Source organism: Citrobacter sp. RHBSTW-01013 (assembly GCF_013781985.1).
Taxonomy (GTDB): domain Bacteria; phylum Pseudomonadota; class Gammaproteobacteria; order Enterobacterales; family Enterobacteriaceae; genus Citrobacter; species Citrobacter braakii.
This window is the reverse complement of the sequence record NZ_CP056185.1, coordinates 4,316,404-4,374,074: the sequence shown is the minus strand read 5'-3', so window position 1 is coordinate 4,374,074 and position 57,671 is coordinate 4,316,404. Positions and strand designations below refer to the sequence as shown.

The 57,671-nt window shown below is 50.7% G+C and carries 50 protein-coding genes and 1 other annotated feature (1 of these 51 running past the window's edge); of the genes, 36 read left to right on the top strand and 14 right to left on the bottom strand.

Features of this window, described 5'->3' with window-relative positions; genetic code table 11:
• Together HV350_RS20960 and HV350_RS20955 are read left to right on the top strand one after the other, a co-directional pair.
• Positions 1 to 48, top strand: partial view of a patatin family protein gene (locus tag HV350_RS20960; RefSeq protein ID WP_016151604.1) — the end only. The gene continues 1,026 nt to the left of window position 1, outside the view; 48 of the gene's 1,074 nt are visible here — the last part of the coding sequence; the start codon falls outside the window, past its left edge; it ends in the stop codon at positions 46 to 48.
• Positions 45 to 821 carry a metal-dependent hydrolase gene (locus HV350_RS20955; RefSeq protein ID WP_053389011.1) on the top strand — a complete coding sequence of 259 codons (777 nt, stop codon included), beginning with the start codon at positions 45 to 47 and terminating at the stop codon, positions 819 to 821. Before HV350_RS20960 ends, HV350_RS20955 begins: the two co-directional genes overlap by 4 nt.
• A 32-nt stretch (positions 822 to 853) precedes the next feature.
• Here the strand turns inward: HV350_RS20955 and HV350_RS20950 are convergent, their stop codons facing one another.
• Positions 854 to 1,717 (bottom strand): YjjW family glycine radical enzyme activase, encoded by an 864-nt coding sequence (locus tag HV350_RS20950; RefSeq protein WP_181629256.1) that lies wholly within the window; start codon positions 1,715 to 1,717, stop codon positions 854 to 856.
• Positions 1,689 to 3,239, bottom strand: coding sequence for a YjjI family glycine radical enzyme (locus HV350_RS20945; protein WP_095715613.1), 1,551 nt, complete (start codon positions 3,237 to 3,239; stop codon positions 1,689 to 1,691). The genes HV350_RS20950 and HV350_RS20945 overlap by 29 nt, the downstream gene beginning before the upstream one ends.
• A 261-nt stretch (positions 3,240 to 3,500) precedes the next feature.
• Between HV350_RS20945 and deoC the strand changes: the two genes are divergently transcribed.
• The 4 genes from deoC to deoD all read left to right on the top strand — a co-directional run bounded on the left by deoC (position 3,501) and on the right by deoD (position 7,978).
• Positions 3,501 to 4,280 carry a deoxyribose-phosphate aldolase gene (gene deoC, locus HV350_RS20940; RefSeq protein ID WP_016155634.1) on the top strand — a complete coding sequence of 260 codons (780 nt, stop codon included), beginning with the start codon at positions 3,501 to 3,503 and terminating at the stop codon, positions 4,278 to 4,280.
• 179 nt (positions 4,281 to 4,459) lie between these two features.
• Complete coding sequence (gene deoA / locus HV350_RS20935) at positions 4,460 to 5,782, top strand: thymidine phosphorylase (RefSeq protein ID WP_016151609.1); 1,323 nt, start codon at positions 4,460 to 4,462, stop codon at positions 5,780 to 5,782.
• A 50-nt stretch (positions 5,783 to 5,832) separates the two neighbouring features.
• Positions 5,833 to 7,056, top strand: coding sequence for a phosphopentomutase (deoB, locus tag HV350_RS20930; protein WP_016151610.1), 1,224 nt, complete (start codon positions 5,833 to 5,835; stop codon positions 7,054 to 7,056).
• A 202-nt stretch (positions 7,057 to 7,258) separates the two neighbouring features.
• A complete protein-coding gene (gene deoD / locus HV350_RS20925) occupies positions 7,259 to 7,978 on the top strand; it encodes a purine-nucleoside phosphorylase (protein WP_000224864.1) in 720 nt (239 codons plus the stop codon).
• Positions 7,979 to 8,062: 84 nt separating this feature from the next.
• Here deoD and lplA read toward each other — a convergent pair whose 3' ends face one another.
• Positions 8,063 to 9,079 (bottom strand): lipoate--protein ligase LplA, encoded by a 1,017-nt coding sequence (gene lplA, locus HV350_RS20920; RefSeq protein WP_016151611.1) that lies wholly within the window; start codon positions 9,077 to 9,079, stop codon positions 8,063 to 8,065.
• Positions 9,080 to 9,099: 20 nt separating this feature from the next.
• Complete coding sequence (locus tag HV350_RS20915; protein WP_016151612.1) at positions 9,100 to 9,741, bottom strand: YtjB family periplasmic protein; 642 nt, start codon at positions 9,739 to 9,741, stop codon at positions 9,100 to 9,102.
• Between the two features lie 115 nt (positions 9,742 to 9,856).
• Between HV350_RS20915 and serB the strand changes: the two genes are divergently transcribed.
• From serB to nadR, 3 genes are all read left to right on the top strand, one after another.
• Positions 9,857 to 10,825, top strand: coding sequence for a phosphoserine phosphatase (gene serB, locus HV350_RS20910; RefSeq protein WP_181629255.1), 969 nt, complete (start codon positions 9,857 to 9,859; stop codon positions 10,823 to 10,825).
• 83 nt (positions 10,826 to 10,908) lie between these two features.
• Entirely contained in the window at positions 10,909 to 12,291 is a 1,383-nt protein-coding gene (gene radA, locus HV350_RS20905) for a DNA repair protein RadA (RefSeq protein WP_016151613.1), read from the top strand.
• A 65-nt stretch (positions 12,292 to 12,356) separates the two neighbouring features.
• Positions 12,357 to 13,586 carry a multifunctional transcriptional regulator/nicotinamide-nucleotide adenylyltransferase/ribosylnicotinamide kinase NadR gene (gene nadR / locus HV350_RS20900; RefSeq protein ID WP_016151614.1) on the top strand — a complete coding sequence of 410 codons (1,230 nt, stop codon included), beginning with the start codon at positions 12,357 to 12,359 and terminating at the stop codon, positions 13,584 to 13,586.
• A 99-nt stretch (positions 13,587 to 13,685) separates the two neighbouring features.
• On the opposite strand, the gene ettA is transcribed toward nadR, so the two are convergent.
• Entirely contained in the window at positions 13,686 to 15,353 is a 1,668-nt protein-coding gene (ettA, locus tag HV350_RS20895) for an energy-dependent translational throttle protein EttA (protein WP_003019019.1), read from the bottom strand.
• A gap of 408 nt (positions 15,354 to 15,761) precedes the next feature.
• On the opposite strand from ettA, the gene sltY reads away from it, so the two are divergent.
• The gene (gene sltY / locus HV350_RS20890) at positions 15,762 to 17,699 is read left to right on the top strand and encodes a murein transglycosylase (RefSeq protein WP_047358370.1); all 1,938 of its coding nucleotides are present in this window, start codon (positions 15,762 to 15,764) and stop codon (positions 17,697 to 17,699) included.
• An 89-nt stretch (positions 17,700 to 17,788) separates the two neighbouring features.
• The gene (gene trpR / locus HV350_RS20885) at positions 17,789 to 18,115 is read left to right on the top strand and encodes a trp operon repressor (protein ID WP_153689741.1); all 327 of its coding nucleotides are present in this window, start codon (positions 17,789 to 17,791) and stop codon (positions 18,113 to 18,115) included.
• Between the two features lie 76 nt (positions 18,116 to 18,191).
• Here trpR and yjjX read toward each other — a convergent pair whose 3' ends face one another.
• A complete protein-coding gene (gene yjjX, locus HV350_RS20880; protein WP_016151618.1) occupies positions 18,192 to 18,707 on the bottom strand; it encodes an inosine/xanthosine triphosphatase in 516 nt (171 codons plus the stop codon).
• A 52-nt stretch (positions 18,708 to 18,759) separates the two neighbouring features.
• On the opposite strand from yjjX, the gene gpmB reads away from it, so the two are divergent.
• Positions 18,760 to 19,407 (top strand): 2,3-diphosphoglycerate-dependent phosphoglycerate mutase GpmB, encoded by a 648-nt coding sequence (gpmB, locus tag HV350_RS20875; RefSeq protein ID WP_016151619.1) that lies wholly within the window; start codon positions 18,760 to 18,762, stop codon positions 19,405 to 19,407.
• Here gpmB and robA read toward each other — a convergent pair.
• Entirely contained in the window at positions 19,404 to 20,273 is an 870-nt protein-coding gene (gene robA / locus HV350_RS20870) for an MDR efflux pump AcrAB transcriptional activator RobA (protein ID WP_181629253.1), read from the bottom strand. The genes gpmB and robA overlap by 4 nt on opposite strands.
• 211 nt (positions 20,274 to 20,484) lie before the next feature.
• On the opposite strand from robA, the gene creA reads away from it, so the two are divergent.
• From creA to creD, 4 genes are read left to right on the top strand one after another with little or no spacing between them, the layout of a single operon-like run.
• The gene (gene creA / locus HV350_RS20865; protein ID WP_016151621.1) at positions 20,485 to 20,958 is read left to right on the top strand and encodes a protein CreA; all 474 of its coding nucleotides are present in this window, start codon (positions 20,485 to 20,487) and stop codon (positions 20,956 to 20,958) included.
• A 12-nt stretch (positions 20,959 to 20,970) separates the two neighbouring features.
• The gene (gene creB, locus HV350_RS20860; RefSeq protein ID WP_047500122.1) at positions 20,971 to 21,660 is read left to right on the top strand and encodes a two-component system response regulator CreB; all 690 of its coding nucleotides are present in this window, start codon (positions 20,971 to 20,973) and stop codon (positions 21,658 to 21,660) included.
• On the top strand, positions 21,660 to 23,084 hold the full coding sequence (creC, locus tag HV350_RS20855; protein WP_181629251.1) for a two-component system sensor histidine kinase CreC: 1,425 nt from the start codon (positions 21,660 to 21,662) through the stop codon (positions 23,082 to 23,084). Before creB ends, creC begins: the two co-directional genes overlap by 1 nt.
• Positions 23,085 to 23,141: 57 nt before the next feature.
• Positions 23,142 to 24,509: a cell envelope integrity protein CreD gene (gene creD, locus HV350_RS20850; protein WP_181629249.1), complete on the top strand. Its 1,368-nt coding sequence runs from the start codon at positions 23,142 to 23,144 to the stop codon at positions 24,507 to 24,509.
• Between the two features lie 61 nt (positions 24,510 to 24,570).
• On the opposite strand, the gene arcA is transcribed toward creD, so the two are convergent.
• Positions 24,571 to 25,287: a two-component system response regulator ArcA gene (gene arcA, locus HV350_RS20845; RefSeq protein ID WP_001194359.1), complete on the bottom strand. Its 717-nt coding sequence runs from the start codon at positions 25,285 to 25,287 to the stop codon at positions 24,571 to 24,573.
• A gap of 95 nt (positions 25,288 to 25,382) precedes the next feature.
• On the opposite strand from arcA, the gene yjjY reads away from it, so the two are divergent.
• From yjjY to thrC, 6 genes are all read left to right on the top strand, one after another.
• A complete protein-coding gene (yjjY, locus tag HV350_RS20840) occupies positions 25,383 to 25,523 on the top strand; it encodes a protein YjjY (RefSeq protein WP_042998021.1) in 141 nt (46 codons plus the stop codon).
• A gap of 399 nt (positions 25,524 to 25,922) precedes the next feature.
• Positions 25,923 to 26,609, top strand: coding sequence for a tRNA/rRNA methyltransferase (locus tag HV350_RS20835; RefSeq protein WP_047358366.1), 687 nt, complete (start codon positions 25,923 to 25,925; stop codon positions 26,607 to 26,609).
• A gap of 206 nt (positions 26,610 to 26,815) precedes the next feature.
• Positions 26,816 to 26,942: a sequence feature (Thr leader region), on the top strand.
• The gene (gene thrL, locus HV350_RS20830) at positions 26,821 to 26,886 is read left to right on the top strand and encodes a thr operon leader peptide (RefSeq protein ID WP_032337689.1); all 66 of its coding nucleotides are present in this window, start codon (positions 26,821 to 26,823) and stop codon (positions 26,884 to 26,886) included. Its footprint overlaps the feature before it by 66 nt.
• 23 nt (positions 26,943 to 26,965) lie before the next feature.
• A complete protein-coding gene (thrA, locus tag HV350_RS20825; protein ID WP_101700356.1) occupies positions 26,966 to 29,428 on the top strand; it encodes a bifunctional aspartate kinase/homoserine dehydrogenase I in 2,463 nt (820 codons plus the stop codon).
• A 1-nt stretch (position 29,429) separates the two neighbouring features.
• Positions 29,430 to 30,359, top strand: coding sequence for a homoserine kinase (thrB, locus tag HV350_RS20820; RefSeq protein WP_016155645.1), 930 nt, complete (start codon positions 29,430 to 29,432; stop codon positions 30,357 to 30,359).
• Positions 30,360 to 30,362: 3 nt separating this feature from the next.
• Positions 30,363 to 31,649 (top strand): threonine synthase, encoded by a 1,287-nt coding sequence (gene thrC, locus HV350_RS20815; protein ID WP_181629247.1) that lies wholly within the window; start codon positions 30,363 to 30,365, stop codon positions 31,647 to 31,649.
• A gap of 84 nt (positions 31,650 to 31,733) precedes the next feature.
• Here thrC and yaaA read toward each other — a convergent pair whose 3' ends face one another.
• Both yaaA and HV350_RS20805 read right to left on the bottom strand, forming a co-directional pair.
• On the bottom strand, positions 31,734 to 32,507 hold the full coding sequence (yaaA, locus tag HV350_RS20810) for a peroxide stress protein YaaA (protein WP_016155647.1): 774 nt from the start codon (positions 32,505 to 32,507) through the stop codon (positions 31,734 to 31,736).
• Between the two features lie 77 nt (positions 32,508 to 32,584).
• Positions 32,585 to 34,015, bottom strand: a complete 1,431-nt coding sequence (locus HV350_RS20805; protein ID WP_131347599.1) for a sodium:alanine symporter family protein — start codon at positions 34,013 to 34,015, stop codon at positions 32,585 to 32,587.
• Between the two features lie 274 nt (positions 34,016 to 34,289).
• Between HV350_RS20805 and tal the strand changes: the two genes are divergently transcribed.
• From tal to HV350_RS20790, 3 genes are all read left to right on the top strand, one after another.
• Positions 34,290 to 35,243, top strand: coding sequence for a transaldolase (tal, locus tag HV350_RS20800; RefSeq protein WP_016151631.1), 954 nt, complete (start codon positions 34,290 to 34,292; stop codon positions 35,241 to 35,243).
• 110 nt (positions 35,244 to 35,353) lie between these two features.
• On the top strand, positions 35,354 to 35,941 hold the full coding sequence (gene mog / locus HV350_RS20795) for a molybdopterin adenylyltransferase (RefSeq protein WP_047414486.1): 588 nt from the start codon (positions 35,354 to 35,356) through the stop codon (positions 35,939 to 35,941).
• Between the two features lie 124 nt (positions 35,942 to 36,065).
• Entirely contained in the window at positions 36,066 to 37,373 is a 1,308-nt protein-coding gene (locus HV350_RS20790) for an MFS transporter (protein WP_094760794.1), read from the top strand.
• Between the two features lie 34 nt (positions 37,374 to 37,407).
• Here HV350_RS20790 and satP read toward each other — a convergent pair whose 3' ends face one another.
• A complete protein-coding gene (gene satP, locus HV350_RS20785; RefSeq protein WP_047358362.1) occupies positions 37,408 to 37,974 on the bottom strand; it encodes an acetate uptake transporter in 567 nt (188 codons plus the stop codon).
• 611 nt (positions 37,975 to 38,585) lie between these two features.
• Between satP and dnaK the strand changes: the two genes are divergently transcribed.
• The 5 genes from dnaK (at position 38,586) to HV350_RS20760 (ending at position 45,800) form a co-directional block, all read left to right on the top strand.
• Positions 38,586 to 40,508: a molecular chaperone DnaK gene (dnaK, locus tag HV350_RS20780; RefSeq protein WP_016151634.1), complete on the top strand. Its 1,923-nt coding sequence runs from the start codon at positions 38,586 to 38,588 to the stop codon at positions 40,506 to 40,508.
• An 85-nt stretch (positions 40,509 to 40,593) separates the two neighbouring features.
• Positions 40,594 to 41,727, top strand: coding sequence for a molecular chaperone DnaJ (dnaJ, locus tag HV350_RS20775; protein WP_008786151.1), 1,134 nt, complete (start codon positions 40,594 to 40,596; stop codon positions 41,725 to 41,727).
• A gap of 190 nt (positions 41,728 to 41,917) precedes the next feature.
• Complete coding sequence (locus tag HV350_RS20770) at positions 41,918 to 42,871, top strand: LysR family transcriptional regulator (RefSeq protein WP_181598605.1); 954 nt, start codon at positions 41,918 to 41,920, stop codon at positions 42,869 to 42,871.
• Positions 42,862 to 43,185, top strand: coding sequence for a phage holin family protein (locus HV350_RS20765; protein WP_046275510.1), 324 nt, complete (start codon positions 42,862 to 42,864; stop codon positions 43,183 to 43,185). The genes HV350_RS20770 and HV350_RS20765 overlap by 10 nt, the downstream gene beginning before the upstream one ends.
• 902 nt (positions 43,186 to 44,087) lie before the next feature.
• Positions 44,088 to 45,800 (top strand): aryl-sulfate sulfotransferase, encoded by a 1,713-nt coding sequence (locus tag HV350_RS20760; RefSeq protein WP_181629246.1) that lies wholly within the window; start codon positions 44,088 to 44,090, stop codon positions 45,798 to 45,800.
• Positions 45,801 to 45,864: 64 nt separating this feature from the next.
• On the opposite strand, the gene HV350_RS20755 is transcribed toward HV350_RS20760, so the two are convergent.
• On the bottom strand, positions 45,865 to 47,436 hold the full coding sequence (locus tag HV350_RS20755; RefSeq protein ID WP_065554597.1) for a bifunctional UDP-sugar hydrolase/5'-nucleotidase: 1,572 nt from the start codon (positions 47,434 to 47,436) through the stop codon (positions 45,865 to 45,867).
• 110 nt (positions 47,437 to 47,546) lie between these two features.
• The gene (locus tag HV350_RS20750; protein WP_181629244.1) at positions 47,547 to 48,305 is read right to left on the bottom strand and encodes an outer membrane protein OmpK; all 759 of its coding nucleotides are present in this window, start codon (positions 48,303 to 48,305) and stop codon (positions 47,547 to 47,549) included.
• Positions 48,306 to 48,878: 573 nt separating this feature from the next.
• On the opposite strand from HV350_RS20750, the gene HV350_RS20745 reads away from it, so the two are divergent.
• The 6 genes from HV350_RS20745 (at position 48,879) to nhaR (ending at position 57,040) form a co-directional block, all read left to right on the top strand.
• Positions 48,879 to 50,372, top strand: a complete 1,494-nt coding sequence (locus HV350_RS20745; RefSeq protein WP_047414473.1) for a sulfatase-like hydrolase/transferase — start codon at positions 48,879 to 48,881, stop codon at positions 50,370 to 50,372.
• Positions 50,373 to 50,470: 98 nt separating this feature from the next.
• The gene (locus HV350_RS20740) at positions 50,471 to 51,670 is read left to right on the top strand and encodes an anaerobic sulfatase maturase (RefSeq protein WP_100250040.1); all 1,200 of its coding nucleotides are present in this window, start codon (positions 50,471 to 50,473) and stop codon (positions 51,668 to 51,670) included.
• Positions 51,671 to 51,694: 24 nt separating this feature from the next.
• Positions 51,695 to 52,945 carry a cytoplasmic protein gene (locus tag HV350_RS20735; protein WP_047414469.1) on the top strand — a complete coding sequence of 417 codons (1,251 nt, stop codon included), beginning with the start codon at positions 51,695 to 51,697 and terminating at the stop codon, positions 52,943 to 52,945.
• A gap of 118 nt (positions 52,946 to 53,063) precedes the next feature.
• Positions 53,064 to 54,779, top strand: a complete 1,716-nt coding sequence (locus tag HV350_RS20730; RefSeq protein WP_181629243.1) for an aryl-sulfate sulfotransferase — start codon at positions 53,064 to 53,066, stop codon at positions 54,777 to 54,779.
• Positions 54,780 to 54,935: 156 nt separating this feature from the next.
• Complete coding sequence (gene nhaA / locus HV350_RS20725) at positions 54,936 to 56,102, top strand: Na+/H+ antiporter NhaA (RefSeq protein ID WP_016151635.1); 1,167 nt, start codon at positions 54,936 to 54,938, stop codon at positions 56,100 to 56,102.
• A gap of 38 nt (positions 56,103 to 56,140) precedes the next feature.
• Positions 56,141 to 57,040 (top strand): transcriptional activator NhaR, encoded by a 900-nt coding sequence (nhaR, locus tag HV350_RS20720; protein WP_016151636.1) that lies wholly within the window; start codon positions 56,141 to 56,143, stop codon positions 57,038 to 57,040.
• Positions 57,041 to 57,332: 292 nt separating this feature from the next.
• On the opposite strand, the gene rpsT is transcribed toward nhaR, so the two are convergent.
• A complete protein-coding gene (gene rpsT, locus HV350_RS20715; protein WP_003018940.1) occupies positions 57,333 to 57,596 on the bottom strand; it encodes a 30S ribosomal protein S20 in 264 nt (87 codons plus the stop codon).
• Positions 57,597 to 57,671 lie beyond the last annotated feature (75 nt).

Here is a 57,671-nt window from a genome sequence, read left to right as displayed (position 1 = left end):
GCGCCTCAGGCTAACGACACGACGTTTAATAATGAGGATTTGGCGTGAGTTATCGTTTTATTGATACGCATTGTCACTTTGATTTTCCGCCATTTACGGGCGATGAATCTGCCAGTATTCAGGGCGCGACTGACGTCGGCGTGCAAAGCATTATCGTTCCGGCCACCCAGGCGGCAAATTTTTCCCGTGTACTGGCGTTAGCGGAAAATTACCCTCCATTGTTTGCCGCCCTGGGGCTGCACCCCATTGTTATTGAACAACATAGCGATGACTGCCTGGAGCAGTTGCAGCAGGCGCTGGATAAGCGTCCGCAAAAGCTGGTGGCGGTAGGTGAGATTGGGCTGGATCTTTATCGGGACGATCCGCAATTCGATAAGCAAGAGCGGCTGCTGGAAGCGCAGCTTAAGCTGGCGAAGCGTTACGAACTGCCGGTGATCCTGCATTCGCGGCGCACTCATGACAAGCTGGCGATGCACCTGAAACGCCATGCTTTACCGCGAACCGGCGTGGTGCATGGATTTTCCGGGAGCGTGCAGCAGGCCGAACGTTTTGTGCAACTGGGCTACAAAATTGGCGTGGGCGGCACCATTACCTATCCGCGCGCCAGTAAAACCCGCGAGGTAATGGCGCAACTGCCGCTGGACTCACTGCTGCTGGAAACTGACGCGCCGGATATGCCGCTCAACGGATTTCAGGGACAGCCGAATCGCCCGGAGCAGGTGGTCAGAGTCTTTGATGTCCTCTGCGAGCTGCGCCCGGAACCTGCGGATGTTATCGCTGATGCGCTATATCGCAATACGACGGCGTTATTTGATTTTTAATTGCCGGACGACGGATGCGTCGCATCCGGCAATCACAGGTACAGCGCCGGGAAGATCAAATTATCCACCCCGCGCTCGCGCAATCTTTGCGCCAGTTGCTCCACATCCTCAGGCGTGGCGCTCGGCCAGTCCTTCGCTTCGCCGTACACCCCGTGCGCATGAAAGGCATTTAGCCGCACCGGTACATCACCTGAACGTTTGATAAACGCCGCCAGTGCATCGATATGCTGTAGATAATCCACGTGGCCAGGAATAACCAGCAGGCGCAGTTCCGCAAGTTTTCCCTGCCCGGACAAAAAGGTAATGCTTTGTTTAATCAGCGCGTTATCGCGGCCAGTCAACTGTCGATGACACGCGCTATCCCAGGCTTTTAAATCGAGCATTACGCCGTCGCATACCGGCAGCAGTTTTTGCCAGCCGGTTTCGCTCAGCATGCCGTTGCTGTCTACCATACAGGTCAGGTGTTGCAGCTGCGGATCGGTTTTGATTGCGTTAAACAGCGCCACGATAAACGGCAACTGGGTGGTCGCTTCGCCGCCGCTGACCGTAATTCCTTCAATAAACAGCACCGCCTTGCGAATATGCTGCAGCACTTCATCAACGCTCAGGGTTTGCGCCATCGGCGTGGCCTGCTGTGGGCACATGTGCAGGCAGGTATCGCACTGCTGACATACGTCGGATTGCCATCTCACTTTCCCCGCACTCAGGCTCAGCGCCTCATGCGGGCAATGCAGGACACATTCCCCGCAGTCGTTGCAGCGTCCCATCGTCCACGGATTGTGGCAATTTTTACAGCGCAGGTTACATCCTTGCAGAAACAGAGCCAGGCGACTGCCCGGCCCGTCGACGCAGGAGAAAGGAATGATCTTACTTACTGAAGCGCATCTGCTGTTCATGGCTAATCACGCGAGGTTGTCGTTCCAGAATGCGGGTATTGCGCGCGGCTTCTTCGCCCAGCCAAGTGGTGTTGGTGCGTGAACCTTCGGCGCGATATTTTTCCAGATCCGACAGGCGTACCATATAGCCGGTGACGCGGACCAGATCGTTACCACTCACGTTGGCGGTAAACTCACGCATCCCAGCTTTAAACGCCCCGAGGCACAATTGCACCAACGCCTGAGGATTGCGCTTGATGGTTTCATCCAGCGTGAGAATGTCGCTGATCCCAGCGTGATAATACGCATGATGCGGCGCGACGGTTTGCAGGTGAGTGATCGGATCCGGCTCATCGCCGTAGGGCAGACGCGCGCCCGGCGTGGTGCCGATGTCAGAACTGATCCCTGACTGTGCGTGCAGCATTGCGCGCTGCTTCCAGCCAAATTTCACCGGGGTACTTTCTACAAACTCCGCCAGTTGGGCGCTGATGCGATAGCCGAGCTGATTGGCGACCTCATCTTTTCCGTAGCGAGCATTCTGCCCCGCCTTATCGCACAGCAGATTCACCGCCTCCGCCAGGCCATACATGCCGAACATAGGGACAAAACGTTCGGGATCAATCAACCCTTCCTGCACCAGGAAGCTATTCTCAAAGAAATGTGATTTTTCATAGAGGAATTCACATCGTGAATCAATGATGGCGATTTGCTGCTGGCAATAGTGCGGTAGGGTGCGCGTAAAGAAGTCATCGACAGAGGTGCTGCGCTCTGCGATGGCTTTCAGATTGAGCCTGACCAGCGTGCTTCCACCCCCGGCGAGCGGCAACGAGTTGTAACAGCTGACGACGCCATACTGACCTTTTGTGAAAATTTTATCATTTTCGGGGCCGTTGGAAATGTGCGGCTTACTGCATTCGCAGATATTTTTCGCCACGTTGAGCAGCAGGTCGTCAGGTGTAATTTGCGGATCATAAATGAACGTCAGATTAGGCGAAACCTGCTTTAACTCTGCGTCTGCGCGTAAAATTGCACGGGTGACAGGCGTATCTGCGGGGCCGATATTGGCATGCATAAATGCGTCTGGCAGGGTTCTGTCGAGATAACGCCAGAAACGTTTTATTCGAATATCGATCTCATCTTGTGTTAGAATTCTAACATATGGTTGCAGCAGAACGTCGAGCTGGCCGAGATAGACCGGCATCGAGGTGACTGACGGAACGTGGTGATACAGGATGGTGAGTAAGGATAACGCGTCATCAAGATCCCTGGCTCCTTCCAGTTCCAGCCATGAGGAACCGTTAGCCAGAAAACGCGCGTAGTCGGGTAAAACATAGCGCGGTTTGAACGGGGCATGACCTTCATACATATCGCAGATCACTCCGTCATCCAGCGCCTGGCGAGCCTCAGCAGGTAGTTGCGGGTAAGGCAGCGCGTTTTCAGCCTCCAGCGCCAGGAAGTGGCGTTTCTGCTCAGGGCTGAGCACCGGACTGGTCACGATTTGTTGGCAACGCTGTTGCAGCGCGAGTTCGCTTGAAGTGGGCATCGTTGATTCCTTTTTATCCCGAAGGTGTAACGCCATTGTAGAAAGCAACGCCGCCACAACCTTTGATCCGGATGCGCCTGATGCCACCGCATCCCTTCCTGAAAGGTGATTTATTTGAAGTAGATCTCATTAGAGTAATGCAAATCTGTATGTGGTTTTCATTAACTGTGATGTATATCGAAGTGTAATAGCGAGCGGATGTTAGAATACTAACAAACTCGCAAGGTGAAATTTTATACGGCGATGCCGTTGGAGAATGTTATGACCGATTTAACAGCAAGCAGCCTGCGTGCACTGAAACTGATGGACCTGACCACCCTGAATGACGACGACACCAATGAAAAAGTGATCGCGCTGTGTCATCAGGCGAAGACCCCGGTAGGCAACACTGCCGCTATTTGCATCTATCCGCGTTTCATCCCTATCGCGCGTAAGACGCTGAAAGAGCAAGGTACTCCGGACATCCGTATTGCAACCGTGACCAACTTCCCGCACGGCAACGACGACATCGAGATTGCGCTGGCTGAAACCCGCGCGGCGATTGCCTACGGCGCGGATGAAGTTGACGTGGTGTTCCCTTACCGTGCCCTGATCGCCGGTAACGAGCAGGTTGGTTTTGATCTGGTTAAAGCATGTAAAGATGCGTGTGCGGCGGCAAACGTGCTGCTGAAAGTGATCATCGAAACCGGTGAGCTGAAAGAAGAGAGTCTTATCCGTAAAGCATCTGAAATCTCCATCAAAGCGGGTGCTGATTTCATCAAAACCTCTACCGGTAAAGTGCCGGTAAATGCGACGCCGGAAAGCGCACGCATCATGATGGAAGTGATCCGCGACATGGGCGTTTCTAAAACTGTAGGTTTCAAACCGGCAGGCGGCGTGCGTACCGCAGAAGATGCACAGCAGTTCCTGGCGATTGCCGACGAACTGTTTGGCGCTGACTGGGCCGATTCCCGTCACTATCGTTTTGGCGCATCCAGCCTGCTGGCGAGCCTGCTGAAAGCGCTGGGTCACGGCGACGGTAAGAGCGCAAGCAGCTACTAATTACTCGTCATACTGCAAGCCGCAGGTGTGTTAGCTGCACTCCCTCACCCCAGTCACTTACTGTAGTAAGCGCCTGGGGATGAGCTTCCTTGCCGCTTCCTGCGACTCGAATTGTTTAGAGTAATCATTCATTGCAGTGGGTTTTCCGCTGCATTTAACCTGATTTATCGGGGGTTACCATGTTTCTCGCACAAGAAATTATTCGTAAAAAACGTGATGGTCATGCGCTGAGCGATGAAGAGATTCGTTTCTTTATCAATGGGATTCGCGACAACACCATCTCTGAAGGGCAAATCGCCGCCCTGGCGATGACCATTTTCTTCCACGATATGACAATGCCTGAGCGTGTTTCGCTGACCATGGCAATGCGTGATTCAGGAACCGTGCTGGACTGGAAAAGCCTGCAGCTGAACGGCCCGATTGTGGATAAACACTCTACCGGCGGCGTGGGTGACGTAACATCACTGATGTTAGGCCCGATGGTCGCTGCATGTGGCGGCTATATTCCGATGATCTCCGGACGTGGTCTGGGTCATACCGGCGGTACGCTCGATAAACTGGAAGCCATCCCAGGGTTTGACATCTTCCCGGACGACGCGCGTTTCCGTGAAATTATTAAAGACGTGGGTGTGGCGATTATTGGGCAAACCAGCTCGCTCGCACCGGCGGACAAACGTTTTTATGCCACCCGCGATATTACCGCGACGGTGGATTCCATCCCGCTGATTACCGGCTCTATCCTGGCGAAAAAGCTGGCGGAAGGACTGGATGCGCTGGTGATGGATGTGAAAGTAGGCAGCGGCGCCTTTATGCCGACCTATGAGCTTTCTGAAGCGCTTGCCGAAGCGATTGTCGGCGTGGCGAACGGAGCGGGTGTACGTACCACCGCGCTGTTAACCGATATGAACCAGGTACTGGCATCCAGCGCAGGTAACGCGGTAGAAGTCCGCGAAGCGGTGCAGTTCCTGACAGGTGAATACCGCAATCCACGTCTGTTAGACGTCACGATGGCGCTGTGCGTGGAAATGCTGATCTCCGGCAATCTGGCGAAAGACGATGCCGAAGCCCGTGCGAAATTGCAGGCGGTGCTGGATAACGGCAAAGCGGCAGAGATTTTTGGTCGCATGGTTGCGGCGCAGAAAGGCCCGACCGATTTCGTCGAAAATTATGCGAAGTACCTGCCGACGGCAATGCTCAGCAAAGCGGTATATGCTGATACCGAAGGTTTTGTCAGCGCTATGGATACCCGTGCGCTGGGAATGGCGGTTGTTTCCATGGGCGGCGGTCGTCGTCAGGCTTCGGACACCATTGATTACAGCGTTGGCTTTAGCGACATGGCGCGTCTGGGCGACAGCGTAGACGGACAGCGTCCGCTGGCGGTGATCCACGCTAAAGACGAAGCCAGCTGGCAGGAAGCGGCGAAAGCGGTCAAAGCGGCAATTAGCCTTGACGATAAAGCGCCAGAAATTACACCGACAGTCTATCGTCGTATTACCGAATAACTGTATACTGATCTGATCGCTTTTTTGCGGCGCAGATGTTGGAGAACAAGATGAAACGTGCATTTATTATGGTGCTGGACTCCTTTGGTATTGGTGCGACTGAAGATGCGGATCGCTTTGGCGACGTAGGCTCAGACACTATGGGACACATTGCAGAAGCCTGTGCGAAAGGCGAAGCTGACAAGGGTCGCAAAGGTCCACTGAATCTGCCTAACCTGACCCGTCTGGGCCTGGTGAAAGCTCACGAAGGTTCTACCGGTAAAATTGCTGCTGGTATGGACGGTAATGCGGAAGTGATTGGTGCCTACGCCTGGGCGCATGAACTCTCTTCCGGGAAAGACACGCCGTCTGGCCACTGGGAAATCGCGGGTGTTCCGGTTCTGTTTGACTGGGGTTATTTCTCCGATCATGACAACAGCTTCCCGCAGGAACTGCTGGATAAACTGGTCAAACGTGCCAACCTGCCGGGCTACCTCGGCAACTGCCACTCTTCCGGTACCGTGATCCTGGATCAACTGGGTGAAGAGCATATGAAAACCGGCAAGCCGATTTTCTATACTTCTGCAGACTCCGTGTTCCAGATTGCCTGTCACGAAGAGACTTTTGGCCTGGATAAACTCTACGAACTGTGTGAAATCGCTCGTGAAGAACTGACCGAAGGTGGTTACAACATCGGTCGTGTTATCGCGCGTCCGTTTATCGGTGATAAAGCGGGTAATTTCCAGCGTACCGGTAACCGTCACGATCTGGCCGTTGAGCCGCCAGCACCGACCGTGCTGCAGAAACTGGTCGACGAGAAAGACGGTCACGTGGTTTCCGTCGGTAAAATCGCGGATATCTACGCTAACTGTGGCATCACCAAAAAAGTGAAAGCTACCGGCCTGGACGCGCTGTTCGACGCCACCATCAAAGAGATGAAAGAAGCGGGTGATAAGACCATCGTCTTCACTAACTTCGTTGATTTCGACTCTTCCTGGGGACATCGTCGCGATATCGCTGGTTACGCTGCAGGTCTGGAACTGTTCGACCGCCGTTTGCCTGAACTGATGGAACTGGTGGGTGAAGATGACATTCTGATCCTGACCGCTGACCACGGCTGTGACCCGAGCTGGACCGGCACTGACCACACCCGTGAGCACATTCCGGTGCTGGTTTACGGCCCGAAAGTGAAACCAGGCTCTTTAGGTCACCGTGAAACTTTCGCGGATATTGGCCAGACGCTGGCGAGCTACTTTGGTACATCGCCGATGGACTACGGTAAAAACATGCTGTGATACCCGTTGTCTTTCGCGCTGTAGATGCGTTGACTTCATTCGCTCGCCCCGGTCACATAGGTAATCTATGCTCCCGGGGGTTCCGAATTCGTCGCCTTCCTACAACGCGAAATCCTTAGGGTATTTGAATTCGTTTTGTCGGTTGGGTAAGGCATTGCTACCCCTCCCTCGACAAAAACAATAAATCAAAAGGGAACTGAAGATGGCAACTCCACATATTAATGCAGAAATGGGTGATTTCGCTGACGTCGTATTGATGCCGGGCGACCCGCTGCGCGCAAAGCATATTGCTGAAACTTTCCTCGAAGATGTTCGTGAAGTGAACAACGTTCGCGGCATGTTAGGTTTCACCGGTACTTACAAAGGCCGTAAGATCTCCGTTATGGGTCACGGGATGGGTATCCCGTCCTGCTCTATCTACACCAAAGAGCTGATCACCGATTTTGGCGTGAAGAAAATCATTCGCGTAGGTTCCTGCGGCGCTGTGCGTATGGACGTTAAACTGCGTGACGTGGTTATCGGTATGGGCGCCTGCACCGACTCCAAAGTAAACCGTATCCGTTTTAAAGATCATGACTTCGCAGCTATCGCTGACTTCGACATGGTGCGTAATGCAGTTGATGCGGCAAAAGCGCTGGGCGTAGACGCGCGCGTGGGCAACCTGTTCTCCGCTGACCTGTTCTACTCTCCGGACGGCGAAATGTTCGACGTAATGGAAAAATACGGCGTGCTGGGCGTGGAAATGGAAGCGGCGGGTATCTACGGCGTTGCGGCTGAGTTTGGTGCGAAAGCGCTGACCATCTGCACCGTGTCCGACCATATCCGTACTCACGAGCAGACCACTGCCGCTGAACGTCAGACGACCTTCAACGACATGATCAAAATCGCACTGGAATCCGTTCTGCTGGGCGATAAAGAGTAAGTGTTGTGATGCCCGGTAGCGCTGCGCTTACCGGGCTACAATCGATGTATGCCGGACCGCCATCCGGCATTTTCAGGCCAGCGTTTAGCTCACTGCACTGGCAATCCACGCTGACAGCTCGCGTAACTCTTTCTCCTGCTGTGGGAAATCAACCAGCAGCGCTTCGCACTCCTGTTGCAGCATATCCGCACGGTACAAACACCCCTGCAGACGACCCGCCAGCGCTTCTAACGGCGCGGGATTGAGGCTGTCGGTAAAGACCTGCGTACGGGTGATATGACCTTTTTCCACGTCGAAATGCAGCTCAACGCCGCCCCAGGTGAAACGCTCGTCCAGAAGGTGCGAGAACGCAGGCGCCTGACCAAAATTCCACTCCCAACTGCTCTGACGGGCAAAGGTTTCGGCAAAGTTCGGCAGATCCGGGGTTTTGTCCGGCGAGATAATTTCCGCTTCGACACGTTCGCCGTAGTGGGCAAAAAAGGCTTCCGTGATAGCCTGACAGACCTGTTGATGGGTGATGCCCGGCAACAGCTCCGTTAGATTCGCTACGCGTGAGCGAACCGAGGTGATGCCTTTGGCGGCGAGTTTCTTTTTATCCGGATTGAGATAGTTTGCCAGGCGGCTGAGATCGGCGTTCAACAACAGCGTGCCGTGGTGGAATCCGCGGTCTTTCGTTTCCCGATAAGCAGAGCCGGAAACTTTGCGATCGCCGTCTGGCGTTTTCACGACCAGATCGTTACGCCCGGAGGCGTCGGCGTCTACGCCCAGCGCGTTCAGGGCATGGAGGACAATAGCGGTAGAGATGGTTTTGTCGTACTCCGGTTTACCGGCCATAAAGGTAAAGCAGGTATTGCCTAAGTCATGGAACACCGCGCCGCCGCCGCTGCTGCGACGGGCGAGCCGCACGTTGTCTTCCTCCATACGGCGGGTATTACACTCTTTCCACGGGTTTTGCGCCCGGCCAATCACCACCGTATCGGCGTTACGCCACAAGAACAGGACGCGCTGCGTGGCGGGCATCTGGCGAAAAATGCACTCTTCGACCGCGAGGTTAAACCACGGATCGTAAGAGTCTGAGATAAGCAGGCGTAGTGTCGTCATGGTCGATTTCCTTTCTGTTATTACTCTTTCTTCTCGTTGTCTTCTTCCTGTACCGGTTTGTTGGCGGTCAGCAGGAAAGGGGATTGCTGCCAGCGGGTGCGCTTGCCTTGCAATAAGGTACGGGTGAGCACCACGCCAATTGCCAGTGACAGAAGCAGCATTAGGCGTAAGATGTTGGTGGTGTTATCCACCTGCTTGGCTTCGGTGGCGAGCGTGTGGGTATCCAGCGTCAGGCGTAGATAGCCCAGTGGACCATTTCTTCCCTGAATGGGCTCGACAATCTGCTGGTTAAAATAGCCCCCGGCTTTTTTACCGTCCAACGCCAGTCGGTCACGAACATTGACGCTCTCACCGGTGCGTGTAATCAGGTCTCCCTGTTCATCGTAGACCCCCGCATCCAGAATACGGCTACTTTCCGTGAGCTGCGAGAGTACTGCTTTAATGCGCTTTTCATCCGGCGTTTCGGTACGCATCAGCGGGGCGACGTTCAAGGAGACCTGGCGAGCCAGCGTGCGCGCCAGCTCTTCGAGCTGCGGATTACGCTGCTGTTGGTGGCTTTGACTAAACCAGGACGCGCCCTGCATCAGAGCAACGAGCAGCGCAAGGCAGGACAATACAATCACTGCACGATGAAGTCGGAATTTCAGTTTTGTGCGAGCCATATTCCACCTGCTGAAAATTTGAGACTTAATGTTGCCAGAAGCGCTGGTTACAGGGTAGCCTCATGCGTTATTTTCCCCTGATGATTCCGACCCGAACGATTTTACAGGAGCTTTAATGCCTAACATTACCTGGTGCGATCTACCTGAAGATGTTTCTCTGTGGCCAGGTCTGCCTCTCTCTTTAAGCGGTGATGAAGTCATGCCGCTGGATTACCACGCGGGCCGCAGTGGCTGGCTGCTGTACGGTCGTGGGCTGGATAAACAACGGTTAACGCAATACCAGAGCAAACTGGGTGCAGCGATGGTGATCGTGGCGGCGTGGTGCGTTGAGGATTATCAGGTGATTCGTCTGGCGGGCTCGTTAACGCCGCGTGCGGCAAAACTGGCGCATGATGCCAAACTGGATGTTGCGCCACTGGGTAAAATTCCGCATTTGCGCACGCCGGGTTTGCTGGTGATGGACATGGATTCAACGGCTATCCAGATCGAGTGTATCGATGAAATTGCCAAACTGGCGGGAACCGGCGAAATGGTTGCGGAAGTCACCGAACGCGCGATGCGCGGCGAGCTGGACTTTACCACCAGCTTGCGCAGCCGCGTGGCGACGTTGAAGGGCGCTGATGCCAATATTTTGCACCAGGTGCGCGAAACGCTACCACTGATGCCTGGCCTGACTCAGCTGGTGTTAAAACTGGAAACGCTCGGCTGGAAAGTGGCAATTGCCTCCGGCGGTTTTACCTTCTTTGCCGATTATCTGCGTAACAAACTACGTCTGACGGCGGCTGTGGCAAACGAGCTGGAGATCATGGACGGTAAATTCACCGGCAACGTGATCGGCGATATCGTCGATGCGCAGTACAAAGCCAACACCCTGACCCGCCTGGCGCAGGAGTATGAGATCCCGATGGCGCAGACGGTGGCGATCGGCGATGGCGCCAACGATCTGCCGATGATCAAAACGGCTGGACTGGGTATAGCGTATCATGCCAAACCCAAAGTGAATGAAAAGACGGAGATTACGATCCGTCACGCTGACCTGATGGGCGTGTTCTGCATTCTCTCTGGTAGCATGAACCAGAAATGATTTAATTGCCTGATGGCAAAGTGACCGTAGGCCGGATAAGCGCCCACGCTGTCCGGTAAACGCGCTAACGAAAGAGGTAAAACGTGGCCAAAGCTCCAAAACGCGCCTTTGTTTGTAACGAATGCGGGGCCGATTACCCGCGCTGGCAAGGGCAATGCAGCGCCTGTCAGGCCTGGAACACCATTACCGAGGTACGCCTTGCCGCGTCACCAACGGTGGCGCGTAACGAGCGGCTCAGCGGCTATGCCGGGAATGCGGGCATCGCAAAAGTGCAGAAGCTGTCTGATATCAGCCTTGAAGAGTTGCCGCGTTTTTCCACCGGATTTAAAGAGTTTGACCGCGTGCTGGGCGGCGGTGTGGTGCCCGGCAGCGCCATCCTGATTGGCGGTAACCCCGGCGCAGGGAAATCAACGCTGCTGCTGCAAACGCTGTGCAAGCTCGCTGAGCAGATGAAAACCCTGTACGTCACCGGCGAAGAGTCTTTGCAACAGGTGGCGATGCGCGCGCATCGACTCGGTCTGCCGACGGCGAATCTGAACATGCTGTCGGAAACCAGTATCGAACAAATTTGCCTGATTGCCGAAGAAGAACAGCCGAGGCTGATGGTTATCGACTCCATTCAGGTGATGCACATGGCGGACATTCAGTCTTCGCCGGGCAGCGTGGCACAGGTACGTGAAACCGCGGCTTACCTGACCCGCTTTGCCAAAACGCGCGGCGTGGCGATTGTCATGGTCGGCCACGTCACCAAAGACGGCTCGCTGGCCGGTCCAAAGGTGCTGGAGCACTGTATTGACTGCTCGGTGCTGCTCGACGGCGACGCCGATTCTCGTTTCCGTACTCTGCGTAGCCATAAAAACCGCTTTGGCGCGGTGAATGAGCTGGGCGTCTTTGCCATGACCGAACAGGGGCTGCGTGAAGTTAGCAACCCTTCCGCCATCTTCTTAAGCCGTGGCGATGAAGTCACCTCCGGCAGTTCGGTGATGGTGGTCTGGGAAGGCACGCGCCCGTTGCTGGTGGAGATTCAGGCGCTGGTCGACCATTCGATGATGGCGAATCCGCGTCGTGTGGCGGTTGGTCTGGAGCAGAACCGTCTGGCGATTCTGCTGGCCGTGCTGCATCGTCACGGCGGCTTGCAGATGGCGGATCAGGACGTGTTCGTCAACGTGGTTGGCGGCGTGAAGGTTACCGAAACCAGCGCCGATCTGGCACTGCTACTGGCAATGGTTTCCAGCCTGCGCGACCGACCGCTGCCGCAGGACTTAGTGGTCTTTGGCGAAGTGGGACTGGCGGGCGAAATCCGTCCGGTACCCAGCGGCCAGGAGCGTATTTCGGAAGCGGCGAAGCACGGCTTTCGTCGGGCGATTGTTCCTGCCGCCAACGTGCCGAAAAAAGTGCCGGAAGGGATGCAGGTATTTGGCGTTAAGAAGCTTACGGATGCTTTAAGCGTGTTTGACGACCTATAATAAAATACCCGTCGTCTTTCCGGCGGTATTGGGTATTACGTTTATTTTTACAGCAGGAGGCTCTTGTGTCATTTGATTATCTGAAAACTGCCATTAAGCAAAAGGGCTGTACCCTGCAACAGGTGGCAGATGCCAGTGGCATGACCAAGGGATATTTAAGTCAACTGCTGAATGCCAAAATTAAAAGCCCCAGCGCGCAAAAGCTGGAGGCGTTGCACCGGTTTCTCGGGCTGGAGTTTCCGCGCCAGCAGAAGAATATCGGTGTGGTATTCGGTAAGTTTTATCCGCTGCATACCGGCCATATCTATCTTATCCAGCGCGCGTGTAGTCAGGTCGATGAACTGCATATCATCATGGGGTATGACGACACGCGCGATCGCAGCCTGTTTGAAGACAGCGCTATGTCGCAACAGCCCACGGTGCCCGATCGTCTACGCTGGCTGCTGCAAACCTTTAAGTATCAGAAAAATATCCGTATTCATGCCTTCAACGAAGAGGGTATGGAGCCGTATCCACACGGTTGGGATGTGTGGAGCAATGGGATTAAAACGTTTATGCAGGAGAAAGGGATCCAGCCTAACTGGATTTACACCTCTGAAGAGTCAGATGCCCCGCAGTATCTGGAACATCTGGGGATCGAAACCGTGCTGGTGGATCCCAAACGAACGTTTATGAACATCAGCGGCGGGCAAATCCGTGAGAACCCATTTCGCTACTGGGAGTATATTCCTACAGAAGTGAAGCCGTTTTTCGTGCGCACTGTGGCGATCCTCGGCGGAGAGTCGAGCGGAAAATCGACGCTGGTGAACAAGCTCGCCAATATCTTTAACACTACCAGTGCGTGGGAATATGGGCGTGATTACGTCTTCTCCCATTTGGGTGGTGATGAGATGGCGTTGCAGTATTCCGACTACGATAAAATCGCCCTGGGACAAGCCCAATACATTGATTTTGCTGTCAAGTATGCCAATAAAGTGGCGTTTATCGACACCGATTTCGTTACCACTCAGGCCTTCTGCAAAAAGTATGAAGGGCGTGAACACCCGTTTGTGCAGGCCCTGATTGACGAGTATCGCTTTGACCTGGTGATCCTGCTGGAGAACAATACTCCATGGGTGGCGGATGGCTTACGCAGTCTCGGCAGTTCGGTTGACAGAAAAGCGTTTCAGTCGCTGCTGGTCGAGATGCTGCAGGAAAACAATATCAATTTTGTGCACGTTCAGGAGCCCGACTATGACGGTCGATTTCTGCGCTGCGTGGAGTTGGTGAAAGAGTTGATGGGCGAGCAGAGATAGCGTAAATGCCGGATGGCGTTGCGCTTATCCGGCCTACAAGTCGCACTAACCTCGTAGGCCGGATGAGGCGTAACGCCGCCATCCGGCGCTTAACGGTAATTACTTCGAAATACGCTTGTACTTAATACGCTTCGGCTCCAGCGCATCTGCGCCCAGCGTGCGTTTCTTGTACTCTTCGTATTCGGTAAAGTTACCTTCGAAGAACTCAACTTTACCTTCATCCTGGTAATCCAGAATGTGGGTCGCGATACGGTCGAGGAACCAACGGTCGTGCGAGATGACCATCGCACAGCCCGGGAACTCCAGCAGGGCGTTTTCCAGCGCGCGCAGGGTTTCGATATCCAGGTCGTTGGTTGGTTCATCAAGCAGCAGCATGTTGCCGCCAACCTGCAGCAGCTTCGCCAGGTGCAGACGACCGCGCTCACCGCCGGAGAGTTCGCCTACGCGTTTACCCTGATCAACACCTTTAAAGTTGAAGCGGCCTACGTAGGCGCGGCTTGGCATCTCGGTGTTGCCGATCTTCATGATATCCAGCCCGCCGGAAACTTCTTCCCACACGGTTTTGCTGTTGTCCATGGCGTCACGGAACTGGTCAACGGAAGCCAGCTTGACGGTTTCACCCAGCGTGATGGTGCCGCTGTCTGGCTGTTCCTGGCCGGACATCATACGGAACAGGGTAGATTTACCCGCACCGTTCGGACCGATGATGCCGACGATGGCGCCTTTCGGTACGGAGAAGCTCAGGTCGTCAATCAGAACGCGATCACCGTAGGATTTACGCAGATTGGTTACTTCAACGACTTTATCACCCAGACGTGCTCCAGGTGGGATAAACAGTTCGTTGGTTTCGTTACGCTTCTGGTATTCGGTGTTGTTCAGCTCTTCAAAGCGTGCCAGACGGGCTTTACCCTTAGACTGACGGCCTTTAGCGCCCTGACGCACCCACTCCAGCTCTTTCTCAATGGATTTACGGCGAGCCGCTTCCTGAGACGCTTCCTGCGCCAGACGCTGATCTTTCTGCTCCAGCCAGGAGGAGTAGTTGCCTTCCCATGGAATACCTTCGCCGCGGTCAAGTTCCAGAATCCAGCCCGCAACGTTGTCGAGGAAGTAACGGTCGTGGGTAATCGCCACCACGGTGCCTTCGAAGTCGTGCAGGAAGCGTTCCAGCCACGCAACGGATTCGGCGTCCAGGTGGTTAGTCGGTTCGTCGAGCAGCAGCATGTCTGGTTTTTCCAGCAGCAGGCGGCACAGCGCGACGCGGCGGCGTTCACCACCGGAGAGGTTCTCAATTTTAGCGTCCCAGTCCGGCAGACGCAGGGCGTCAGCGGCACGCTCAAGCTGCACGTTCAGGTTATGGCCGTCGTGCGCCTGAATGATCTCTTCAAACTTGCCCTGTTGCGCAGCGAGTTTATCGAAGTCGGCGTCCGGCTCGGCGTACTTTGCGTACACTTCATCCAGACCTTTCAGCGCGTTAACCACTTCGGCAACCGCTTCTTCCACGGATTCACGAACGGTATGTTCCGGGTTCAGTTTCGGTTCCTGCGGCAGGTAACCGATTTTAATGCCAGGCTGTGGGCGAGCTTCACCTTCGATATCGGTATCAATGCCGGCCATGATGCGCAGCAGGGTCGATTTACCCGCGCCGTTCAGACCAAGAACACCGATTTTGGCGCCAGGGAAGAAGCTCAGTGAGATGTTTTTAAGAATATGACGTTTCGGCGGAACGACTTTGCCGACACGATGCATGGTATAAACAAATTGGGCCACGTTGGACTCGCCTCTTTATTTATCCCGTCATACTTCAAGCTACAGATGCGTTGGCTGTGAGTTACTCGGCTCATCCATGAGCCTCGCCCTTGCGGGCCGCTGCTCCGCAGCGTTCAAATCTGTTCCTGACAGATTTGTCGTTCCCCCCAGTCACGCACTTTGTACGCTCAGGGGATTTACTCCCTCGCCGCCTTGCTGCAACTTGAATTATTTAGGGCTAATTATTGGTAAATAGTTATCAAAGGCGAAGTGTAGCCTTTTTCATTGCCCAATCCCAGCCAGCAGATCTCACTCGCAACAAAAGTAAAAAAGTGTCCGTGACGTGGCGCATTCTGCAATGTCTGGTTAGCATGAACTAATTAAGCGGCATGATGCTGCACAGACGTAACATGAGAAGAGGAAGAGCTTGTGGACAAAGCCAATCAATTTACCTGGCGCCTGCTGGCGGCCAGCGTATGTCTGCTGACGGTCAGTCAAGTGGCGCGAGCCGATTCCCTGGATGAGCAGCGCAGTCGCTATGCGCAAATTAAACAGGCCTGGGATAACCGACAGATGGATGTCGTAGAGCAGATGATGCCCGGCCTGAAGAATTATCCTCTGTATCCTTATCTGGAATATCGTCAGATTACTGACGATCTGATGAATCAGCCCACCATTACCGTTACCAATTTTGTGCGCGCCAACCCGACGCTGCCCCCCGCGCGTACTCTGCAATCACGTTTCGTGAATGAACTGGCGCGACGGGAGGACTGGCGTGGACTACTGGCGTTCAGCCCAGAAAAACCGGGTACCACGGAAGCGCAATGCAACTATTACTTTGCGAAATGGAGTACCGGGCAAACCGAAGAGGCCTGGCAGGGCGCGAAAGAACTGTGGTTGAGCGGGAAAAGCCAGCCCAACGCCTGTGACAAATTATTCGGCGTATGGCGCGCCTCAGGAACTCAGGATCCGCTGGCGTATCTGGAGCGTATTCGTCTGGCGATGAAAGCCGGGAATACCGGTCTGGTCACGGCGTTGGCTGGACAAATGCCCGCGCAATACCAAACTATCGCTTCGGCGATCATCGCGCTGGCCAACGATCCGAATTCGGTGATGACCTTTGCACGCACCACTGGCGCGACGGATTTCACCCGACAGATGGCGGCGGTGGCTTTTTCCAGCGTGGCACGTCAGGATGCGGAAAACGCCCGCCTGATGATCCCGTCTCTGGCGCAGGCGCAACAGCTGAATGACGAGCAAACCCAGGAGTTGCGCGACATCGTCGCCTGGCGTCTGATGGGCAATGACGTTACCGATGAGCAGGCCAAATGGCGCGATGACGCCATTATGCGCTCGAATTCCACCTCGCTTGTGGAACGCCGTGTGCGCATGGCGCTGGGAACCGGCGATCGTCGTGGTCTGAATACCTGGCTGGCGCGTCTGCCAATGGAAGCAAAAGAGAAAGATGAGTGGCGTTACTGGCAGGCGGATCTGCTGCTTGAGCGCGGGCGCGAGGCGGAAGCCAAAGAGATCCTGCACCAGCTCATGCAGCAGCGCGGTTTCTATCCGATGGTGGCGGCACAGCGTCTGGGTGAAGAGTACGAGCTGAAAGTGGATAAAGCCCCGGCAAACGTTGACTCTGCGCTGACTCAGGGACCGGAAATGGCACGTGTGCGCGAGCTAATGTACTGGAACCTGGACAATACCGCGCGCAGTGAATGGGCGAATCTGGTCACCAGTCGCACGAAGTCTGAGCAGGCTCAGCTGGCGCGTTACGCGTTCAACAATCACTGGTGGGATCTGAGCGTACAAGCGACGATCGCCGGTAAGCTGTGGGATCATCTGGAAGAGCGTTTCCCACTGGCCTACAAGGATCTGTTTACACGCTACACCAGCGGCAAGGATATTCCGCCAAGCTATGCGATGGCGATAGCGCGTCAGGAAAGCGCCTGGAACCCGAAAGTAAAATCGCCGGTTGGTGCCAGCGGGCTGATGCAGATTATGCCGGGCACGGCGACGCATACGGTGAAAATGTTCTCGATTCCAGGTTACAGCAGCCCGAGCCAACTACTGGATCCTGATACCAACATCAACATTGGTACCAGCTATTTACAGTATGTCTATCAGCAATTCGGTAATAACCGCATTTTCGCGTCGGCGGCCTATAACGCCGGACCGGGGCGCGTTCGCACCTGGCTTGGCAATAGCGCGGGTCGTATCGATGCTGTCGCGTTTGTCGAAAGCATTCCATTCTCTGAGACGCGTGGCTACGTGAAGAACGTGCTGGCTTACGATGCGTACTATCGCTATTTCCTCGGTGACAAACCGGAGTTGATGAGCGACGCAGAATGGCAACGTCGTTACTGATCGTGTCGGTTGTGTTATGCTATCGTACTCGTTAAAGAGTACAAAAGGGGGAGGCAAGCACGCTTCCCCCGCAACGATGGCGATAACTTATGACTCAGCAATCACCCTATTCGGCAGAGATGGCAGAACAGCGTCACCAGGAGTGGTTACGTTTTGTCGAGCTGCTTAAACACGCCTATGAACAAGACTTACACCTGCCCCTGCTCAATTTGATGTTAACGCCGGATGAGCGCGAAGCGTTGGGCACGCGCGTGCGTATCATTGAAGAGCTGCTGCGCGGCGAGATGAGTCAGCGCGAGCTTAAAAACGAGCTCGGGGCGGGGATCGCCACCATTACACGGGGGTCGAACAGCCTCAAATCTGCACCGGTGGATCTGCGTCATTGGCTGGAGCAGGTGCTGCTAAAAAATGCCTGATGGCACTTCGCTTATCAGGCCTAAGGATGTGGCGCGGTTGTGGCCGGATAAGGCGAAGCCGCCATCCGGCACAACGCTATAAATACACTGCGTTATGAAACGGGCTGAGCGCCAGAATCACCGCCTGGTGGTATACGCTTGAGCGCGTCAGCTTGCCCGCGGTAAAGACGCCGATTGCGCCCTCTTTACGGCCAATCTCATCAATACCCGTGTAGTCCGACATCACCGGACCGAGCGCTTCGCCTTGACGGACTCTGTCGAGAATGACAGCAGGCAATGGCAGCGTGGCTGAACGGGCTTCGCCGCGCTGGACGCCATTATCAATCACCACCCAACTGAAGGTCGCATCGTCGTCAATTCCCGCTTCAATAGCGACCCAGAAATCAGCCTGCGGGTGCAGACGGCGCGCATTATCAACGCGATTTCGTGCGCCAGTGCGCGTTTCCTGGTTTCCGAAAGGTTGTTCCGGCACGCCACTCTCGACGGCGACGGGTTCAATATGGCAGGATCCTTCCCCGAAAATCTCTTCAAATGCCCGCAGAATTGCCTGAATTTTGGCAGGATTGGTGGTCGCAGAGATAACCTTGTGCATAATTAAGCTCAGTTTGAAAATTCATCGCATCGCAGTATAACGGAAAAAAAGCATGTTACAGGTATACCTTGTTCGCCATGGCGAAACGCAGTGGAACGCCGAGCGACGTATTCAAGGCCAGTCAGACAGCCCACTGACCGCTAAAGGTGAACAGCAAGCCATGCAGGTGGGCGAACGCGCCCGCACGTTTGGTATTACGCATGTCATCAGTAGCGATTTAGGTCGTACACGACGCACCGCAGAAATCATCGCCCAGGCCTGTGGCTGTGATATCACCTATGACTCACGTTTGCGCGAGCTGAATATGGGCGTGCTGGAGCAACGCCATATCGATACGCTGACGTCGGAAGAAGAGGGCTGGCGTCGCCAGTTGGTGAACGGTACGGTGGAGGGGCGTATTCCTGAAGGGGAATCGATGCAGGAACTGAGCGATCGCGTCCACGCGGCGCTGGCATCCTGTCTGGAACTGCCGCCGGGGAGTCGTCCGCTGCTGGTCAGTCACGGTATTGCACTGGGTTGCCTGGTGAGTACGATTCTGGGATTACCGGCATGGGCTGAACGTCGCCTGCGTTTGCGCAACTGTTCTATTTCTCGCGTCGATTACCAGGAAAGTTTGTGGCTTGCGCCGGGATGGGTAGTTGAAACGGCAGGGGACATCTCACATCTGGACGCCCCTGCGTTAGACGAACTGCAGCGCTAGCGGCGAATCGGTATCAGGAATTCGCAGCGCAGGTTGATCGGGCGATCTCCCGCTTTGGCATCTTCTGCCGGGTAGTATCGCTCGATATCCTGCCCTTTACGGCGCGTCAGGTTCAGCATTGGCATGCATGTGCCGTAAACCGTCAGGATAAACTCCTGTACACCGGTCCCCAGCCCTTCATAGGTAAACATCACATACTCGCCGCCCTGTAGCAGGATAGGCTGTGCCGACGGCACATAACCATTGGCCTGTTCCGGCGTCAGTGCTGTGGTGTAAAACACTTCCTGCTCATCATCTTTTTCAATGCTCGGACGCGTTTCGTTCAGCCCGTACAGCACCGGTGGGATCGCAGGAGCCTGGCTAAGGAAGTCGCGCCAGAACTGAATTCGCATTTCATGACGGAAATCTGAAATCTGCTCCAGCGAGCAGGAATAGCTTTGCGTGGTGCCAAGCAGTTGCGTATCTTCCAGCGTGACAAACTCGTGCGCAGGCATGGCAAATTCACCCAGTCGCATAGGCGGGCGAATACCAAACGCGCTCCATTCCGGCGAACGGCGATACAGCGCAGGCGTCAGGGAAAACTGTTTCTTGAACGCGCGGGTAAAGGTTTGTTGAGAGTCAAAGCGATATTGCAGCGCAATATCCAGAATTGGGCGTGCAGTCAGGCGCAGCGCCACTGCGGATTTCGATAAACGACGGGCGCGGATATAGGCGCCAATAGCATGGCCCGTCACGTCCTTAAACATTCTCTGCAGGTGCCACTTGGAATAGCCTGCTTTTGCCGCCACATTGTCAAGCGACAAAGGCTGATCCAGATGACCTTCCAGCCAGATTAATAGGTCGCGAATAATGCCAGCCTGATCCATAAAATATCCTCATCCTTTCAACAACGAGTACCTGACGTCAGGTATGAGGATAATAGCATTTTTTGCTGTTTTAGCATTCAGTGTTTTTTTTGCTCATAAATGCTTTTTTCGATCATTCGAAAGCGTGATTATTGTAATCCTGTGATCTGTATACGTTTTATCTTAGAATGTCGAATAATTACACAGAGTAACTTTTAAAAATGGTAACAATATGAAATATAAGAGCTTAATCATTTCCTCAATTCTGCTGATGCTGGCGCAGGTCGCCCATGCGGAGCAGATTGGATCTGTCGATACGGTGTTCAAAATGTTTGGGCCGGATCATAAAATTGTGGTCGAAGCGTTTGACGATCCTGATGTTACCAACGTGACCTGCTACGTGAGCCGGGCGAAGACCGGCGGCATCAAAGGTGGGCTGGGGCTGGCGGAAGATACCTCCGATGCCGCCATTTCCTGTCAGCAGGTGGGGCCGGTAGAACTGAGCGACAGAATTAAGAACGGCAAAGCGCAGGGCGAAGTGGTATTTAAAAAACGTACCTCGCTGGTGTTTAAATCCTTACAGGTCGTGCGTTTTTACGACGCGAAACGTAATGCACTGGCCTATCTGGCCTATTCAGATAAAGTGGTCGATGGATCGCCCAAAAATGCCATCAGCGCGGTGCCCATCATGCCGTGGCGGGAATAACAAGGAAGCAAAATGCAACAACCGTTGATCTGGTTGGTTGAGGATGAGCAGGGCATTGCCGATACGCTCATCTACATGCTGCAGCAGGAAGGTTTTAGCGTGGAAGCGTTTGAACGCGGGTTACCTGCGCTGGAGAAATCTCGCCAGCGTTGTCCTGATGCAATCGTTCTGGATGTCGGACTACCGGATATCAGCGGTTTTGAACTGTGTCGACGCCTGCTGGAGCGGCATCCAGCGTTGCCGATCCTGTTTCTGACCGCGCGTAGCGATGAGGTGGATCGCCTACTGGGGCTGGAAATTGGTGCGGATGACTATGTTGCCAAGCCTTTCTCACCGCGTGAGGTGTGCGCCCGCGTGCGTACGCTGCTGCGGCGGGTGCAGAAATTCTCAGCTCCTTCATCGACGACGCGCTGCGGCGATTTTGAGCTTAATGAGCTGGCCGCGCAGATTACCTGGTTCGGCAAGCCGTTAAACCTGACGCGCTATGAATTTCTGTTGCTGAAAACGTTGCTATTGTCGCCGGGGCGCATTTACTCACGCCAGCAGTTGATGGATTTAGTCTGGGCCGATGCGCAGGACACCTTTGACAGAACGGTCGATACCCATATTAAAACGCTGCGCGCCAAGCTGCGGGCTATCAACCCTGAGCTTTCCCCCATCAATACGCATCGCGGTATGGGATATAGCCTGAGGAGCGTCTGATGCGCATTGGCATGCGTTTGTTGCTCGGCTATTTTCTGATTGTTGCCGTCGCCGCCTGGTTCGTTTTGTCGATCTTTGTACAGGAAATTAAACCAGGCGTCCGCCGGGCAACCGAAGGCACTTTGATTGATACCGCCACGCTGCTGGCTGCGCTGGCGCGCGATGACTTGCTCTCTGACTCTCCCGCCAACGGCAAGCTGGCGCAGGCATTTTCGCAACTGCATAACCGCCCATTCAGCGCCAATATCAGCGGCATTAACAAAGTCCGTAATGAATACCATGTCTACATGACGGACGCGCAGGGTAAGGTGTTGTTTGATTCCGCAAACCAGGCTGTCGGTCAGGACTATTCTCGCTGGAACGACGTGTGGTTAACCCTGCGTGGGCAATATGGCGCCCGCAGTACGCCGCAAAACCCGAACGATCCGGAAAGTTCAGTGATGTACGTGGCCGCGCCGATCGTAGACGGCGGACGTATTATCGGAGTGCTTAGCGTCGGTAAACCGAACGCGGCGATGGCGCCGGTGATTAAACGCAGTGAACGGCGGATGCTGTGGGCCAGCGCCGTATTGCTGGGCATTGCCTTAGTGATTGGCATCGGGATGGTATGGTGGATAAACCGCTCCATCGCCCGGCTGGCGCGCTATGCCGACTCCGTTACCGAGAATCGCCCCGTCCCACTGCCTGATTTAGGCAGCAGCGAGCTACGTAAACTGGCGCAGGCGCTGGAAAGTATGCGACTGAAGCTGGAGGGCAAGAACTACATTGAGCAGTATGTTTATGCGTTAACGCATGAACTGAAAAGTCCGCTGGCGGCCATTCGCGGCGCGGCTGAGATTTTGCGCGAAGGTCCGCCGCCGAACGTGGTTGCGCGCTTTACCGATAATATTCTGACGCAAAATGCGCGCATGCAGGCGCTGGTCGAAACCCTGTTATGCCAGGCGCGACTGGAGAATCGACAGGACATTACGTTGACGCCAGTGGCGGTAGATGCGCTGTTTGCTCAGCTCAAAGAGGCACGCAGCGTGCAACTGGCGGCAAAAAACATCACGCTTACCATTATGCCTTCATCGCTTAGCGTCGCCGCCGATCCTGCGTTACTGGAGCAGGCAGTGGGGAATTTGCTCGACAACGCTATCGACTTCACGCCACAGGACGGGACGATTACGCTGAGCGCGCATCAGCAGGAAGAACTGGTCACATTGCAGATAATCGACAGCGGCAGCGGGATCCCCGACTTCGCGTTGCCGCGTATTTTTGAGCGTTTCTATTCGCTGCCCCGTGAAAATGGGCATAAGAGCAGCGGTTTAGGGCTGGCGTTTGTCAGTGAGGTTGCGCGACTGCACGAGGGGACGGTGACATTGTGCAACCGACCACAAGGCGGCGCACTGGCCTCGTTTACGCTTCACGGTCACTTCACATAACTTCAAATTCTCCGCACATAGCTGTTCTACCTTGCTGATATTGCAAAGGAGAACGCTATGTTTAAATCACCCCTGTTTTGGAAAATAGTCACCTTAGGTGGCGCAATACTGCTGCTGTTAATTCCGCTGACGATGGTCAGGCAGATCATCGTGGAGCGATCGGATTACCGCGATGAAGTCGAAGATGCTATCCGGCAGAGCACCAGCGGGCCGCAAAAGATGGTAGGACCGTTGATAGCCATTCCGCTAACGGAACTTTACACATCACTGGAGGATGGCAAAGAAATCCAGCGTAAGCGTAGCTATATCCATTTCTGGCTGCCGGAGTCGTTGGTAGTTGAGGGGAATCAGAACGTTGAAGCGCGTAAAATCGGTATTTATGAGGGCCAGGTCTGGCACAATGATGTTTCGGTGAAGGCTGAGTTTAACGCCGAACGGTTAAGTGATTTAAATCATCCTAATATCAGCATTGGCAAACCGTTTATTGTGGTTGGCGTGGGGGACGCGCGCGGGATTGGGGTGGTAAAAGCGCCGCAGGTCAATGGAGCGTCGCTGGCCGTTGAGCCTGGGACGGGGCTGGATGGACGTGCGCAGGGGATCCACATTCCGCTACCCGATGCGAGCTGGGTTGAGCAAAATCTGAGCATAGCGTTGTCGCTTAATTTGAGCGGAACCGGCGATTTCTCCGTCGTTCCGGTTGGACGTAACAGTGAAATGACCTTAACCAGCAACTGGCCGCATCCCAACTTTCTTGGGGACTTCCTCCCGGCTAAGCGCGAAATTAGCGAATCAGGATTCAAGGCTCAGTGGCAAAGCAGCTGGTTTGCGAACAACCTCGGCGAGCGCTTTAACGACGAAAAGATTGGTTGGCTGGGCATGCCAGCGTTTAGCGTCGCCGTCGCCACGCCAGCAGATCAGTACCAGTTAACGGACAGGGCAACAAAGTATGCCATCCTGCTGATTGTGCTGACCTTTATGTCTTTCTTCGTCCTTGAAAGTATGACCAATCTGCGCCTGCACCCGATGCAGTATCTGCTGGTGGGGCTATCGCTGGTAATGTTTTATCTGCTGCTGCTGGCACTGTCGGAACACATCGGTTTTACGGCGGCGTGGATAACGGCAAGTCTGGTGGGGGCGTTGATGAACGGTGTGTATCTGCAGGCGATTTTGCAGGGCTGGCGGAACAGTATTTTGTTCACCGTGGCGCTGCTGGGGCTGGATGGTGTGATGTGGGTGCTGCTACGTTCACAGGATAGCTCTTTACTGCTGGGAACCGGTGTGCTGTTGTTCGCGCTTTGTGGGGTCATGTTCCTGACGCGTCATCTTGACTGGCACTCGCTGGCACAGCCAAAAGCAAAGCCAAAATCTACAGAACTTCCAGAGCTTCAGCCTGCGCAGAGCGACGAATTTCGCTTGTGGAAATAGGGCAGTAGGGGAAATGAAAAACGGCGCATAAAGCGCCGTTTTTATACCAGTGAGGATTGAATTAATCCTGCAGGTCGCCGCAGAAACGGTAGCCTTCACCGTGAATGGTGGCGATGATTTCTGGCGTATCCGGCGTTGATTCGAAATGCTTACGAATGCGGCGGATCGTCACGTCAACGGTACGGTCATGCGGCTTCAGTTCGCGACCGGTCATTTTTTTCAGCAGTTCTGCGCGAGACTGGATTTTGCCCGGATTCTCACAGAAGTGAAGCATGGCGCGGAATTCGCTGCGTGGCAGTTTATACTGCTCACCGTCAGGACCAATCAGAGAGCGGCTGTTGATGTCCAGCTCCCAGCCATTGAACTTGTAGCTTTCGACGCTACGGCGTTCTTCGCTGACAGTACCCAGGTTCATGGTACGGGACAGCAGGTTACGAGCACGGATAGTCAGTTCGCGCGGGTTAAACGGCTTGGTGATGTAATCGTCTGCGCCGATTTCGAGGCCGAGAATTTTATCGACTTCGTTATCACGGCCCGTCAGGAACATCAGCGCAACGTTAGCTTGTTCGCGAAGTTCGCGCGCTAACAGCAGGCCATTTTTCCCAGGCAGATTGATATCCATAATCACAAGGTTGATATCATATTCAGAGAGAATCTGATGCATTTCCGCGCCATCTGTCGCTTCGAATACATCATAGCCTTCTGCTTCGAAAATGCTTTTCAACGTGTTGCGTGTTACTAACTCGTCTTCAACGATAAGAATGTGCGGGGTCTGCATGTTTGCTACCTAAATTGCCAACTAAATCGAAACAGGAAGTACAAAAGTCCCTGACCTGCCTGATGCATGCCGTAAATTAACATGATCGGCGTAACATGACTAAAGTACGTAATTGCGTTCTTGATGCACTTTCCATCAACGTCAACAACATCATTAGCTTGGTCGTGGGTAGTTTCCCTCTGGACCCGACAGTGTCAAAAACGGCTGTCATCCTAACCATTTTAACAGCAACATAACAGGCTAAGACATGCCGGACACCCAATAAAACTACGCTTCGTTGACATATATCAAGTTCAATTGTAGCACGTTAACAGTTTGATGAAATCAACGTATCCAAATGTTTGCTTTCATCACAAAATTGCAATATTACAACTAGTTGCACGAGCAAATTAATAAATGTAATGAATCCAACCAGTGCGATCCATTTTAAATTAAATTATCATGGATAAACAGAGGGATATGCAACTTTTGTTAACATAAAAAGCAATAGTACACCCGGGAAATAGTTTAGCATTTTTTAATGGATGCGAAATGCTTTTTCAGTGATTTCTGTTAAAAATATGTAAATTCGCACTGCGTAATATGTTGAAGCACGTCACATTTTTCCTTGCAGACTGGCCAAAAAGAGTATCGAAATGCGTTTAACAATTATTCTGGTTGCCCCCGCCAGAGCGGAAAATATAGGTGCGGCTGCCCGCGCTATGAAGACCATGGGGTTCACCCAATTACGCATCGTTGACAGCGAAGCCCACCTGGAACCCGCCACGCGATGGGTCGCGCATGGTTCTGGCGATATTATTGATAATATTAGCGTTTTTTCAACGTTGGCGGAGGCGCTGTACGACGTAGATTTTACCGTCGCGACCACTGCGCGTAGTCGGGCGAAGTTCCATTACTACGCTACGCCGGTCGAACTGGTTCCTCTGCTGCAGGAAAAATCAACGTGGATGGATCATGCCGCGCTGGTTTTTGGTCGTGAAGATTCAGGGCTGACCAACGAAGAATTGGCCCTGGCGGATGTACTCACCGGTGTACCTATGGTGGCTGACTATCCTTCACTCAATTTGGGGCAGGCGGTGATGGTGTATTGCTATCAATTAGCAGGTTTAATACAACAACCCGTCAAAAACATTGAGGTGACGGATGAGCTTCAGCTACAGGCATTGCGCGCGCGCGTTTTGCGTTTATTAGCCACGCTGAACGTTTCTGACGACATCAAGTTGACGGACTGGCTGCAACAGCGAATGGGTCTGTTAGGGCAGCGAGATACGGCAATGTTGCACCGTTTTTTACATGATATAGAAAAAAGCATCGCGAAATAAAGTATCGAACTGTTTTTACTGTGTGGTGTTTTATTCTGGATTCAAGTAGGGGTGACATACTGTATTGGTCGAAACTAAAAGGGCAAGCAGTTGCTCGTGAACAAGTTTCGGAATGTGACCAATTTAAAAATTTATTGACTTAGGTCAGCAGATACTTTAACCCTAAAAGAATACAGGACAGATAATAAATAATTACAGAGCACACAACATCATGAAACGCATCAGCATCACTATTACCACAACCATCACCATTACCACAGGTAACGGTGCGGGCTGACGCGTACAGGAAACACAAGAAAAAGCCCGCACCTAAACAGTGCGGGCTTTTTTTTCGACCAAAGGCAATGAGGTAAACCATGCGAGTGTTGAAGTTCGGCGGTACATCAGTGGCAAATGCAGAGCGCTTTCTGCGGGTTGCCGATATTCTGGAAAGCAATGCCAGACAGGGGCAGGTCGCGACCGTTCTCTCTGCCCCCGCAAAAATTACCAACCATCTGGTGGCGATGATTGAGAAGACCATCGGTGGTCAGGATGCTTTAGCCAATATCAGCGACGCCGAACGCATTTTCTCTGAGCTGTTGGTGGGTCTTGCCGCCGCGCAACCGGGTTTCCCGCAGGCTCCGCTCAAAGCCTTTGTTGAACAAGAGTTTGCACAGATTAAGCACGTCCTGCACGGTATCAGCCTGCTGGGTCAGTGCCCGGACAGCATCAATGCTGCGCTTATTTGCCGTGGTGAAAAAATGTCGATCGCCATCATGGCTGGCCTGCTGGAAGCGCGCGGGCACAACGTGACGGTCATCGACCCGGTAGAGAAATTGCTGGCGGTAGGTCATTACCTCGAATCTACCGTTGATATCGCCGAATCTACGCGCCGCATAGCCGCCAGCCGTATTCCTGCGGACCATATGATTCTGATGGCAGGTTTTACCGCCGGGAATGAGAAAGGAGAGTTAGTGGTGCTGGGGCGTAATGGCTCTGACTACTCTGCCGCCGTACTGGCCGCCTGTTTGCGCGCCGATTGTTGTGAGATCTGGACCGATGTCGATGGCGTATATACCTGCGATCCGCGCCAGGTACCCGACGCCCGACTGCTGAAGTCGATGTCTTATCAGGAAGCGATGGAGCTTTCTTACTTCGGCGCTAAAGTGCTGCACCCGCGCACCATTACCCCTATTGCCCAGTTCCAGATCCCGTGCCTGATTAAAAATACCGGCAATCCACAAGCGCCCGGCACGCTTATCGGTGCCAGCAGTGATGATGACGATTTGCCGGTAAAAGGGATTTCTAACCTCAATAACATGGCGATGTTTAGCGTCTCCGGCCCTGGGATGAAAGGCATGGTGGGGATGGCGGCGCGTGTTTTTGCCGTGATGTCGCGCGCAGGCATCTCGGTGGTGCTGATCACCCAATCCTCTTCTGAATACAGCATCAGCTTCTGCGTCCCGCAGGGCGACTGCGCGCGTGCGCAACGCGCCATGCAGGATGAATTCTATCTCGAACTGAAAGAAGGCTTGCTGGAGCCGCTGGCGGTGACTGAGCGTCTGGCGATCATCTCGGTCGTTGGCGATGGTATGCGCACGTTGCGTGGCATCTCGGCGAAATTTTTTGCCGCGCTGGCTCGCGCGAACATTAATATCGTGGCAATCGCCCAGGGCTCGTCTGAGCGTTCCATTTCGGTAGTGGTGAACAACGACGACGCGACCACTGGCGTGCGTGTGACCCATCAGATGCTGTTCAACACCGATCAGGTGATTGAAGTATTTGTCATTGGCGTTGGCGGCGTGGGCGGTGCGCTGCTGGAGCAGCTTAAACGTCAGCAAACCTGGCTTAAAAAGAAGCATATCGATCTGCGTGTGTGCGGTGTGGCGAACTCGAAGGCCCTGCTGACCAACGTCCATGGTCTGAATCTGGAAAACTGGCAGTCGGAGCTGGAAAGCGCGAAAGAGCCTTTCAACCTGGGGCGCTTAATTCGTCTGGTGAAAGAATATCATCTGCTCAATCCGGTGATTGTCGACTGTACGTCAAGTCAGGCGGTCGCGGATCAGTATGCGGATTTCCTGCGCGAAGGCTTCCATGTGGTTACGCCGAATAAAAAGGCCAACACGTCGTCGATGGATTACTACCATCAGCTGCGTTTTGCTGCGGCGAAGTCTCGTCGTAAATTTCTGTACGACACCAACGTAGGCGCGGGCTTGCCGGTAATTGAGAACCTGCAAAATCTGCTCAGCGCGGGCGATGAACTGCAACGTTTCTCCGGCATTCTTTCTGGTTCGCTGTCGTTTATTTTCGGCAAGCTGGATGAAGGCATGAGCTTCTCCGAGGCCACCACCATGGCGCGTGAGCTGGGCTATACCGAACCCGATCCGCGTGACGATCTATCCGGTACGGACGTGGCGCGTAAGCTGTTGATCCTGGCCCGTGAAACCGGTCGTGAGCTGGAGCTTTCTGACATTGTTATTGAGCCGGTCCTGCCAAAAGAGTTTGATGATTCCGGTGATGTTCCCGCGTTTATGGCGAAATTGCCGCAGTTGGATGACGCCTTTGCCGCGCGTGTGGCGAAAGCCCGTGATGAGGGGAAAGTATTACGCTATGTTGGCAATATTGAAGAGGATGGCGTCTGTCGCGTGAAAATAGAGGCAGTAGACGGCAACGATCCGCTGTTCAAAGTGAAAAACGGTGAAAACGCGTTGGCGTTTTACAGCCATTATTATCAGCCGCTACCGTTGGTTCTGCGCGGATACGGCGCGGGTAACGACGTGACGGCGGCGGGCGTATTTGCCGACCTGCTACGCACCCTTTCATGGAAGTTAGGAGTCTGACATGGTGAGAGTTTATGCCCCGGCTTCCAGCGCCAATATGAGCGTCGGGTTTGATGTGCTCGGAGCGGCGGTAACCCCGGTGGACGGTTCGCTGTTAGGCGATGTGGTATCCGTTGAGGCGGCTGACCATTTCAGCCTCAACAACCTCGGTCGCTTTGCCAATAAGCTGCCGCCTGAGCCGCGAGAAAATATTGTCTACCAGTGCTGGGAGCGATTCTGTCAGGAGCTGGGTAAAAGCGTTCCGGTGGCGATGACGCTGGAAAAAAATATGCCGATTGGTTCCGGGTTAGGCTCCAGCGCGTGTTCCGTTGTGGCGGCGCTGGTCGCCATGAACGAGCATTGCGGTAAACCGCTCAACGATACGCGCCTGTTGGCGATAATGGGTGAGCTGGAAGGGCGTATCTCCGGCAGTATTCATTACGATAACGTCGCCCCGTGCTTTTTGGGCGGCATGCAGTTAATGATCGAAGAAAACGGCATTATCAGCCAGCAGGTGCCAGGCTTTGATGAGTGGCTGTGGGTCCTCGCGTATCCGGGAATTAAAGTGTCGACGGCAGAAGCGCGGGCGATTTTACCTGCGCAGTATCGCCGTCAGGACTGTATCGCCCACGGGCGGCATCTGGCTGGGTTTATCCATGCCTGCTATTCCCGTCAGCCAGGGCTTGCCGCGAAGCTGATGAAAGATGTCATTGCTGAGCCGTACCGTACCCGCCTGTTGCCAGGCTTTAGCCAGGCGCGTCAGGCGGTAGCGGAAATCGGGGCGCTGGCCAGCGGTATCTCCGGTTCGGGGCCGACGCTGTTCGCTTTGTGCGACAAGCCGGATACGGCGCAGCGTGTAGCAGACTGGCTGGGTAAAAATTATCTGCAAAATCAGGAAGGCTTTGTTCATATTTGCCGGTTGGACACGGCGGGCGCACGGGTACTGGGATAATCAATGAAACTGTATAATCTGAAAGATCATAACGAACAGGTCAGCTTTGCACAGGCCGTCACGCAAGGGCTTGGCAAGAATCAGGGATTGTTTTTTCCGCACGATTTGCCGGAATTCAATCTGTCAGAAGTCGATGAGATGTTGAACCAGGATTTCGTTAGCCGCAGCGCGAAGATCCTTTCCGCATTTATCGGTGATGAAATCCCACAGGAGATTCTGGAACAGCGCGTGCGTGCGGCGTTTGCCTTCCCGGCGCCGGTTGCTCAGGTTGCCGCGGATATCGGCTGTCTGGAGCTGTTCCACGGCCCAACGCTTGCATTTAAAGACTTTGGCGGGCGCTTTATGGCGCAGATGCTGACGCATATCAGCGGCGACAAACCGGTCACCATTCTGACGGCGACCTCTGGAGACACTGGTGCGGCAGTCGCACATGCCTTTTATGGTCTGAAAAATGTGCGCGTGGTGATCCTTTATCCGAACGGCAAGATTAGCCCATTACAGGAAAAACTGTTCTGTACACTGGGTGGCAATATTGAAACCGTGGCGATTGATGGCGATTTTGATGCCTGTCAGGCGCTGGTGAAACAGGCGTTTGATGACGAAGAGCTGAAGGTCGCTTTGGGGCTGAATTCGGCTAACTCAATCAACATCAGCCGTCTGCTGGCGCAAATCTGTTACTACTTTGAGGCCGTGGCTCAACTGCCGCAAGAGGCGCGTAATCAACTGGTTATTTCCGTTCCCAGCGGCAACTTTGGCGATCTGACTGCCGGGCTGCTGGCAAAATCACTGGGCTTGCCGGTGAAGCGTTTTATCGCGGCGACCAACGTCAACGATACGGTTCCACGCTTTCTTGCACAAGGTGAGTGGGCGCCGAAAGCGACTCAGGCGACGTTGTCGAATGCGATGGATGTCAGCCAGCCAAATAACTGGCCGCGTGTGGAAGAACTGTTCCGCCGTAAAATCTGGCGTCTGAATGAGCTGGGTTATGCCGTTGTTGACGATGCCACTACTCAGGACACGATGCGTGAGCTGCATGAGATGGGGTACACCTCAGAACCGCATGCGGCGGTGGCTTACCATGCGCTGCGTGACCAACTGAACCCTGGCGAGTACGGCCTGTTCCTCGGCACTGCGCATCCGGCCAAGTTTAAAGAAAGCGTTGAAGAGATTCTTGACCTGACGCTGGCTCTGCCAAAAGCGCTGGCGGAACGCGCGGACCTGCCGCTGCTTTCTCATCACCTGCCTGCTGATTTTGCTGAACTGCGCAAGCTGATGATGGCCCGCGGTTAACGGTTGTGCCCGCTGGCGCTTTGCTTAGCGGGCCTACAAAACCTGTCGGCCGGATGGGGCGTTCGCCGCCATCCGGCCTTTTTACTACTGCTCCTGGCGCTTAAACACCAGTTCGCCATTTCCTGACGCTTCTTCATCAAAGAAATAGCCTTCGCTGTTAAAGGCGGTCAGCTGTTCTGGCTGCGTTAGGCGGTTCTCAATAATGTAGCGACTCATCAGGCCGCGCGCTTTTTTGGCATAGAAGCTGATGACTTTGAACTTACCGTTCTTCTCGTCGAGGAAGACCGGTTTGATAAGCTCCGCATTGAGCTTTTTCGGCTTCACGGATTTAAAATACTCATCCGAGGCGAGGTTAATCACTACGCTGTCGCCTTGCGCTTCCAGCGCTTCGTTAAGTTTATCGGTGATGGTATCTCCCCAGAACTGGTAGAGATCTTTACCTTTCGCATTGGCCAGACGAATACCCATCTCCAGACGGTAAGGCTGCATCAAATCCAGCGGACGCAAAACGCCGTACAGCCCGGACAACATCCGTAAGTGTTGCTGAGCGAAGTCGAAATCCGCTTCGCTGAAGGTTTCAGCCTGCAGTCCGGTATACACGTCGCCTTTAAACGCCAGAATGGCCTGGCGCGCGTTTTCCGGCGTGAAATCAGGCTGCCAGTCATGGAAACGCGTGGCGTTCAGATCCGCCAGCTTGTCGCTAATTCCCATCAGCTTGCCAATTTGCGGAGCAGAGAGTTGGCGCGCCACGTGAATAAGCTGCTGAGAGTGATCCAGCAGTTCGGGCAATGTATGACGTGTCGTTGCCAGCGGACTTTGGTAGTCGAGCGTTTTTGCAGGTGAAATCAGAATCAGCATATCCAGTCCTTGCAGGAAATTTACTGCGACTTTAGCAAAAAAAACGACAGAATTGATCGATGGTTGCGATTGCCGCGCTATCCGCGCGGCGTCTCATCCCAGCTTTCGGGCGCAAGTTGTTGTCTGATATCAGGATAACGGCGCGGATCGAATTCTGGGCGCACCCCGAGTTTGCGTTGGCGTAGATAGTCGCAGGCGATAGTCTGCACAACCGGTGAAAGCAGCAGAATCGCCGTCAGGTTAGTGATGGCCATACACGCCATAATGATGTCCGCCAACTGCCAGATCAGCGGAACGCTGACTAACGTTCCGCCGATAACGGTGCTAACGGTGGCGATCCGTAATAGCCAGATGACGCGGATATTGTCCAGCTTCAGGAAAACGAGGTTGTTTTCCGCATAGATGTAGTTGGCCACGATAGAGCTAAAGGCAAACAGAATCACAATTAACGCCACGAATCCGGCACCCCATTCTCCCGTCACTGAAACCATCGCTTTCTGAAGTAACTGGATGCCTTCCATCGGTACATAGCTGGCGTCATTACCCGCCAACAGAACAATCATCGCGCTGGCCGTACAGAGAATCAGCGTATCAACTAATACTCCGATCATTTGCACAATGCCTTGTGCCGCAGGATGCGGAGGCCAGGATGCTGCTGACGCGGCCGCGTTCGGAGTTGATCCCATTCCGGCCTCATTAGAAAACATACCGCGTTGAAAGCCGCTGGCAATGGCCTGGCTTAGTGTATACCCGGCGGCACCGGCTGCGGCTTCCTGCCAGCCAAAGGCACTTTTTATAATGGTCATGATAATGCCGGGGAGCTGTCCGAAATGCCACAGACAGATGACGATGCTGCAACCGACCCACAACAGCGCCATCATCGGAACGAACCATTGCATCAGGCGGGCAACGCCTTTAATGCCGCCAACGATTGCCAATAATGACACTATTGCCAGTGCGATACCGGTGAAGAGGGGAGGGATATCAAAAGCAAAGGTCAGCGCATGAGAGACCGAATTAGCCTGAACGCTGTTAAAAATCAGACCATAAGCAATGAGTAAAAAAATGGCAAAAAGAACGCCCATCCAGCGCATGCCCAGCCCACGCTCCATATACCACGCAGGACCGCCGCGAAACTGTCCCTTGCTGTCGCGCTCTTTATACAGTTGGGCAAGAGAGCTCTCGGCAAATGACGTCGCCATACCAATGATCGCCGAGACCCACATCCAGAACACGGCTCCCGCGCCGCCGGCGGCAATCGCCAACGCCACGCCTGCCAGATTTCCGCTACCGATACGTGCGGCAAGACTGGTGCATAAAGCCTGAAAGGAAGTTAAACCGCCCGGCTGCGGGCTGATGCTTTTTTTAAGACTTTTGCCAAACTGGCGAATATAGCGAAACTGAATAAACCCTGTACGCCAGGTGAACCAACATCCTGCGCCAAGCAGGAGGTAGATCATCACCGATCCCCAGAGTATTTCATTAATAAATGAGAAAAAATCAGGCATTAACATCCCTCTTGTTGATGCCGGTAAGCGCGAAGATTCCCGTGTAAGCGCTACCAATAATCGACCAGTATATACCTTATAAGGTGATTGATTACGGGAGTTTATCATAACAATCGTTATATCCCTTAATTGCGCATCACAGGCTTAGCGATGCGTAATCAGGGCTGAGCGGCTGGTCGGACAATCCAGGCGGTTGCGCTGAGAGTGCGTCGTGCTATCATCAGGGAAGATCGGTTACATCCCCCTAACAAGCTGTTTAAAGAGAATCGCTATCATGACGGACAAATTGACCTCCCTTCGTCAGTTCACCACAGTAGTGGCCGACACCGGAGACATCGCGGCAATGAAGCTGTATCAGCCTCAGGATGCCACAACTAACCCTTCTCTCATTCTTAACGCAGCGCAGATCCCGGAATACCGCAAGCTGATTGATGACGCTGTAGCCTGGGCTAAGCAGCAGAGCAACGACCGTGCGCAGCAGGTCGTCGACGCGACCGACAAGCTGGCAGTAAATATCGGTCTGGAGATCCTGAAACTGGTCCCAGGTCGTATCTCCACTGAAGTTGACGCTCGTCTGTCCTACGACACCGACGCGTCCATCGCTAAAGCAAAACGCCTGATCAAAATGTACAACGATGCTGGCATCAGCAACGATCGCATCCTGATTAAACTGGCTTCAACCTGGCAGGGCATCCGTGCCGCTGAGCAGCTGGAAAAAGAAGGCATCAACTGTAACCTGACTCTGCTGTTCTCCTTCGCGCAGGCACGTGCATGTGCAGAAGCTGGCGTATATCTGATTTCTCCGTTCGTTGGCCGTATTCTTGACTGGTACAAAGCCAATACCGACAAGAAAGAGTATGCACCGGCAGAAGATCCGGGTGTGGTTTCCGTAACGGAAATCTACGAGTACTACAAACAGCACGGTTACGAAACCGTAGTTATGGGTGCGAGCTTCCGTAACATCGGCGAAATCATTGAGCTGGCAGGCTGCGATCGTCTGACGATTGCTCCGGCACTGCTGAAAGAACTGGCGGAAAGCGAAGGTGCTATCGAACGTAAACTGTCTTTCTCCGGCGAAGTGAAAGCGCGCCCTGCACGCATCACCGAAGCTGAGTTCCTGTGGCAGCATAACCAGGATCCGATGGCTGTAGACAAACTGGCGGACGGTATCCGTAAGTTTGCTGTAGACCAGGGTAAACTGGAAAAAATGATCGGCGATCTGCTGTAATCATTAGTGCGTGGCCCTGATATGGGTCACGCTACCTCTTCTGAAACCTGTCTGTCCTTCCCTTCGCAGTGTATCATTCTGTTTAACGAGACTGTTTAAACGGAATAATCATGAATACTTTACGCATTGGCCTGGTTTCCATTTCTGACCGTGCTTCCAGCGGCGTTTACCAGGATAAAGGTATCCCGGCCCTTGAAGAGTGGCTGGCGTCAGCCCTTACCACCCCTTTTGAGCTGCAAACGCGATTGATCCCGGATGAACAGGCGATCATCGAACAGACCTTATGCGAGCTGGTAGACGAAATGAGTTGTCATCTGGTGCTGACTACCGGCGGAACGGGTCCGGCCCGTCGTGACGTAACACCTGATGCGACGCTTGCCGTAGCCGACCGTCAGATGCCGGGCTTTGGTGAACAGATGCGCCAGATAAGCCTGCACTTTGTGCCAACGGCGATTCTTTCCCGTCAGGTTGGCGTGATTCGCAAGCAGGCGTTGATCCTGAATCTGCCTGGGCAGCCAAAATCGATCAAAGAGACGCTGGAAGGCGTGAAAGATGCCGACGGTAAGGTTATCGTGCCGGGTATTTTTGCAAGTGTACCGTATTGTATACAGCTATTGGATGGGCCGTATGTGGAAACCGCACCGACTGTTGTAGCATCTTTTCGTCCTAAAAGCGCAATACGCGAAACAAATACCTGAAAGTAGCCCGATCGTGGCATAAGTACCAATGACAGTGGAGTATTGAATTGTTTACGATATAGTAATTTTTGCTTTACATATATCAACGAACAGATTCAATTACTTCACTGACTCATGGTTTGCTATGTCACAACACACTCGACCGCTGAATCGCCAGGATTATAAAACCCTTACGCTTGCTGCCCTTGGTGGTGCGCTTGAGTTTTATGATTTCATTATCTTTGTCTTCTTTGCCGCTGTTGTTGGCGAGCTCTTCTTCCCCGCAGACATCCCTGAATGGCTACGTCAGGTGCAAACCTTCGGCATTTTTGCCGCCGGCTATCTGGCGCGTCCGCTGGGGGGCATCATCATGGCGCACTTTGGCGATCTGGTCGGACGCAAGAAAATGTTCACCCTGAGCATTTTACTGATGGCGATACCGACGCTGGCGATTGGTCTGTTGCCTACCTACGCCTCAATGGGGATCCTCGCGCCGCTGCTGTTACTTCTGATGCGTATTTTGCAAGGCGCTGCCATCGGCGGAGAAGTTCCGGGCGCGTGGGTGTTCGTGGCGGAGCATGTACCGGAGCGTCGCATCGGCATTGCCTGCGGAACGCTGACTGCCGGCCTGACGGTGGGAATTTTGCTGGGGTCGGTGGTTGCGACGCTGGTGAACACCAGCCTGACGCAGCAGGCGGTGCATGATTACGGCTGGCGTATTCCTTTCCTGCTGGGGGGCGTGTTTGGGCTGGTGGCGATGTACCTGCGTCGCTGGCTGCAGGAGACGCCCATATTTCTCGAAATGCAGCAGCGTAAAGCGTTGGCGCAAGAGCTACCGGTGAAGTCAGTGGTGAGCAAACATAAAAAAGCGGTGGTTATTTCAATGCTGCTGACCTGGCTGCTATCGGCTGGGATTGTGGTGGTGATCCTGATGTCACCAGTCTGGTTGCAGAAGCAGTATGGCTTTGCGCCGGCGCTAACGTTGCAAGCCAACAGTGTCGCTACCATTATGCTGTGCGTCGGTTGTCTGCTGGCCGGGTTTATTGTCGACCGGGTCGGCGCCAGCAAAACCTTTATTGTCGGCAGCCTGCTGCTGGCCTGTTCAAGCTGGTTTTTCTATCACCTGACCGGCAGCTATCCCCAGCATTTGTTCCTGTTATACGGGCTGGTGGGGTTATGCGTTGGCGTGGTGGGGGCTGTGCCTTATGTGATGGTGCGGGCGTTTCCGGCGGAAGTCCGCTTTACCGGAATATCCTTTTCTTACAACGTGTCGTACGCCATTTTTGGTGGTCTGACGCCAATCGCCGTCACGATGTTAATGAGCGTGTCGCCAATGGCTCCGGCCTGGTATGTGCTGGCGTTATCGCTGGTAGGGCTAGGTTTGGGGATTTGGCTGCGACAGGATCTTTATCATCGCGATTCGAGCGTACAGGCAGAGTTACAGCGCTTGTAAGGAATATCCCCCCGTCAGGGGGGATAGCATCAGATTAGTGCGCTTCACCAATCGGCAGGATGGTACGGCCAAACTGTTCGTTCAGCACTTCACCCATCGCCAGGTAAATGGCGCTTGCGCCACACACTAAGCCTACCCAGCCAGCAACGTGAATGATCGCTTCGTTACCCGCAATGTTGCCCACGGCCAGCAGGGCGAACAGCACTGTCAGGCTCAGGAACACGAACTGCAGCATGCGCGCCGCTTTCAGCGTACCGAAGAACATGAATAGAGTGAACACGCCCCACAGACCGAGGTAAGCGCCCAGGAACTGACTATTGGTTGCATCCGCCAGGCCCATTTTCGGCATCAGCAGGATCGCAACCAGCGTCAGCCAGAACGAACCGTAGGAGGTAAAGGCGGTTAAACCGAAGGTGTTGCCTTTTTTATATTCCAGCAGTCCGGCAAAAATTTGCGCGATACCGCCGTAGAAAATGCCCATCGCCAGAATAATAACGTCCAGAGCGAAGAAACCCGCGTTGTGCAGGTTAAGCAGAATGGTGGTCATGCCAAAGCCCATCAGGCCCAGCGGTGCCGGATTAGCCAACTTAGTGTTGCCCATAATTCCTCAAAATCATCATTGATTGAATGGTGAAATAGTTTCCCCGAATAACGATCGCTGTCTTCGGGGCGCGGCATGATAATCAGGGGAGAGGGCACTGTCTATGATCTAACGAAGGGTAAATGAATTATTTTCCCTGTGATGGGCATCACGCTAGCCAGTTACGGCGGTGCTGCTCAGCAGAAGGCCCATAAGCAGGCTGGCGGAAAGGGTTAACACGGATTTCATGGAGTTTCTCTTTGACGGCTGCAAAAGTGTGTGACTTCAGACCATATTACCGTCGTCATAAAAACGATTCATGCTCGTAATCTTTTCTTTTTATTGCAATTTTCATGTGAATGGCTTTCCTGATTTAATTGGTTTTATGAATTAATTCTGGTTGGCGACTATTCATTTTTATCTCTTTTTGCCTTTTTTCTGCGAATTTATTGCCACAAGGCTAAAAAAATTTTTCATGCCCCCCTTGATGACGTGGGTTACGACCCCATCTTGTAGACAACCGCAGTGGTGAGTCTGAAAAAAAACGATTCAGGGTAGTTGAAACCGCACGTTTCGCCCTTATTACAGATTCACAACCACATGATGACCGAATTTTTAGTGGAGACGTTTAGATGGGTAAAATTATTGGTATCGACCTGGGTACTACCAACTCTTGTGTAGCGATTATGGATGGCACTACTGCACGTGTGCTGGAGAACGCCGAGGGCGATCGCACCACGCCTTCTATCATTGCTTATACCCAGGATGGTGAAACTCTGGTTGGTCAGCCGGCTAAACGTCAGGCAGTGACAAACCCGCAAAACACCCTGTTTGCGATTAAACGCCTGATTGGCCGCCGCTTCCAGGACGAAGAAGTGCAGCGTGATGAAGCCATCATGCCGTACAAAATCATCGGTGCTGACAACGGTGATGCATGGATTGACGTAAAAGGTCAGAAAATGGCACCGCCGCAGATTTCTGCTGAAGTGCTGAAAAAAATGAAGAAAACGGCTGAAGATTACCTGGGTGAACCGGTAACTGAAGCAGTTATCACCGTACCTGCATATTTTAATGATGCTCAGCGTCAGGCAACCAAAGACGCCGGCCGTATCGCAGGTCTGGAAGTAAAACGTATCATCAACGAACCAACCGCAGCTGCACTGGCTTACGGTCTGGATAAAGAAGTCGGCAACCGTACTATCGCGGTTTATGACCTGGGTGGTGGTACTTTCGATATCTCTATTATCGAAATCGACGAAGTTGACGGTGAAAAAACCTTCGAAGTTCTGGCAACCAACGGTGATACCCACCTGGGTGGTGAAGACTTCGATAGCCGTATGATCAACTACCTGGTTGACGAATTTAAGAAAGATCAGGGTATCGACCTGCGTAACGACCCGCTGGCGATGCAGCGTCTGAAAGAAGCCGCTGAGAAAGCGAAGATCGAACTGTCTTCCGCTCAGCAGACCGACGTGAACCTGCCGTACATCACTGCAGACGCGACTGGTCCGAAACATATGAACATCAAGGTGACCCGTGCGAAACTGGAAAGCCTGGTTGAAGACCTGGTTAACCGTTCTATCGAGCCGCTGAAAGTTGCTCTGCAGGATGCTGGTCTGTCTGTTTCCGACGTTCAGGACGTTATCCTGGTCGGTGGTCAGACTCGTATGCCGATGGTACAGAAGAAAGTAGCTGAGTTCTTCGGTAAAGAGCCGCGTAAAGACGTTAACCCGGACGAAGCTGTGGCAATCGGTGCTGCCGTTCAGGGTGGTGTATTGACCGGTGATGTGAAAGACGTGCTGCTGCTGGACGTTACCCCGCTGTCTCTGGGTATCGAAACCATGGGTGGCGTGATGACTGCACTGATCGCGAAAAACACCACTATCCCGACCAAGCACAGCCAGGTGTTCTCTACTGCTGAAGACAACCAGTCTGCGGTAACCATCCACGTGCTGCAGGGTGAACGTAAACGTGCCGCTGATAACAAAGATCTGGGTCAATTTAACCTGGATGGCATCAGCCCGGCTCCGCGCGGTATGCCGCAGATCGAAGTTACTTTTGACATCGATGCCGACGGTATCCTGCACGTTTCCGCGAAAGACAAAAATAGCGGTAAAGAGCAGAAGATCACCATCAAGGCTTCTTCTGGTCTGAACGAAGAAGAAATTCAGAAAATGGTTCGTGAAGCAGAAGCGAACGCAGAATCTGACCGTAAGTTTGAAGAGCTGGTTCAGACCCGTAACCAGGGTGACCATCTGCTGCACAGCACTCGCAAGCAGGTTGAAGAAGCAGGCGACAAACTGCCGGCTGATGACAAAACTGCCATCGAGTCTGCACTGACCGCGCTGGAAACTTCTCTGAAAGGCGAAGACAAAGCGGATATCGAAGCGAAAATGCAGGCGCTGGCACAGGTTTCCCAGAAACTGATGGAAATCGCTCAGCAGCAGCACGCACAGCAGCAGGCTGGCGCAGCAGGTGCTGATGCTTCTGCAAACAACGCGAAAGATGACGACGTTGTCGACGCTGAGTTTGAAGAAGTGAAAGACAAAAAATAATCGCCCTTTGAACGGGTAATTACTGGCACGGGCGAAGAGGTTTCCTCTCCGCCCGTGCACGCATGTTAGGGGCAGATAAAAAGAGATGGCTAAGCAAGACTATTACGAGATTTTAGGCGTTTCCAAATCAGCGGAAGAGCGTGAAATCAAAAAGGCCTACAAGCGCCTGGCCATGAAATATCACCCGGACCGCAACCAGGGTGATAAAGAGGCCGAAGCCAAGTTTAAAGAGATCAAAGAAGCGTACGAGATCCTCACCGATGCGCAAAAACGTGCGGCTTATGATCAGTACGGCCATGCAGCGTTTGAGCAAGGCGGTATGGGCGGCGGCGGCGGTTTTGGCGGCGGGGCCGACTTCAGCGATATCTTTGGTGACGTGTTTGGCGATATCTTTGGCGGCGGTCGCGGTCGTCAGCGCGCCTCACGTGGTGCTGATTTACGTTACAACATGGATCTCACTCTGGAAGAAGCCGTGCGTGGCGTCACCAAAGAGATCCGTATTCCGACGCTGGAAGAGTGTGATGTTTGCCACGGCAGCGGTGCGAAGGCGGGCACGCAACCCCAGACCTGTCCAACCTGTCACGGTTCTGGTCAGGTGCAGATGCGTCAGGGCTTTTTTGCCGTACAGCAGACCTGTCCACACTGTCAGGGCCGCGGTACGTTGATTAAAGACCCGTGCAACAAATGCCATGGTCATGGTCGCGTTGAGAAGAGCAAAACGCTGTCCGTTAAGATCCCGGCTGGGGTTGATACTGGCGACCGTATTCGTTTAGCGGGTGAAGGTGAAGCCGGTGAACATGGCGCGCCAGCAGGCGATTTGTACGTTCAGGTGCAGGTAAAACAGCACCCAATTTTCGAACGTGAAGGCAATAACCTGTACTGCGAAGTGCCGATTAACTTTGCGATGGCAGCGCTGGGCGGCGAGATTGAAGTGCCGACGCTGGATGGTCGCGTGAAGTTAAAAATCCCGGGCGAAACGCAGACCGGCAAACTGTTCCGCATGCGTGGTAAAGGCGTTAAGTCAGTACGCGGCGGCGCACAGGGCGATCTGCTGTGCCGTGTGGTGGTTGAAACCCCGGTAGGCCTCAACGACAAGCAGAAGCAGTTGCTGAAAGATCTGCAGGACAGCTTTGGCGGCCCGACCGGCGAGCAAAACAGTCCGCGCTCTAAAAGCTTCTTCGACGGTGTGAAGAAATTTTTTGACGATTTGACGCGCTAATTTACAGCTGTCTTATTAATTAAAAGGCCTTGGATTGAAGAATCCTGGGCTTTTTATTTTTGTATCGAATACAAAAATAATTAGTTAGATATCAAGAATAAATCTTCAGGAAAAATGATGAGAAATGATTTTTTAAAATAAAGATTTTCTTCTATTTTTTGCTCAGTTAATAGAAGAAAAGGTGAGTGAAATGCTTGTGCGCGAAAATGATTTTGACTTCAATTTAATTAAGATATTTAATGCCGTTGTGGAATCCGGAAACGCTTCTCGAGCTTCCGAGAGATTATCCATAACACCAGCTGCTGTTTCTCAGGCGTTAAGTCGATTACAGAATATTTATTCATTTAAGCTCTTTGAACGAACCCGAAAAGGGTTGACGCCTACGAAAAAAGGATTGGAACTCCATAAGGCCTATAGCCATGTTGTGAATGTAATCAACGCTACATATTCACTTTCAAAGAATAACTACGATCCTCCAGCAATAACTTTATTAGGGAGTGATATTGTAGAGAATTATTATCTCCATCATTTTATTAGGAATGATGAATTAATTGAAAAGTATGAAATAAATCATTATGCAGTAAATAAAAATAGCGAAGATACTTTGGCTGAAATGTTACTTTCTGGAGTGGGTGATATTTTAATTAATCTTTCACCACCAAAAAACTTTGATATTGAAGTCCATCTTATTGACGTTTTTAGGCAATATGTTTGTATTTGTGGCAACGACAATCCACTATCAATCTTAGAGCAAATCTCACTACACCATTTTTATACTTTTTCACATGCGGTATATCAATCTGATATGTTCTCTCCGGAAGTAATGGTTTATACCAATAGCGTTGATCATAGAACAGAACGTAAAATAGGTTATCGCAGCGATTCTATGTTAGGGGTAGTCAATATAGTAGAAACAACAAATATGATCTGCATTGTACCTCTTGAGTTGGCTTCATTTTTTAAATATACCAGAGGGTATAACATTAAAATATTATCACTGCCTGATGAATTATTTTTTAAAACAATCCCTGTTTATGCTTCTTTATATAAAAAAAGCAAATATTATGTTGTGCTTAGAGAGTGGATAGTGATACTGCAATCTAAATATTCATCTATAAATGATCGGGATAATTTATGTCAGTGATAATAAGTTCAGAACCTGCCTTAAAGTATATTATAGAGCTAGAGACTATTCTTGCGATTATTATCGTGAGTGCTTGGGGGGGAGTCGTTAGCTATCTCATGAGAGAAGCCCGGGGACGAAAGAAAAAAAATATAGCAGGATGTTTAAAACAAGTCATTATTTCATGTTTTACAGGTTTTTTACTCTCTGGTATTGCTCTTGATAAAGGTGCTGGTATAAATATGATACTCATATTGTCAGGGCTGGGAGGGGTTTTTGCTGGGCCCGTACTGAAAATGTTGAAAGATAAACTGGCACAGGTTTTTGCTAAGTGAGCTGTATTGCCCGTCCATGGGCATTACCATACTTAAAGCAAGTAAAATCTTAGTGTGATATATAGAATTATTGTAATAAATAAAATCATTGCATAATAATACAGAAACGGTTTCTGCAGGAAATGATGTTTGCTATTTAAGCATTTTATTTCTATGTTTTCATTAATCTGTACTCCTTGACGTGGAATTGTAATGAACAAATTGTCAATGCCAAAAATTCTCAGGTCTTTTCTGACCAGATAGAGTAGTTGAGTCAGATTAGCATCGCTTATAAATGTACTCCTGTCCTCCCATAATGCTTCCGCAATATGATTTTTCCTTATCACCAGTTCTTGCGCATGAGTTAGGATGAAATTTAAACATTTAGAACGCATATGAGTAAGTTTTATTGTTCGCTTCCCATCTTTACTTTTTAATTCATGGCTGGCGTTATCATACATACAACTATTTTTAATAATGTAAATGGTCATTTATATACCATGGTTAGTTTAATGTGTTCAGAAATATTAAATACAAATTTTCTGTTATTCAATACATATGCATACCTGTTGCATGTAAAAACGATACGTGTCACATAAGTTATGATATTTTTAGTTTGTATTAATTTTAAATTAAATAGGAGTTATTTATTTAATTGGCCATTAGGGGGGTAGGGAGGCATTATTGAGTTTTTTGACATAGGCTGAATGGCAATTTATAGACTTTTATTTGGGGATATATGGCATAGCTTATTAATAGATGATTTTATAGTCACATAAATTTTTTGTTTCTTCATAAAGATGTTTTTTTAGATTATTTTATTACTAGTTATTTGTACGAATACTACGGTTCTGTTTATCTTACCAGCTATCGGGATTATATAGCCGATTGGAAATGAAAACTTTTTGTGAAAGGATAGAGATATGCAAATTAATAAATTACAAATTAGTCAACCAGAACCTCGTATGCCAGTTAACCAGAAAATTGATGTTGATAACGCAACGGTGCTTTCGCATAATGCAATCTATCAAACACTCCTCTCTGCAGTGATGGAAACTAATGATTATGATAATGCCATAGTTACGTTAGATCCTTATAGTACGGCACCTTTAAGCCTGTATCTGGGTATTTGGGGGAAATTGAATGAAGATATCAAAATTAATGTGCAGGATAGCAAGGGGATAACGGTAGCTGTATCCTGGACCTACAGCATGCAGACCGGTGCAAACCTGATTCCAGTTTCGGGTCTGGTTGCCGGGGAGGTTAACGTCGTTACCTTAATCTCAGGTGCGCAGATTGTTGGGCAATACACGGTTACCCCATCAGCATTGCCGCCATCGGATTCTGCTGATATCAGTCTTGGCTTCCCTGTCATCACTGTGACAAAGTCAGTTGACGATTCCTCATTAGTTGCAGATGGCCTTTATTTTTCAACATATTTTGATCGCTATAATCTTGCCTTTGATCAAAATGGCATCGTTCGTTGGTATGTCTCTCAGGCAATTCCTTCCTATAATTTTGTCCGAACAGACAGCGGGCATTTCCTGGCTACGTCACAAGGAATTAATCACTGCCTGGATATGTACGAATTTGACGTAATGGGCAGAGTATATGCAGTCTATCTCCTTGATAATGAGTTTCATCACTCCATTCTGCCATTAGAGAACAATCTGGCTATTGCCCCCTCGGAATATACTAATGGACGTCCAGATGATTACTCAACAGGTAAAGATGGTGTTTCCATTATCGATCTCACTTCAGGGCTTGAGGTTGCTTATTATGACATGTTAAAAGTGATGGACTATTCTCGTTCGCCACGTCCATCAGGAAGTGCACCGGGTCAATCGGCTACGATGGATGACTGGCTGCATATCAACCAGAGCTATATTAATACAACCAATAATGTGCTGGTTTCATCAGGGCGTCACCAAAGTGCCATCTTCGGTGTTGATGTCGACTCGGGCCAACTGCGTTTTATTATGGCTGATCATGAAGACTGGGCCTCCGACTTTGAGGAATACTTGCTGACACCTGTCGATGAGTCAGGTAATCCGCTGTTTGATTTTTCTACTCAAGATGGAATTGATTTAGCGAACAGTAATTTCTGGACATGGGGGCAGCATAATATCGTAGAGATTCCAAATGCTGAGATCGGTATTCTGGAGTTTTTAGTTTTTGACAATGGAAATTATCGTTCTCGAGACGATGCAAGGAGCTTGTTGCCAAAGGATAACTTTAGCCGGGTAGTTCAGTTTAGAATAGATCTAAACACGATGACGGTAACACGCTCGTATGAATATGGGAAAGATGAGGTTGGTAGCAGGGGCTACAGCAGCTTCGTAAGTGCCAAGCATTTATTGAGCAATGGTAATCTGGTCATCCATTTTGGTGCAAGCACCATGGATGAAAATGGTCGTCCTCTATCTGCCCAACCGGGATACAGTGATATTGTGGATCCGCAAGATGGAAGTCAGGCGCTGGGGATGTTGGTATTACAAGAGATCAATAAGCAGACGAAACAGCTTCTTTTTGAGGCGACGGTAACGTCAGGTTATTATAAAAATGCTGAAGTAAATGGTGATGATTATCGTTATGATATTTCTGCTTTCAGAGTTTATAAACTGCCATTATTTTGATAAGTAAAAATGAATGCGGCCATGATTGTGGCCGCATTATGTATTAAATGATCTTACTAAAAAATCATTTGCTAATATCGTCAACACGCATTGTGTGATCAGGAACAATGTTCTTCACATGCTCCATGTAATCGATTATTGCCTGAGCGGTTTGTAATCCCTTAATGTATTTAACATTTTTACTATTGGTGAAACTAAATCCACCACCGCCTTTCCCGATAAAAGAATCCAGAGCAATAGTATAAAATTGACTGTCTTCTACCGGTTTTCCTTTAATACTAAACGAAACAATACGCTGCCCCAACGGTTTTGTGCTGTCGTATTTAAACTGTACCGTTTTTGACGCGTGTAGCGTCCCATTTTTCAAATCTGCGGCATGAGACATAATTGACCTGAGATCTTTACCGCTGATCTCCACACTCATTACATCATTGGTGAATGGATACATGCTCAATACATCACCATATGTAATGTTGCCTTTGGGTAATTCGGAACGAATACCGCCAGCATTATAGAATGAGGCATCGGCGTAAGGTACCTTATACATCAAAGCATCAGTAATTAAATTACCTGTAGTAGCAGATTCACCATAAGAACGGGTCAAAATTTCAGGTGAGTAGGCGACGACTCTGTCGGTAATTTTCTTAACTTTATTGTTCCACTCATCGATTTTTGCCTGTGTTTGCGGATCAGGCTTATAGGTATCTGCGTACATCGTGATTAGCTTACCATTGTAGCTATCCACTTTTTTGGTTTCAGGGTTCCAGTCGAGGACTAACTTGCCTAACTCAATCGTGTAGGCATTAGTTGAAACCACCAACGTATCGCCGACTTTAATGGGTTCTGGGGTACCTTTATGGGCATGGCCGGTGATCAGTACGTTCAGCCCGTAGCCTTCAAGCGTTTTAGCCATTTCAACGTCAGCTTTCAGCGCACGGGCAACGTCTTCATCACCACCGCTGGATTGACGACCCGGCACACCTTCATGCGCGAGCAGTACTGTCAGGTCAACTTTCCCTTTCAATTCTTCCAGTTGTTTTTTCACATACGGTACGGGATCCTGGCAGTCAACACCTTCACGGACGCCTGCGGCAATTGCTTCATAAAATGCCGAAACGCCGTGCATCCCAATAACACCAATTTTCAAACCATTTTTTTCGACGATGGTATAAGGTGTTTTAATTAATGGTTTATCACTATTGCTGTAAAACACGTTGTTGAGCAGTACCGGAAATTTAAGTTTACTCAGTTGTGTGACTAGATTTTCATGTCCATGGTCAAACTCATGATTTCCTACCGAAACGGCATCATAGGGCATGGTATTCAAAATATCGATAATGGCTTCACCTTTGGTTAAGGTGCTGATATAAGGGCCAGTAAAATAGTCACCTGCATCAAAGAAAAAAACATCTTTATCTTTTTCTTTGGCATCCTTAACTATTTTAGAGATAGGAGCAAATCCTCCTACCTCACGTGTCTTCGACACAGAAGGAATAATCCCTGGTGTAACGTGAGCATGCAAATCATTTGTGTAGTAAATGGTAATGTCTCTGGCATCTGCAGTAAAGGTTATAGCAGATGATAAACCAATACATAAAGACAAGAGGGACAGCGAGAATTTATTCTTCACATTCATATTCATATTCCATTTATTCGATATATTGACAATTACACCTCACCGCATCTGATATATCGGATGCAGAGTTTCAAACTGGGTTATTTCTTTTTTATTTATTTTGATAGTAATCAGAACTCGAAGCCAATCATATAATTCATACGGTCACCATAATCTTTATAACCTAATTTATTATTAAAGTAACGATAGGATACCGATGCAGTCCAGCTAGGTATAAATTTCCATGTGAAAGTCACTGCGCCATTCAGACCAGTATGTCCACCTTGTTGCTCTGCATAGGCATCATTACGATCCATTTCAATTTCATTCCAGTTGGAAACAGCAAATTTTTCGTTAAACATTTCAAAATTATATGCCGCAACCCAACCAAGTACATATCCGTTAAGGCCAGTAGCCTGACCGTATTTTTTTGACGTATAGTCGTTGGATAAATTGTGTATAGCCACATAGGGTTTAATGAACCATGATTTTTCTACCAGACCAAGGTAGCCGACCCCATACATCATATTCAATTCATCACCAAACGTGTTCTCCATCGACATATAGAGTTTGGTCATCAACGTAAAATCAGAACCTTCTATCGGACGATAATGTCCGAGAAACTGAGTAACGTGGTTCCGTCCTTCGACTGGATGGTTGAGAACGTTCATTTCGTAAAATGAAGCAAATTCACCTCTGTCGAAAACGGCGCCAAAATCAGCCACCGCTTTCCACACTTCACCACGATCGACGTTTACGAAACCTTTATTCCAGTCACCATACCCGAGACTAATTTTCCCATATACGCGTTTTAGTTCAGCTGAATGACCATTAAAACAGGCTAAGATAAGGCATACACCAAGTAGACTATTAATGTATTTTTTGTTCATGCTCAGCTCCGTGAGGTAAAGAAAATAATAAAGTGTAATGCTTTTGAAAAAAAGGAAGTCTATTGGTTGATGTTTTGTTTGTGAGTGATAGGTGTCGCAAAAATACCAGTGTTCGAATATTAATTTGAGAAAGTGTCGGGAGGTGTTGTTTTTTTTATGCTAACTTTATGTTTTTTTGAATATAAGGCGTGTTACCGGAGTAACGCGAATATTTTTTATCGATGCTTTTGATATTCTTTTTGTATGACTTATTCGCTATTAGCAACTTAGTGCCGAGAAAACAACATATGCTGACATTAACGAGATATAGAGAGGGTGAGGGAGGTGTTTGGGATCTTCGTCACTTGTTATTGTGCAGTTTTTTAATAGAATTTTCTGGTAAGTTTATATAAATAAAAATGATACTTTAATTATTAATATAGCGTCTGCGAATGTATTTGTTTCTTTATTTTTTTTCAATCACTCTTTATTGCATGCTGATGTAATAGTGAGTGCCAGAAATCAACCGAAAATATTAAGCCTTTTGGCAAGTTTATTGCGTAATTGGTGATGTGATAATTCAAAGGAGTTGAAATGAAAAGAACTGTTGTTGCCAGTATGATCGGACTGGCCTTATGTGCCGGAAGCGTATCGTCAACCGCGCAGGCTGCTACGGATAAACGTCCTAACTTAGTCATCATTCTTGCTGACGATTTAGGCTATGGCGATCTCGCGACTTATGGCCATCAAATCGTCCAAACACCTAATATCGACAAGCTGGCGCAGGAAGGGGTGAAATTTACCGACTACTATGCACCTGCGCCGCTGTGTTCTCCTTCTCGTGCTGGTTTATTAACGGGGCGTATGCCGTTTCGTACCGGGATACGCTCATGGATCCCTGAAGGGAAAGACGTCGCATTAGGGCGCAATGAATTGACGATTGCCAATCTGCTGAAAGAGCAGGGCTACGACACGGCGATAATGGGCAAATTACACCTGAATGCCGGAGGAGATCGCACCGATCAGCCGCAAGCGAACGATATGGGATTCGATTACACCCTGGTGAATGCTGCCGGGTTCGTAACGGACTCAACTTTAGATACCGCAACAGAGCGCCCGCGTCATGGCATGGTACATCCAACCGGTTTTGTGCGTAACGGCAAGCCGATTGGTAGAGCGGAGACCTTCAGTGGAGAATTAGTAAGCTCTGAAGTCGTGAACTGGTTGGACAATAAGAAAGATGATAAGCCGTTTTTCTTATACGTCGCCTTCACAGAAGTTCATAGCCCACTGGCATCGCCGAAAAAGTATCTCGATATGTATTCACAAAACATGAGCGACTACCAGAAACAGCATCCGGATCTGTTCTACGGAGATTGGGCTGATAAACCGTGGCGCGGCACGGGAGAATATTACGCCAATATCAGCTATATGGATGCCCAGGTCGGTAAAGTAATGGACAAGATTAAGGCAATGGGTGAAGAAGATAACACCATTGTCATTTTTACCAGCGATAACGGACCGGTCACACGCGAGGCTCGTAAAGTGTATGAACTGAACCTGGCGGGCGAAACGGATGGGCTTCGCGGTCGTAAAGACAATTTGTGGGAAGGCGGCATCCGTGTTCCGGCAATCATCAAGTATGGTAAACATATTCCGCAGGGGATGGTAACGGATACGCCGGTTTATGGTCTCGACTGGATGCCGACGCTGGCAAATATGATGGATTTTAAACTGCCAACAGATCGTACCTACGATGGGCAGTCTCTGGTGCCATTACTGGAACAGAAAACGTTAGCGCGTCAGAAGCCACTCATTTTTGGTATTGATATGCCATTCCAGGATGATCCAACGGATGAGTGGGCTATTCGCGATGGTGACTGGAAAATGATCATCAATCGCGAAAATAAACCTAAATACCTCTACAACCTGAAAAAAGATCGTTTTGAAACCCTTAATCAGATTGGCAAGCAGCCTGATATCGAAAAACAGCTGTACGGTAAGTTCCTGAAGTACAAAAAGGATATTGATAACGATTCCTTAATGAAAGCCCGAGGTGAAAAACCGACGCCAGTAACCTGGGGTTAATCGGATAACAACAAAAAAATAGAGTATGCCACTTAGGGCTATGCCCGCCTGGCTCAGTATTTTTATGCTGAGCCGGGTTCTTTTATTTATGGACCTCCGTGATGCAAAGGAAAAGTTGTCAGGTAATGGTTAAGCCGACAGGATCAGTATGCAATCTGGACTGCAAATACTGTTTTTACCTGGAAAAAGAGAAGCTCTATCCAGACAGAAAAGCAAATTTCAAAATGTCAGATGAAATGCTTGAATTATTCATCAAGCAACACATTGCCGCACAGGATGTGGATGACGTCATTTTTGCATGGCAAGGTGGAGAACCGACTCTGATGGGGCGCGCGTTTTACCAGCGGGCGATTGAACTTCAGCAGCGTTACGCTGAGGGGAGAACCATAGTAAATACCTTTCAGACTAATGGCGTTTTGATCGACGAAGAATGGGCTGAGTTTTTCAAGAAGAATGATTTTCTGGTGGGGATTTCTGTTGACGGTGACGCCGCGCTACATGATGAATGGCGTGTTACTCGTTCGGGTAAACCGACACATGAGAAAGTGGAGCAGGCCATTAAACGCCTGGTACGTCACGGCGTTGAGTTTAATACGCTGACGGTGGTTAACCACACTAATATGTCTCATCCACTGCAGGTTTACCAATATCTGAAAAGCATTGGTAGCCAGTATATGCAGTTTATTCCATTAGTGGAGAGGCGTAGTGACAACAGCGATGCCGAGTTGGCTGCACCCTGTGATAAACAAACGAAAATGATGCCGTGGTCCGTTGACTCACTTGAATTCGGCCATTTTCTCAATGCTATTTTTGATATCTGGATCCGTGAGGATATTGGTAATATTGGCATACAGATATTTGAGCAGACGCTGGCTGCCTGGTGCGGATTACCTCCGCATGTGTGCGTGTTTTCTCCAACGTGCGGCAGTGCATTCGCAATGGAAATGAATGGTGATGTTTATAACTGCGATCACTTTGTCTATCCGCAGTACAAACTAGGGAATATTCAGCATACAACGGTGCGTGCGATGAACAATAGTGAGCAAAATCGGCAATTCGGCAATGATAAAAGCCGTACCATGGCGCAAGAATGTTACTCCTGTCAGTGGCGGTTTGCTTGCAATGGGGGATGTCCTAAACACCGATTTCTCCCCTCAGTCTCAGGAGTATCGAATCAGAACTTTTTATGTGCTGGTTATCAGTTGTTTTTTTCCCATACTGCACTAGCGATGGGGGCGATGAAAACGCTCTATGAAAATAATATTTCGCCAGCAGAGATAAAAACAATATTTGTGTGATAGTAATATTCGCAGGGAGTGAATATGTTTTCTCGAATCAATGTTGATGCCTGTAAAACACCTACTTGTAAAAATATGGGTATATTAAATAGTCCGGATTATTTAACCCAAGGGAAGGAGATTCTGTGTAGAGAATGTGGATTTTTGTTCCCCATCATTTCTGAGTACTCGCTCAATCTCTTCCGTCAGTCGGCAAACCAGGCCTGGAAGGGATTGATTAAAGCTTGTCCTGGCTGCGGTAGTTCATCACTGAAAAAATATGGATTTTCCGCTCAAAGAGAGGCGCGACTATACTGCCTTGAGTGCCACAAAACGTTCGTTTCCCCAGGAGAACATAAGGCAGATATCCGTCAGGAAAACCTTGCCAGACTTATCCAGGAAGGCGCTTCGTTGTCTGATATTAGAGCGACACTTTCATTAGACAGCACGGGTCTAAACCGTGCGCTACAAAAATTATCCCGCAAGGTAAATGAGGCTGAACGAGAGTTCGTTTTTCCTGCGTTTGATCTGGCGATGAGTACGTGCGCTTTTCGGGTTAAATTTAATGGCGGCGACAACAGTTTGTATGCTCTGGTTACGGCAGAAGAGAGCAGTGGCAGGGTTATCGCTGTGACAACTAATTATTCCACGCAGCCTGTCGAAAACGAATATCAGTACATTTCTGAATACGAGGAACGTCTGCCGCCTGGGACGTTAGCGCATCTTGTCCAACGCAAAGAACTCATGACGATGCGGCGAAATACCCTATTTGATATCGACTATGGTCCCGCCACGCTTTACAAAAACGATCCCGGGATGTTGGTAAAACCGGTTCTTCCCGCGTACCGGCATTTTGAGCTGGTCAAAGAGCTTACGGATGAGCACTCCCTCAATGTTCAGCACGACATCGATCATGAGTGTTTTATATTAGGAGGATGTATGATGGCTAATCTGCAATCTGTGCGGCAAGGTCGTTGTCATATATCATTTGTAAGAGAAATGGGGGTTTCACCTCCGGATAAAGACTTTCCTTATCGAGTGTTCCTTAGTGGCGGAATACGTAATAATGTCTGGCGAGCCTTCTCAACACGCGGTTACTCTAAAGCCGTATGTAACCTCACAGGAAATAAAAAAACGAGTATGCTACGCTACGCTACCTTAACGGGCAGCACTAAATTTATTCAGTTTTTGCATACGCATCCGTTTTTCTTTCAGCTTAGCCGCCTGTCTCCTGCCAATGTTACGGTCGTACTGAATTATTTAAAATTTGAATATAATAAAAATATAATGCGATAACGGAATGTTTTTATTGATATTAATTGATACTTTTTGATTGCCTGATTGATACATCCCCAGTGTATTTATTTTGTTGTTCCGCTGTGGAACGATGAAATGAATAAATTGGACACGCATAATGAAAAAGATTATTTCCCCCGATATTAAGTTGCCTACACCTCGTCCCGCTGTTAATCAGGAGATTGACAGCAATAATGAGATGGTTCTCAGTCATACAGCTGTTTATCAAGATTGTCTGGCTCGGATCACTGATGAGAATACGTTGGAAAATGCGGTCATTGTTCTAAACCCTTATGGTACAGCCCCTTTAAGTGCATATGCCGGTGTTTGGAGTGCTGAAGAACGTACTGTAACGCTGAAAATTCAGGATCTGGCGCAAAGCGCGATACAAGTCGTGCAAGATTTTACGTTGAATGTGGGGGCGAATCTGCTGCCTGTACTTGGCCTAGTGGCAGATGTCGATAACCAACTGGCTATTTTGGTTGATGAAGTCGTTATCGCCACTTATACGATAGCAACCCAACCTTTACCTGCAACGGATTCTGCAGATGTGCAGTTAGGGTTTCCTGTTATCAATGTGACTCAACCAGTGACTGACGCCGACCTGATTGTGCCGGGCTGCTATTTCATTACGCATTTCGACCGCTATAACTATGCTCTGGATCAGGATGGTGTGGTGCGTTGGTACGTGACACAGGACTTCCCGTCATTCAATTTGGTGCGCATTGATAACGGTCATTTCTTGGCTACATCAGAAGCTAAAAACACCTGCCTTGAGATGTATGAGTTCGACATGATGGGACGGCTGTATACTTTTTATATTCTGGATAACCAATTCCACCACTCAATTTGGCAATGGGACAGTAATACCATCGTCGCGCCTTCCGAATATACCTCGGGCAGACCAGATTCACTGAAGACTAATGAAGATGGCGTCTCAGTTGTGGATTTATCTACCGGGCTGGAAATTGCCTATTACGACATGGCCGCTATTCTTGATACCTCACGTACAGCGAGACCAACGGGGACGGCACCTGGTGAAGATCCGACCGCTCAGGACTGGCTGCATATCAACCAAAGCTATGTTAATGAAACGAATAGTTTGCTGATCGCTTCAGGGCGTCATCAGAGCGCTGTTTTTGGCATCAGCCTCGAGACTGAATCGCTGCAGTTTATTATGTCCACGCATGAAGATTGGAGCGAGGAGTATAAGCCTTACCTTCTGACTCCGGTCGACAGTGATGGTGTCCCTCTTTATGACTTCAGCAATCAGGATGATGTGGATGCGGCAAACCGTGATTTTTGGTCGTGGGGACAACACAATGTGACTGAAGTGGCTAATGACGAACCAGGAATGGTCGAATTTATGGTATTCGACAATGGTAACTATCGCTCTCGTGTTGATAGTAAAAGCCTGCTTCCACCAGATAATTACAGCCGGGTTGTACACTTTATCGTTGATTTGAACGCAATGACGGTAATGCGCCCTTTTGAATACGGTAAGGAGTTGGGAGCTCGCGGTTATAGTAGTTGTGTAAGCGCCAAAGAGGTGTTGCAGAATGGCAACATCGTTGTGCATTTCGGCGATTGCACATTTGACGAAAATGGCCGAGCTATCTCTTGCCAGCCGGGGGATAGCGATATTATTGACCCGCAGGAAGGAAATGAAGCATTGGGGAATTTGCTTCTGCAAGAAATTGAACCGGTAACCAAGTCGGTGCTTTTTGAGGCGACAATGACCTCTGGTTACTATAAAAACGAGGAAGTGAATGGCGTAGGCTATCGCTATGACATCACCAGTTTCCGCGTTTATAAAATGGGACTGTATGCCTGATTAGGTCTCAGTGTTTTGCGCTCTATGCCCGACATCTGTTCGGGCTTTTTTGTTCGTAAAAACCGATCTATTCATCATGAATAATCTAATTTTAACGAGCTTTCTGAAGGTGTAAGATAGTATTTACGAAGTATTCACCCAATAGAGAGAATAAAAGTGAAACATCTGCATCGTTTTTTTAGTAGTGACGCCTCGGGGGGCATCATTCTGATCATCGCTGCCGTGGTTGCTATGCTGATGGCAAATATCGGGGTTACCAGTGGATGGTACCACGCCTTTCTGGAAACGCCCGTTCAACTGCGGGTTGGCGCGCTTGAGATCAACAAAAATATGCTGCTGTGGATCAATGACGCGTTGATGGCGGTGTTCTTCCTGTTGATCGGTTTGGAAGTGAAGCGCGAGTTAATGCAAGGTTCGCTGGCCAGTCTGCGCCAGGCGGCGTTTCCGATCATTGCCGCTATCGGGGGCATGATTGTCCCGGCGCTGCTGTATCTGGCATTCAACTATGCTGACCCTATCACCCGTGAGGGTTGGGCGATCCCGGCGGCAACAGATATCGCTTTTGCATTAGGCGTGCTGGCGCTGTTGGGCAGCCGTGTCCCACTGGCGTTGAAAATCTTCCTGATGGCGCTGGCGATAATCGATGACCTCGGCGCTATTGTGATCATCGCGTTGTTCTACACCAGCGATCTCTCGCTGCTGTCGCTGGGCGTTGCCGCGTGCGCGATCCTTGTCCTGGCAGCATTGAATCTGTGCGGTGTAAGACGTACCGGTATTTATATTCTGGTTGGCGTAGTGCTGTGGACGGCCGTACTGAAGTCTGGCGTGCATGCAACTCTGGCGGGTGTGATCGTCGGTTTCTTCATTCCGTTGAAGGAAAAACACGGGCGTTCACCGGCGAAGCGTCTGGAGCATGTTCTGCACCCGTGGGTGGCATACCTGATCCTACCGTTGTTTGCCTTCGCTAACGCGGGTGTCTCACTGCAGGGCGTCACCATTGATGGACTGACCTCGGTGTTACCGCTGGGGATCATTGCTGGCCTGTTAATCGGGAAACCACTGGGTATCAGCCTCTTTTGCTGGCTGGCGTTACGCTTCAGGATGGCGCAATTGCCGGAGGGAACGAATTTCCAGCAAATTATGGCAGTCGGCATTCTGTGCGGCATTGGCTTTACGATGTCGATTTTCATCGCCAGCCTGGCGTTTGGGACCGTCGATCCTGAGCTGATTAACTGGGCGAAACTGGGGATCCTGATCGGTTCTTTGCTGTCGGCGGTAATAGGTTACTGCTGGTTACGCACCCGGTTGAACGCAGCAGCCTGACGGGATAACCCTTTCGTGACAATTTTCAGGGAGAGTGTATGTCTCATATAAACTACAACCACCTGTACTACTTTTGGCATGTATATAAAGAAGGATCGGTGGTTGGTGCAGCAGAGGCGCTTTATCTGACACCGCAGACCATTACCGGGCAGATTAAAGCGCTTGAGGAACGCTTACAGGGAAAGTTGTTCAAGCGGAAGGGGCGTGGACTGGAGCCCAGCGAATTAGGCGAATTGGTTTTTCGTTATGCGGATAAGATGTTCACGTTAAGCCAGGAAATGCTGGATATCGTGAACTATCGCAAAGAGTCGAATTTACTGTTCGATGTCGGCGTGGCGGATGCGTTGTCCAAACAGCTGGTCAGCAGCGTGCTGAATGCTGCAGTCGTTGAAGATGAACAAATCCATCTGCGTTGTTTTGAATCAACGCACGAGATGCTGCTGGATCAGCTCAGCCAGCATAAACTGGATATGATTATCTCCGACTGCCCGATCGATTCTACGCAGCAGGAAGGGTTGTTCTCAGTGCGGATTGGCGAATGCAGCGTGAGCTTTTGGTGCACCCAGCCATTGCCTGAGAAACCATTTCCGGCCTGCCTCGAAGAGCGTCGATTGCTGATCCCAGGGCGCCGTTCGATGCTCGGGCGTAAGCTGCTGAACTGGATTAATTCACAAGGGCTGAACGTTGAAATCCTTGGCGAGTTTGATGATGCCGCGCTGATGAAAGCGTTCGGCGCAACGCATAACGCTATTTTTGTTGCGCCTACGCTTTATTCCCACAATTTCTATGCCGATGATTCAATTGTTGAAATTGGACGCGTAGAGAATGTGATGGAGGAGTATCACGCCATATTTGCGGAAAGAATGATCCAGCATCCAGCGGTGCAGCGTATTTGCAATGCGGACTACTCGGCATTATTTAAGCTGCAATCAGCCTGATCGTCGTAATGCTTCCGGCTGCGGTGGTTGCCTACAGCCGGAAGGATTCTACTGCTTTAATAAATTCCGGTACTGACCACCTTCGCGGATAAATACCGGAATTCTGTTCCGTGGCCAGCCGTTTTCACGCATCTCCCGATACCTCTTGGTGCGGTTATCCACCTTCGGCCAGACAGAGATTATCAGCTCAATGCCTAGTGAATGACGGTTGCTGTCGAATCCGACTGCAAACGACGGGCATAAAAAAACCCGCTTGCGCGGGTTTTTTCACAAAGCGACAACAAGCAGGCGATTAAGCCAGTTTGTTGATCTGTGCAGTCAGGTTTGCTTTATGACGTGCAGCTTTGTTTTTGTGGATCAGACCTTTAGCAGCCTGACGGTCCACGATCGGTTGCATTTCGTTAAATGCTTTCAGTGCAGTAGCTTTGTCGCCAGCTTCGATAGCTGCGTATACTTTCTTGATGAAAGTACGCATCATAGAGCGACGGCTAGCGTTGTGCTTGCGGGCCTTTTCAGACTGAACGGCGCGCTTCTTAGCTGATTTGATATTAGCCAAGGTCCAACTCCCAAATGTGTTCTATATGGACAATTCAAAGGCCGAGGAATATGCCCTTTTAGCCTTCTTTTGTCA

Excerpts from the sequence above, each read along its gene's own strand:
- HV350_RS20950 (WP_181629256.1), bottom strand. The coding sequence starts at position 1,717 with ATGAACAGCAGATGCGCTTCAGTAAGTAAGATCATTCCTTTCTCCTGC.
- HV350_RS20945 (WP_095715613.1), bottom strand. The coding sequence starts at position 3,239 with ATGCCCACTTCAAGCGAACTCGCGCTGCAACAGCGTTGCCAACAAATC.
- deoC (WP_016155634.1), top strand. The coding sequence starts at position 3,501 with ATGACCGATTTAACAGCAAGCAGCCTGCGTGCACTGAAACTGATGGAC.
- deoA (WP_016151609.1), top strand. The coding sequence starts at position 4,460 with ATGTTTCTCGCACAAGAAATTATTCGTAAAAAACGTGATGGTCATGCG.
- deoB (WP_016151610.1), top strand. The coding sequence starts at position 5,833 with ATGAAACGTGCATTTATTATGGTGCTGGACTCCTTTGGTATTGGTGCG.
- deoD (WP_000224864.1), top strand. The coding sequence starts at position 7,259 with ATGGCAACTCCACATATTAATGCAGAAATGGGTGATTTCGCTGACGTC.
- lplA (WP_016151611.1), bottom strand. The coding sequence starts at position 9,079 with ATGACGACACTACGCCTGCTTATCTCAGACTCTTACGATCCGTGGTTT.
- HV350_RS20915 (WP_016151612.1), bottom strand. The coding sequence starts at position 9,741 with ATGGCTCGCACAAAACTGAAATTCCGACTTCATCGTGCAGTGATTGTA.
- serB (WP_181629255.1), top strand. The coding sequence starts at position 9,857 with ATGCCTAACATTACCTGGTGCGATCTACCTGAAGATGTTTCTCTGTGG.
- trpR (WP_153689741.1), top strand. The coding sequence starts at position 17,789 with ATGACTCAGCAATCACCCTATTCGGCAGAGATGGCAGAACAGCGTCAC.
- yjjX (WP_016151618.1), bottom strand. The coding sequence starts at position 18,707 with ATGCACAAGGTTATCTCTGCGACCACCAATCCTGCCAAAATTCAGGCA.
- gpmB (WP_016151619.1), top strand. The coding sequence starts at position 18,760 with ATGTTACAGGTATACCTTGTTCGCCATGGCGAAACGCAGTGGAACGCC.
- robA (WP_181629253.1), bottom strand. The coding sequence starts at position 20,273 with ATGGATCAGGCTGGCATTATTCGCGACCTATTAATCTGGCTGGAAGGT.
- creA (WP_016151621.1), top strand. The coding sequence starts at position 20,485 with ATGAAATATAAGAGCTTAATCATTTCCTCAATTCTGCTGATGCTGGCG.
- creB (WP_047500122.1), top strand. The coding sequence starts at position 20,971 with ATGCAACAACCGTTGATCTGGTTGGTTGAGGATGAGCAGGGCATTGCC.
- creC (WP_181629251.1), top strand. The coding sequence starts at position 21,660 with ATGCGCATTGGCATGCGTTTGTTGCTCGGCTATTTTCTGATTGTTGCC.
- creD (WP_181629249.1), top strand. The coding sequence starts at position 23,142 with ATGTTTAAATCACCCCTGTTTTGGAAAATAGTCACCTTAGGTGGCGCA.
- arcA (WP_001194359.1), bottom strand. The coding sequence starts at position 25,287 with ATGCAGACCCCGCACATTCTTATCGTTGAAGACGAGTTAGTAACACGC.
- yjjY (WP_042998021.1), top strand. The coding sequence starts at position 25,383 with ATGACTAAAGTACGTAATTGCGTTCTTGATGCACTTTCCATCAACGTC.
- HV350_RS20835 (WP_047358366.1), top strand. The coding sequence starts at position 25,923 with ATGCGTTTAACAATTATTCTGGTTGCCCCCGCCAGAGCGGAAAATATA.
- thrA (WP_101700356.1), top strand. The coding sequence starts at position 26,966 with ATGCGAGTGTTGAAGTTCGGCGGTACATCAGTGGCAAATGCAGAGCGC.
- thrB (WP_016155645.1), top strand. The coding sequence starts at position 29,430 with ATGGTGAGAGTTTATGCCCCGGCTTCCAGCGCCAATATGAGCGTCGGG.
- thrC (WP_181629247.1), top strand. The coding sequence starts at position 30,363 with ATGAAACTGTATAATCTGAAAGATCATAACGAACAGGTCAGCTTTGCA.
- yaaA (WP_016155647.1), bottom strand. The coding sequence starts at position 32,507 with ATGCTGATTCTGATTTCACCTGCAAAAACGCTCGACTACCAAAGTCCG.
- HV350_RS20805 (WP_131347599.1), bottom strand. The coding sequence starts at position 34,015 with ATGCCTGATTTTTTCTCATTTATTAATGAAATACTCTGGGGATCGGTG.
- tal (WP_016151631.1), top strand. The coding sequence starts at position 34,290 with ATGACGGACAAATTGACCTCCCTTCGTCAGTTCACCACAGTAGTGGCC.
- mog (WP_047414486.1), top strand. The coding sequence starts at position 35,354 with ATGAATACTTTACGCATTGGCCTGGTTTCCATTTCTGACCGTGCTTCC.
- HV350_RS20790 (WP_094760794.1), top strand. The coding sequence starts at position 36,066 with ATGTCACAACACACTCGACCGCTGAATCGCCAGGATTATAAAACCCTT.
- satP (WP_047358362.1), bottom strand. The coding sequence starts at position 37,974 with ATGGGCAACACTAAGTTGGCTAATCCGGCACCGCTGGGCCTGATGGGC.
- dnaK (WP_016151634.1), top strand. The coding sequence starts at position 38,586 with ATGGGTAAAATTATTGGTATCGACCTGGGTACTACCAACTCTTGTGTA.
- dnaJ (WP_008786151.1), top strand. The coding sequence starts at position 40,594 with ATGGCTAAGCAAGACTATTACGAGATTTTAGGCGTTTCCAAATCAGCG.
- HV350_RS20770 (WP_181598605.1), top strand. The coding sequence starts at position 41,918 with ATGCTTGTGCGCGAAAATGATTTTGACTTCAATTTAATTAAGATATTT.
- HV350_RS20765 (WP_046275510.1), top strand. The coding sequence starts at position 42,862 with ATGTCAGTGATAATAAGTTCAGAACCTGCCTTAAAGTATATTATAGAG.
- HV350_RS20760 (WP_181629246.1), top strand. The coding sequence starts at position 44,088 with ATGCAAATTAATAAATTACAAATTAGTCAACCAGAACCTCGTATGCCA.
- HV350_RS20755 (WP_065554597.1), bottom strand. The coding sequence starts at position 47,436 with ATGAATGTGAAGAATAAATTCTCGCTGTCCCTCTTGTCTTTATGTATT.
- HV350_RS20750 (WP_181629244.1), bottom strand. The coding sequence starts at position 48,305 with ATGAACAAAAAATACATTAATAGTCTACTTGGTGTATGCCTTATCTTA.
- HV350_RS20745 (WP_047414473.1), top strand. The coding sequence starts at position 48,879 with ATGAAAAGAACTGTTGTTGCCAGTATGATCGGACTGGCCTTATGTGCC.
- HV350_RS20735 (WP_047414469.1), top strand. The coding sequence starts at position 51,695 with ATGTTTTCTCGAATCAATGTTGATGCCTGTAAAACACCTACTTGTAAA.
- HV350_RS20730 (WP_181629243.1), top strand. The coding sequence starts at position 53,064 with ATGAAAAAGATTATTTCCCCCGATATTAAGTTGCCTACACCTCGTCCC.
- nhaR (WP_016151636.1), top strand. The coding sequence starts at position 56,141 with ATGTCTCATATAAACTACAACCACCTGTACTACTTTTGGCATGTATAT.